The sequence below is a fragment of the Arthrobacter sp. 05T45 genome (genome assembly GCF_056395875.1).
This window is the reverse complement of sequence record NZ_JBFTKI010000007.1, coordinates 115,344-163,004: the sequence shown is the minus strand read 5'-3', so window position 1 is coordinate 163,004 and position 47,661 is coordinate 115,344. Positions and strand designations below refer to the sequence as shown.

Below are 47,661 nucleotides of genomic sequence, written 5' to 3'. Positions count from 1 at the left end.
GTGACCGCCGGCGTCGCCGTCTACAAGGCCCTCACCGGGCACGCCGACACCCTCCGCGCCGCCGGGGACCCGAGGGGCCGCGGGCAGCTCATGGCCGATGCCCTGGTCGAACGCACCACCGGCACCCCCGGCGGGATCACCGGCGTCGAGATCCAGCTCGTCATCACCGACCGCACCCTCTTCCAGGGCAACGCCGAACCCGCCCGGCTCCCCGGCTACGGCACCGTCCCCGCCGCCTGGGCCCGGGAACGCATCGGCGCCGGGACGAACGCCGAGGACCGGAACTTCAGCACCTGGCTCCGCCGGCTCTACACCCACCCCGGCACCGGCGAGCTCGTGGGGATGGACTCCCGCGCCCGGCTCTTCCCACCCGGGCACCGCCGCTTCATCCAAACCAGAGACGACACCTGCCGCACCCCCTACTGCGACGCGCCCATCCGCCACCTGGACCACATCATTCCCTGGCACACCGGCGGCCCGACCACCACGGACAACGCCGCCGGCCTCTGCGAAGCCTGCAACCACACCAAAGAAAACCCCGGCTGGAAAGCACGCCCCAGCCCCGAAGCCGCACCCGGATCCGCCTCGAGCATCGGCGCGAGGCACCCCATCGAACTCACCACCCCCACCGGCCACACGTACCGTTCCACCGCGCCGCCGTTGCCCGGAACACCGCTTCGGCCATCAGCCACAGACCAGCCAGGCGCCCAGCCGGGCTCCCGCCGCCGGCGCCAGCTCCGGCACCAAGCCAAAACGCTCAGGCGCGAAAAACCCAGAGTGGCCGCCGCAGCCTAGGAATCATTGACCGCCCGAGGAGGAACTGGAGGCGCTCTGAGCAGCCTGCGCGGGCAGTCCGGCGCTCGTGCTGGCCCTTAGTGTGAAGCCGCGTCCTCGCCGTACGGTTCCGGCCCGGTGACAACATCGTTCGCGGGACCGTGGCACCACTCCGAAAAGGACCCCGGATAAAGGGCAGCGGAAAAGCCGGCAATCTCGAGGGCGGCGATTTCATGTGCCGCCGTCACTCCGGAGCCGCAGTACACGGCAGTGGGGACGCCGTCCCGGTAACCGAGCTGTTCGAAGCGCTCCCGCAGCTCCGCCGGGGCCAGGAAGCGCCCGTCAGCGCCCAGGTTCCCGGTGGTAGGGGCACTGACGGCCCCCGGAATATGGCCGGCGCGGGGATCCACGGGCTCGATTTCGCCGCGGTACCGCTCCCCCGCCCGGGCGTCCAACAGCAGCCCCCGCCGGCCCCAACTGGCGGCTTGTCCGGCGTCGATCGCGGGCATGGCGCCGTCGGACAGGGTGACGTTTCCGGGTGCGGGCTGTTCGGGTCCGGCCGCCAGCCCGAACCCGGCAGCCCGCCACGCGGCCAGGCCGCCGTCGAGCAGGTACACAGAACTAAAGCCGGCGTTGCGCAGCATCCACCACAGCCGGGCCGCAGCCATGTTGCCGCTGTCGTCGTACGCTACGACCACATCGCCGTCGTTGATGCCCCAGCGGCGCGCGGACTCCTGGAACTGCTCCGACGGCGGCAACGGATGCCTGCCGCGTTCCGGTTCCGCCGGTCCGGCAAGTTCAGTGGCGAGATCCACGAAGACGGCCCCGGGGATGTGTCCGCGCAGGTAGTGATCGTGACCGTGGGGATCCCCCAGCGCCCAGCGAACGTCGAGGAGTACTGTGCGCTGGCCGGCTGCGCCAGCGTCGTCCATCCGGTCCTTGAGGGCGGCAGCATCGAGAAGGGTGTCCATTTCCCCACTCTATCTTTGGCGTCCCGCCGCCCCCGGTAGGCTGTAGCGGTGAACACAGCGCACCTGCAGGACCGGGCCTGGGCCGACGAGGCCGTCCGCCGGATCAACGCCGAAAACAACCGCTCAGCCGACACCCACCTGTACTCGGTGCCGCTCCCGGAGCACTGGGGCGTGCAGCTGTACCTGAAGGACGAATCCACCCACCGCACCGGCAGCCTCAAGCACCGGCTGGCGCGGTCCCTGTTCCTCTTCGGCCTCGTCAACGGCTGGATCCGGGAAGGCACCACGATCGTGGAGGCATCCAGCGGCAGCACCGCCGTCTCCGAAGCCTATTTTGCGCAGCTGCTGGGACTGCCCTTCATCGCCGTGATGACCCGGACCACCAGCCGCGAGAAAATCGCCCTGATCGAACAGTTCGGCGGCTCCTGCCATCTGGTGGACCACGCCTCCGAGGTCTACGAGGCCGCCGCGGATCTGGCCAGCAGCACGGGCGGGCACTACATGGACCAATTCACGTACGCCGAACGGGCCACGGACTGGCGCGGGAACAACAACATCGCCGAATCGATCTTCGGCCAGCTGGCGCTGGAGGAGCACCCGGTCCCCCGCTGGGTAGTGGTCGGGGCCGGCACCGGCGGGACCAGCGCCACGATTGGCCGGTACCTGCGCTACCACCGCTACGAGACGGGCCTCGCCGTCGTCGACCCGGAAAATTCCGCGTTCTATCCGGGCTGGCGGAACAGCCGGCCCGACGGCGGGACACCTGGCGGCGGGACTACAGCTGCCGCACCCGCGGCGGGATTACCCTCCCGCATCGAGGGCATCGGCCGGCCGCGGATGGAGCCGAGTTTTGTGCCCGCCGTGATCGACCACATGATCCAGGTTCCCGACGCCGCGTCGGTGGCGGCCATGCGGCATCTGAGGGACCACGCCGGTCTGCACGCGGGTCCGTCCACCGGGACCAACCTCTGGGGCGCGTGGCAGCTCATCGCCGGGATGATCGCGGAGGGCCGCCGGGGCAGTGTTGTGACCCTGATGTGCGACGCCGGGGACCGCTACGCCGGAAATTACTACAACCCGGAGTGGCTGGCGGCCCACGGCCTGGATCCCGAACCCCACGAGGCCGTGCTGCGCGAGTTCTTCCGAACCGGCGCCTGGCCGGCCTAAACCAGCCGGCCAGCCCACCCGTCAGCACGCCGGCCTAGCCAAGGCGCCAGCGGCGGCTAAACCTCCGCTGTATCGCCGCTGGAAAGGTGTCGGTACTCGGTGCCGTACTTGGCGCCGATCCGGGTCACGTGCCCCTCCACCAGGCCGCGGCCCAGCTCGTTCAGGAGCGCGTCGTGGATCGGGAAGGCCTGTGGTGCGCGGACACCGATGACAAAATCCACCACTTCGCCCACCTTGTTCCACGGGGCGTGGATGGGTACAAGCAGCGTCTTGACATCGACGCCGTCGGGGATCGCGAAGGAGTCCCCCGGGTGGTAGACATTGCCGTCGACGAGGTAGCCGACGTTGGCCACCACGGGGATCTGCGGATGGATGAGGGCGTGCTGGCCGCCAAAGGTCCTGATGGCGAAGCCCGACGTTTCAAATTCCTCACCCGCGCCCGCCGCATGGATGCGGCTTCCGGCGTCGGGCGCCTTGCCGCGGAGCGTCGCGGCCACGGCCTCCGGGGCGAAAAGCTCAAGGGTGGTGTTCGACTGCAACGCCGCGGCGACGGCGTCGACGTCCACATGGTCCGCGTGCTCGTGGGTAATGAGCACCGCATGTGCTCCGGCCAGGGCCTGGTCCGTCTCCGAAAAGGTGCCCGGGTCAAACACCAGCACCCGGCCGTCCTGTTCGAGGCGGACACAGGCGTGAGTAAATTTGGTCAGCTTCATCCGGCCAGCCTAGGCACCAGCCGTCACAGTGTCCACGAAGCGCCGCTGGCAATCTTGGGCGCTGGTAATCTTGGACATTGCCACCCTCAGCGAGTCCCACCCGCGAATTCTTTTGACGAAGCGAGTTCCACGATGTCCCAAGGCGCTACCACCGGCAGCAGCCGGACTCCGGCCTCGGCACCCGTGCAGGGCAAGGAACAGCGCGTCACCAAGCAGCGCCTCGCCGTCAGTGCCGCCTTGGACGACCTGGCGGACTTCGTCAGCACCCAGGAACTGCACCGCATCCTCCAGGAGCGCGGCACCGCGGTGTCCCTCGCGACCTCCTACCGGATCCTGCAGTCCCTCGCCGACGACGGGCTGGTGGATGTCCTGCGCAACGCCGACGGCGAAGCGGTGTACCGGCGCTGCGCCGTCACCGGGCACCACCATCACCTGCTGTGCCGGAACTGCGGCAAGGCCGTGGAAGTGGAAGCACCGGCGGTCGAGGCCTGGGCCGCGCGGATCGCGAATGAGCACGGCTTCACCGCGGTGGAGCACACCGTGGAAATCTTCGGCCTGTGCCCAGAATGCACAGCCAGTCAGCCCGGCGAATAGCCGGAGCTGCTGAAATTCCCCACCTTTGACCTCGTGACCCCGGAAATCACCGGCGGGGCGCAGGGACCCGCCGGCGGCCGACGGCAAACCTGGGGAAATTCCGCCACTGTGGCGTGAGAGCGTTAAGCCGACGCGGCGGCGCTCCGCACCACCCGGCCGTTGAGTCCCCGTCTGGTCCGTGCGCCACCGATCATCCGGCAGGCCACGTAGATCAGGAAGGACAACGTGGTCACATAGGGGCTGATCGGCAGCCGGCCGCCGAGGGCCAGCAGGATGCCTCCGACGGTCGCCGTCATCGCAAAGACGATGCTCAGCGTGACAACCAGCCGGGGCGAGGACGTGACGCGCATGGCGGCGGCCGCGGGCGTGATCAGCAGGGCCAGCACCAGCAGCGCGCCCACAATCTGGATGGACAGCGCCACGCTGATCCCCAGCAGCACCATGAAACCAAGGGCGAGGGCCCGCACCGGCACGCCGCGGGCGGTGGCGACGTCGGGGTCGACACTGGCAAAGGTCAACGGCCGCCAGATGGCGGCCAGCGCCAGCATCACCACGACGGCGGCGACCGCCAGGACCTGCAGCTGGACGGTCCCGACCGATACGATCTGCCCGGTGAGGAGGCCGAACTTGTTGGCCGCCCGGCCCTCGTACAGGGACAGGAAGAGGATGCCCAGGCCAAGCCCGAAGGGCATGATGACGCCGATGATCGAGTTCTTGTCCCGTGCGCGGACCCCCATCACGCCCAGCACCAGGGCTGCCAGCACGGATCCTGCCAGCGAGCCGAGGATGATGTCGGCACCGATCAGCAGCGCGAACGCCGCGCCGGCAAAGGAGAGCTCCGAGATCCCGTGGACGGCGAAGGCGAGGTCGCGTTTCATCACGAAGGTGCCCATGATTCCGCCGAGCAGCCCGAGGACGGCGCCGGCCCAGATGGAGTTCTGCACCAGGGCCAGCAGCTCGCCGTAGTTTTCGAAGTTGAAGATTGAGTGCAGCAGGTCGCCCAGATCCACTTAGCCCACCTCGCCCGCGACTGAGTGCGCGTCCAGATGGTGGTGCGTCGCGGCGTCCGGCAGCCCGACGACGATCAGCCGGCCGTTGGCCTGGATGACCTCAACACGGCTGTCGTACAAATCGGAGAGCACCTCGGTGGTCATGACCTCCGCGGGTGTGCCCACCCGGAACTTTCCGCCGGCCAGGTACAGGACCCGGTCCACGTAGTCCATGATCGGGTTGATCTCGTGGGTCACGAACACCACGGCGCTGTCCGCGTCGCGGCATTGCCTGTTGATCAGCGCGCTGACGCCCTGTTGGTGCTGAAGGTCAAGGGAAAGCAGCGGCTCGTCGCACAGCAGCACCTTGGGATCGGTTGCGAGGGCCTGCGCCACGCGCAGGCGCTGCTGCTCACCGCCGGAAAGCTGCCCCACCGGCACCTTGGCGTAGTCGGTGGCGCCCACAAGCTCCAGGAGTTCATCGACTTTACGGTTCACCTTGGCGCCGCCGAGGCGGATGCCCCAGCGGTGGCCGTCGACGCCGAGGGCCACGAGGTCGCGGGCGCGCAGGGGCGTATCGGGGTCAAATGATTTCTGCTGGGGCACGTAGCCGATCCGGCGGCTTCCCCGCTCAACGGGGTGGCCGTCGAGCACGGCCGTTCCCGTACTCAGTTCCTGCAATCCCAGCAGGACCTTCAGGAAGGTGGTCTTGCCGCTGCCGTTGGGCCCGAGCACGGCAAAAAATTCACCCGGGTTGATGTCCAGGTCCAGGCCCTCCCAGAGAGTCCGTTGGCCGAACGCCAGGGAGGCGCCGCGCAGGCTCACTACCGGTGTCAAAACGGGTTTCCTCGATTTTCCGCGGAGATGGCTGCTCCCGCTGTTGCGATCATCCTAGGGCCTTGCCGATGCTCTCCACGTTTCCGGTCATCCACTGCAGGTAGGACTGGCCGTCCGGGAGGGTCTCGCTGAAGTTCACGACCGGGACGCCGGCGTTCTCGGCGGCTTTTTTCACCGCCGCCGTCTGCGGTCCCTCGGTCTGGGTATTGTAGGCCAGCAGCCGTACGCCCCGGGATGCCACGAGATCGACGGTGGTCTTGAGCACGGCGGGCGGGACGTCGGCGTCCTCCTCGATCGCCGCCGTGTACTCGGCCGGGGTCTCGTTCTCCAGTCCGGCGTCCTCGAGCAGGTACAGCGGTACGGGCTCGGTGACGGCCACGGGCGCGTGGCCCGCCGAGGACTTGATGGCGGCGAGCTTCGTTTCCAGGCCGCCGAGCGAGTCCTTGAAGGCCGCCGCGTTGCTCCGGAACGTCTGCGCCGAGGCCGGTTCCAGCGAGCCCAGCTTCTCGGCCACGGCGTCCGCGAGGCGGGACATGGCAGGCAGGCTGTACCAGACGTGTTCGTTCAGCCCCGTGGACCCGTGGGTGTGGCCGGCGGAGTCGGGGCTCGCCGCTGGCGGGCTTTCGCTGGCACCGCTTTCGGAGACAAGCCCTGAAACATCCACGGCGCTGATGACGCTGCCGCGGTCCAGGCCGGTGTCGGTCGCCAGCGTGTCCATGAAGGCGTCGTATCCCCCGCCGTTCTCCACCACCAGCTCGGCCTTGGAGACGGCCAGCTTGTCCTGCGTGGTGGCCTCGTAGGAGTGCGGGTCCTGGCTGGTGCGGTTGATGATCGAGCTGACCCGGACCTTGTCGCCGCCGATGCTGGAGACGATGTCGCCGTACACGCTGGTGGATGCGACGACGTTGACCACGCCGTCCCCCGCGGTCCCCCGGGGGCTGCCGGACGTCGGACTGCACGCGGTGAGCAGGAGGCCCAGGCCGGCAAGACCAGCCAGCAGGACTCGGGCAGCGGGACGACGCACGGAAAACCTCGGATCTGTTATTGAGAATCAGGAGCAATAGCAACAGCCCGAGTGTATCCCTAAATAGGAATCATTCCTATTTAGGGATACACGGCGTGCCCCGCCGGTGCCCGGCCGCAGCTGGGCTGCCCGTTACTGGACCGGCCGTTACTTGGCTGCCCGATATTGGGCTGCCCCCTACTGGTCCTGGCCCAGCCTGCGGTAGCCGGTGGCCTGCGTCGCGTCCCGGATTTCGCCGACGAGCTGCTCGATCACGTCTTCGAGGAACAGCACTCCCTGAGTCAGCCCATCGGGTCCGATCACGCGCGCCAGGTGCGAGCCCGTGCGCTGCATGACGGACATGGCCTGCTCGATTTCGTCGTCCATGGCGAGGTTCGCCAGCGACCGGATGCGGCTTTCCGCAATCGGCTGGTGGTACCCGGCGTCCGGGATGGACAGCACGTCCTTGATATGGAGGTAGCCGGCCAGCATGCCGTCGTCGTCGAGCATCGGGAAGCGCGAGAACCCGGTCCGGCTCACGGCCTTTTCGAATTCGACCGGCGTGGTGGCCGCCTTGAGCATGACGAGTTTGCCCAGCGGAACCATCACACGCGACGCGGTGTGTTCGGAGAACTCGAGCGCTCCGGTGATGAGTCCGGCGTCGTCGTCCACGAGTCCGTGGCGGGTGGATTCCTGCACGATCGACTGCACTTCTTCAAGGGTGAAGGTTGAGGTCACCTCGTCCTTCGGCTCAATCCGCATCAGCTTCAGGATGTGGTTCGCGGACCAGTTAAGCGCCGCAATGACGGGCTTGACGAGCCGCCCGATGAACATCAGCGGCGGCGCCAGCAGCAGCGCAGCCTTGTCCGCGACGGACACGGAAATGTTCTTGGGCACCATTTCGCCGAATGTGACGTGCAGGAACGTCACCAACAGCAGGGCGACGGCGAAGGCCACAATGTTCGCGACCTCCTCGGGGACGCCCACCGCTTCCAGCGGCACGGCCAGGAGGTGGTGGATCGCGGGCTCGGCCACCTGCAGGATCAGCAGCGAGCAGACGGTGATGCCGAGCTGGGCGCAGGCGAGCATGAGGGAAACGTTTTCCATCGCCCGCAGGGTGGTCTGGGCGCGCTTGGAACCTGCCTCGGCCAGCGGCTCGATCTGGCTCCGGCGGGCCGACATGACGGCGAATTCGGCGGCCACGAAGAAGGCGTTGCCCACCAGGAGGAACGCAAGCCAGAGGATTCCGGCCCAGTCGCTCATGCGGCACCTGCCTGGCTGGCGGGCTGGCCCTCGCCGGACACCCGGATGGGCCGGAAACAGATCCGGTCGATCCGGCGGCCGTCCATGCGGGTCACGCTGAGTGTCCCGCCGACGACGTCGACCGTGTCGCCGACTGCCGCGATGCGGCCGAGCTGGCTCATGACGTAGCCTCCCACCGTTTCGTAGGCAGCCTCGTCGGGCACGGTCAGGCCCGGGATCTGTTCGGAGAGTTCATCGGGCCGGAGCAGGCCCGGGAAGTACCAGTCCCCCGAGGCGCTTTGGAGCAGGCCGGGCCGGACCTTGTCATGCTCATCGGCCACTTCCCCGACGATTTCCTCCACGAGGTCCTCCAGCGTGGTGATGCCGGCGGTTCCACCGTATTCATCCAGGACCACGGCCAGTTGCAGGTTGCCCTCGCGCAGTTCGGCGAGGAGGGCGTCCAGATGGATGGTTTCGGGGACCCGGAGCACGTCGGTCATGATGGCCCCCGCCTGCAGCTTGGCGCGGCGGTCCGCGGGCACGGCAATGGCCTTCTTGATGTGGACCACGCCGCGGATGTCATCGGAGGACTCGCCGATCACGGGGAACCGGGAGTATCCGGTGCGCTTGGCGGCCTCGACGATATCCGAGACCGGCTGGTCGGCATCGATGGTCTCCACGCGGATGCGGGGGGTCATGACGTCCGCGGCGGTCCGCCCGGAGAACTTCAGGGTTCGGGCGATGAAGTTGGCCGTTCCGGCGTCGAGGGTGCCCATGGCCGCGGAGCGGCGCACAAGCGAGGCCAGCTCGGCCGGGGTGCGGGCGCCGGAGATTTCTTCCTTGGCCTCCAGGCCGAAGACGTTGAGGACCTTGTTGGAGAAGCCGTTGAGCACCACGATGGCGGGCTTGAAGATGGCGGTGAACACCAGCTGGGGCCGGGCCACGGCCTTGCCGATCGGGAAGGACAGCGCGATGGCCATGTTCTTGGGCACCAGTTCGCCGATCACCATGGAGAGCAGGGTGGCCACCGCCATTGCCAGGACCAGGGACAGCGAGGCAGCCGCCGCCGGCGGGACGCCGAGCGCGGTGAGCGGGCCTTCAAGCAGCTTGCCCACGGACGGTTCCATGACATAGCCGGTCAGCAGCGTGGTCATGGTGATGCCCAGCTGGCAGCTGGAAAGCTGGGTGGAAAGTGACTTGAGACATCTGAGCAACGGCTCGGCGGCGGTGTCGCCGGTGTCAACGGCGCGCTGCACGGTGGCCTGGTCCAGGGCGACCAGGGAAAATTCCACGGCGACAAAGAAGCCGGTGCCGAGGATGAGCAGGAGGCCTGCTGCGAGGAGTAGCCATTCCATGTCAGCGGCCTGCTTCCGCAGCAGCGCATGGCACGTGCCGCGTCAGGGGACGCAAATGCGGGAAGGCCCGGCCTGGCGGAGGATGGTCGGCGGCGGCCGACCCTGTTTCCTGGATAGCTCCGGAATGGCGTGCGGCCGGAGAGTGATGGGCGCGTGAACGGGGTTTGCCGGCTCTGCGGGTGGACTGGGCGGGAACGGTTTCCGTACTCCGCTGACAGCCCCCAGGCCGGCACCTAGATTTACTGTCCATAAGAATTTCAGTCTACAGGAGCAACCGCCGCCAGCCCCCGACCGCCCGCGTCACCGGCCGCGCCGGGTTCACCAGCTCTGCGGGACGGGCCGGCCCTCCTCGTACCCAGCCGCGGACTGGATGCCTGCCACGGCGCGTTCCCGGAAAGCGGCGAGATCGGCAGCACCGGCGTAGCTCATGGAACTGCGCAGGCCCGCGGTGATCATGTCCAGCAGGTCCTCGACGCCGGGCCGGGCCGCATCGACGTACATGCGGGAGGTGGAGATGCCCTCCTCGAAGAGGGCCTTGCGGTCCTTTTCAAAGGCGCCCTCGCGTTGGTTGCGGTTCTGCACCGCCCGGGCGGACGCCATGCCGAAGCTCTCCTTGTACTGCCGGCCCGAGGCGTCGAGCTGCAGGTCCCCGGGGCTCTCGTGAGTACCGGCAAACCAGGAGCCGATCATGACCTGGCTGGCCCCGGCGGCCAGGGCCAGGGCGACGTCGCGCGGGTAGCGGACCCCGCCGTCGGCCCATACCCGGCCGCCGGCTTCCCGGGCCGCGGCGGAGCATTCGAGGACGGCACTGAACTGGGGGCGGCCCACGGCCGTCATCATGCGCGTGGTGCACATGGCGCCGGGGCCCACCCCGACCTTGACGATGTCCGCCCCGGCCTCGATGAGCTCACGCGTGGCATCGCCGGTGACAACGTTGCCGGCGACCACCGGCACGCCGGGGTTGAGACCCTTCACGGCGGCGAGGGCGTCGAACATTTTCTGCTGGTGCCCGTGCGCGGTGTCGAGGACCAGCACGTTGACGCCGGCCGCCAGCAATTCGGCGGCCCGCCCGGCCACGTCGCCGTTGATTCCGACGGCGGCAGCGACCTTCAGCCTGCCGTCGTCGTCCAGGGACGGCCGGTAGAGCGTGGAGCGCAGGGCGCCCTTACGGGTGAGCACGCCGGCCAGGACCCCGTCCTGCTGCACCGGTGCGTAGTCGGTTCCGGCGGCGTCCATCGCTTCAAAGGCGCGGCGGAGGGCCTGCGCAGCATCGGCCGCCGACCCGCCCCCAAACAATCCGCCGGCGAGCGGTCCGGCGTCGAGCACCAGCGGCTGGTGGCGGATGACGGAGGCCAGTGACGCGAAACGGTCCTGGCCCTCGCAGTCGGCGGCCCGGACAACACCGGTGACCGCGCCGGAGTCGTCCACCACCACAACGGCCCCGTGCGGCCGCTTGCCCATCAGGTGGAGGGCATCAATGACGGTGTCCGTGGGCGCGAGCGTGACGGGGGTTTCCAGGACCGGGTGGCGTCCCTTGATCCAGGCCGTGACGTCACGGATGACGTCGAGCGGGACGTCCTGCGGCAGGACTCCAAGGCCGCCGCGGCGGGCCATGGTCTCGGCCATCCGCTTCCCCGTGACCGCCGTCATGTTCGCCGCCACCAGCGGGATCGCGGAGCCGGTCCCGTCGTCGGCCGCGAGGTCGACGTCCAGGCGGGAGGTGACATCGGACCGGGACGGGACCAGGAAGAGGTCCGAGTAGGTCAGATCGGTGGTGGGCTCATTCAGGAAACGCACTGCTGCTCCTTTGCTGGCACCCGCAGCTGGCACCGTCGGCGACAAACGGGTTCTCACTGCATTCTAGGGCGGTTTCCGGCAGGGCCGGCACCGCGTCCGGCACCGCGTCCGGCCTCGCGCAGGGCACCGCATGTGGGCCGCATCCGGGGCCGATTCTGCAACTCTTCTTCACCGCAATTCGGCGGCTGCCGGGGCGGATCATGATTTGGGTCACGCTTATTGGCGGTTTGGCCAGAATCCTCACTAGACTGGCATGGGTCTGGGTTCACTGGACGCAGAGACTGGCTCAATCGTTGTGCCGAGGCACCGTGGAAGCCAGAGGGAATCAAACTCACGGAAGAGGCGTATTTCAAGTGCCAGAGCAGCCTAGCCACCGTCTACCAGAGGAATTTGGCGGAAACGAGTGGCTCGTTGACGAACTGTATGAGCGTTACCAGCAGGACAAGAACACGGTCGACTCCAAGTGGTGGCCCCTGTTCGAATCCTTTGAAGCTAGTGACGCCTCTCCCGCCAACGGAACGTCCGGCACCGCGACAGCTGTGCATCCTGCCACCCGTGAACTTCCCGTTGTAGCGCCCGCCGCCGCTCCGGCAGCACCTGCGCCCGCCGCCCCCGCAGCTCCCGCCGCCACGGCTGCGCCCGCACCGGCTGCGCCCGCCGCCAAGAAAGCCCCGGCCACCGTCGCCCGGGACGGCTCCAAGACTTCCGACGCCGGCCCCGGCACCGCGCCGATCCCGGCGCAGCTGCCCAAGAACCTCAAGGCCCCGACGGCTCCCGAAGAAGACGTCGTCTCGGTCCTGCGCGGCCCGGCCAAGGCGATCGCCTCGAACATGGTCACCAGCCTGGAAGTGCCGACCGCGACGAGCGTCCGCGCCATCCCGGCGAAGCTCCTGATCGACAACCGTGTGGTCATCAACTCCAACCTGGCCCGCGCCCGCGGCGGCAAGGTCTCCTTCACGCACCTGATCGGCTACGCCGTCATCCGCGCCCTGTCCCAGTTCCCGTCGATGAACGTCTACTACGACGAGATCGACGGCAAGCCGGTGGCTGTCCAGCCGGCGCACGTGAACTTCGGCATCGCGATCGACATGCCCAAGCCCGACGGCACCCGCCTGCTCATGGTCCCGAACATCAAGAAGGCGGAGACCCTCAACTTCTCCGAGTTCTGGCACACCTACGAGGACCTGATCAAGCGTGCCCGCAACGGCAAGCTGACCGCGGACGACCACTCCGGCACCACCGTGTCCCTGACGAACCCCGGCGGCATCGGCACCGTCCACTCGGTCCCGCGTCTGTCCAAGGGCCAGGCCGCCATCATCGGCGTCGGCGCACTGGACTACCCGGCCGAGTTCCAGGGTGCCAGCGAGAAGATCATCGCGCAGAACGCGATCAGCAAGGTCCTCACGCTGACCTCCACCTATGACCACCGCGTCATCCAGGGTGCCGGCAGCGGCGAGTTCCTCAAGCTCGTGCACCAGCTGCTGCTGGGCGCGCAGAACTTCTACGACGAGATCTTTGAGTCCCTGCGTATCCCCTACGAGCCCGTGCGCTGGAGCCCCGACCTGCAGGTGGACCCGGCCGACGAGATCAACAAGGTCGCCCGGATCCAGCAGCTGATCCACGCCTACCGCGTGCGCGGCCACCTCATGGCGGACACCGATCCGCTCGAGTACGTCCAGCGCAAGCACCCGGACCTCGACGTCCTGACTTACGGCCTGACCCTGTGGGACCTGGACCGCGAGTGGCCCACCGGCGGCTTCGGCGGCAGGCCGATGCTCAAGTTCCGCGACATCCTCGGCGTCCTCCGTGATGCCTACTGCCGCACCGCCGGCATCGAATACATGCACATCCAGGACCCGGCCGAGCGCAAGTGGTTCCAGGACCAGCTGGAGCACCCGTACTCGAAGCCGAGCCGCGACGAGCAGCTGCGCATCGTCTCCAAGCTCAACGCCGCCGAGGCCTTCGAGACCTTCCTGCAGACGAAGTTCGTCGGCCAGAAGCGCTTCTCGCTCGAGGGCGGCGAGTCCCTGATCCCGCTGCTGGACGCGATCATCTCCGACGCCGCCGACGACGAACTCGACGAAGTGGCGATCGGCATGGCCCACCGCGGCCGGCTCAACGTGCTGACCAACATCGCGGGCAAGACCTACGCGCAGGTCTTCCGCGAATTCGAAGGCACCCAGGACCCGCGCTCCGTGCAGGGCTCCGGTGACGTCAAGTACCACCTGGGCACCGAGGGCACCTTCACCTCGGACAACGGCAAGGAGACCAAGGTCTACCTCGCCGCGAACCCGTCCCACCTCGAGGCCGTCGATTCCGTCCTCGAAGGGATCGTCCGTGCCAAGCAGGACCGCCTGGACCAGGGCGAGGCGTTTCCCGTGCTGCCGATCATGGTGCACGGCGACGCCGCCTTCGCGGGCCAGGGCGTGGTCGCGGAAACGCTCAACCTCTCCCAGCTGCGCGGGTACCGCACCGGCGGCACCATCCACATCGTGGTCAACAACCAGGTCGGCTTCACCACCGCACCGTCGTCCTCGCGTTCCTCCACGTACTCCACGGACGTCGCCAAGATGATCCAGGCACCGGTGTTCCACGTGAACGGCGACGACCCGGAGGCCGTGGTCCGCATCGGGCAGCTTGCCTACGAGTTCCGTCAGCGTTTCCACAAGGACGTTGTCATCGACATGGTCTGCTACCGCCGTCGCGGCCACAACGAGGGCGATGACCCCTCGATGACCCAGCCGCTGATGTACAACCTGATCGAGGCCAAGCGCTCGGTCCGCAAGCTGTACACCGAATCACTGATCGGCCGCGGTGACATCACCGAGGAAGAAGCCGAGCAGCTGCTGCGGGACTACCAGGAACGCCTGGAACGCGTCTTCGCGGAAACCCACGCCGCCCAGACGTCCCCGATCCCGATCATCACGGCCGATTCGGCCGCGGTGTCGGACCTGGAACGCCCCATGGCCCAGCAGTCCGATTCCGGCGTCAGCGCGCCGGTATCCACCGCGATCTCCGCGGAGACCCTGGCCCGCATCGGCAAGGCCCACACCGATATCCCGGACGGCTTCACCGTCCACGCCAAGCTCAAGCAGCTGCTGGAGAAGCGTGAGGCGATGTCCCGTGAAGGCGGCATCGACTGGGGCTTCGGTGAACTGGCCGCGTTCGGTTCGCTCATCATGGAAGGCGTCCCCGTCCGGCTCGCCGGCCAGGACTCGCGCCGCGGCACCTTCGTGCAGCGCCACGCCGTCTTCCACGACCGCGCCAACGGCGACGAATGGCTTCCGCTGTCCCACCTCTCGGATGACCAGGCGAAGCTGTGGATCTACGATTCGCTGCTCTCCGAATACGCCGCCATGGGCTTCGAATACGGATACTCGGTGGAACGCCCGGATGCGTTGGTGCTCTGGGAAGCGCAGTTCGGTGACTTCGTCAACGGCGCGCAGACCATCATCGATGAGTTCATCTCCTCGGCCGAGCAGAAATGGGGCCAGCGGTCCTCGCTGGTCCTCATGCTGCCGCACGGCTACGAGGGCCAGGGCCCGGACCACTCCTCCGCCCGCATCGAGCGCTTCCTGCAGATGTGCGCCGAAGAGAACATGATCGTGGCCAACCCCACGACGTCGGCCTCGCACTTCCACCTGCTGCGCCGCCAGGCGTACAGCAGGCCGCGCAAGCCGCTCATCATCTTCACGCCCAAGCAGCTGCTCCGCCTCAAGGCCGCAGCGTCCTCCGTGGAGGACTTCACCACCGGCTCGTTCCGCCCGGTCATTCCGGAACACGCGCAACTGCAGGCCGACGCCGTCGAACGCGTGCTGCTGGTCTCCGGGCGCCTGTACTACGATCTGCTGTCCACCCGGCAGAAGACCGAGAACAAGACCACGGCCATCGTCCGCGTCGAGCAGCTGTACCCGCTGCCGGCCGACGAGATCGCAGCGGAGCTGGCCAAGTACCCGAACGCCGAAGTGGTCTGGGCGCAGGACGAACCGGCCAACCAGGGTCCGTGGCCGTTCATCGGCCTGAACCTGCCGGACGCCCTGGACCGCCGGGTCCGCCTCATCTCCCGCCCCGCCTCGGCCTCCACCGCGGCAGGGTCGATGAAGCGCCACGCGGCAGAACAGGACGCCCTGCTCAAGCAGGCATTCGCTCGTAAATAGCGGCATTGCTGCCCGGCCGGAGACTGAAACAACAACACTCCGGCCGGGCGGTTCTGTTTAATGGACTATTAGTGGTCAGCTTGATGGACAGCGTTGAAGTGAAGAGGTAGTCGTGGAAGATCGGAAGCTGCGGATCGCAGCCGTTGGGGACGAGCTGTTGGCCGGGCTTGGTGATCCGCGCGCCTTGGGCTGGCTGGGCCGGGTCCTGGCCCGCACGCCGCAGGACAGCGTCGCCCTGGAGTGCTACTCCCTGCCATGCCCCGAAGAGGGCACCGAGGGCATTGCGGCCCGCTGGCTCGAGGAGGCGGGCCGACGATTCGGCAACCACCACGAAAACCGCCTGGTGATCGGCCTGTCAGGACGCGACATTGAGTTCGGCCTGTCCACGGCCCGCAGCCGCCTGAACCTGGCCAACATCCTGGACTCCGCCTCCCAGAACAAGATCGAGGTCTTCGTCGTGGGCCCGCCGCCCACGCTCGACCCCGCACAGAACCGCAGGCTCGGCGAGCTCAACACCGCCTTCGCCGACGTCACGACGCGCCGGAAGCACCTCTATGTCGACACGTTCTCGCCGCTGCTGAACCACGAGCAGTGGCGCCAGGACCTCGCGGCCAACGGCGGCACGCCCGGCCAGGCCGGCTATGGCCTCATGGCCTGGCTCGTGCTGCACCGCGGCTGGTTCCAGTGGCTGGGCCTGGACACCCCGGAATAGGCGGGCAAGCAGGCAACCGGCCGCGCCGGGATCACACCCTCCAGGGATTTCGCGATATATCTTGACCTGCCGGCAAGCGCGATATATCGTGACTTCATAGTCGCGATATATCGTTAGTTGCCCCAGCCCTTTCGCCTTTCCGGAGGAACCATGTCAGAGAACACGTGGACCGTGACCGGCCCGCAGACCATCGACGTCGACGGCGTCCACTCCCTTAAACTCGGGATTGTCCGCGGCCGCTTCGACATCGTCACCCATGACGAGGACGTTGCCAGGATCGAGGTCTCGGAAATCGAAGGCGATCCGCTGTCGGTTTCGATCGTCAACGGCCGCTTGGAAGTCCGCCACCAGCTGCACGGCCCGCAGGGCTGGTTCAAGAACCTGATGAGCACCGTCAACAACGGCAGCAGCAACTCGGTGGTCATCAGCATCGCCCTGCCGGCCGGCGTCGAGGTCGAGGCCGGGACGGTGAGCGGCGACGGCATGGTTTCCGGGCTCAGCGGCCACACCCGGCTCAACACCGTCTCGGGGTCCGTGCTGGCCGACGGCACCGCCGGGAACCTGTCCGTCAACACGGTCAGCGGCGAGGTGATTGCCCGCAACCACCGGGGCGTCCTGACCGCCAAGAGCGTCTCCGGCGAGGTGACGGCCTCGGGCGAATTCAGCAACATCCGGGCGAACACCGTCAGCGGCGACCTGAACTTCGACCTGCACGGCTTCACCCATGACTTTGGCGCCAATTCGGTCTCCGGCGACGTCACCATCCGGCTGCCGCACGACGTCGGGGTGGACATCGTTGCCAAGTCCGCCAGCGGCGCGGTGGTCATCGATGACACGAGGTACGCCCAGCCCGGCGGCACGGTGCAGACCATCGCGGGACCGGACGCCAAGCTGATGCTGGTCCGGACCAACTCGGTCTCGGGAAAGACGTCGCTCTTCCACGGCCAGCCCAGCCCGGACACCGAAACGGCCCTCTGATGCCTCCCGTCTTCGCCCACGGGGCGCTGCGGCTGTACCTGCTCGCCCTGCTCGAATCGGGCCCCAAGCACGGCTACGAGCTGATCAAGGCGCTCAGCGAGCGTTTCGGCGGAACGTACTCCCCCAGTGCCGGGACCATCTACCCGCGCCTAGGCAAGCTTGAAGAGGAAGGGCTCGTCGCCACCCGGACGGAAGGCCGCCGCACCAACTACAGCATCACTCCGGCCGGCCTCACGGAACTGAACCGCCGGCGGGACGAACTCGCCGGCGTCGAGAACGACATCTCGGCGTCGGTCCGCCGGCTCGCCGACAACCTGCGCCAGGACATCCGCGTCAACATGCGCGGCCTCCGGGCCGACCTTGCGGCCACGGCCGAGGCGGCCCGGACCTCGGCCCGCGCCGCCGGTTCTGCCGGCGGGACGGGCACTGCCGGCGCCGCGGGAAGCCCGTGGTACTCCCCGGAGGGCGAACGGCGGCTGAAGGAAGCGGAAGTGCTGGTGCAGGCGTTCCGCGACGACATGCGGGTGGAACTGCGGCGTCATGCCGGGAGCCGTCCGGTCACCGCCGTCACGCTCGAAACGGTCAGGACCGTGCTGGACCAGGCCCGGATCTCGATCCGAAATTCGTTGGAGGGCTGAGGCCGGGACCGACCGGCCGCGGCGCGTAGCACGGGCCTCCGGTTCGCGGCGGGTGCCGCGATGTGGGAGACTTGAGGGCAGCTCTTTTGAGTACCAAGATTAAGGAGGCCAGCTATGAGCAAACGTGCACGTAAACGTCGTGACCGTAAGCGTGGCGGCGCGAACCACGGTAAGCGCCCCAACGCCTAAGCAAAGCTTGGAATGACAGCTTTAGACGAATGACCCCGGAATCCTCACGGATTCCGGGGTCATTCGTTTATGTCGGCTCAGGCTTCCACAGTCCGGCTCAGGCTTCCACAGTCCGGATCGAGTGAATCCGGTCCAGGATGGAGTTCTTGAGGTTTTCCGGAGCTGCTTCGGTACACGAACGCTTGACCATCACGCGGATGACACATTCGAGGTCATACTGCTCCAGGCACTCCGGGCAACTGTCCAGGTGGTCCTTGATCTCTGCGATGTCTGCACGCGTAAGCGCACCATCCAGATATTCATAGATACGTTGCATCCGGGCGTCATCGCAATCGCCCAGTCCCTGGCAGTCGCTCATTTCCTGTTCTCCTGTTTGTTGCTGTCGGCCGCGGCGCTTGACTCGGTGGCGGCCCTGAATCCTCGTTCGGCGGCATAGTCCCCCAGCATGTCCCGCAGCATCTTCCGGCCGCGGTGCAGCCGCGACATGACGGTCCCGATGGGGGTGTTCATGATGTCCGAAATTTCCTTGTACGCGAAACCCTCGACGTCGGCGAAGTACACGGCCAGCCGGAATTCCTCCGGAATCGACTGGAGGGCGCGCTTCACATCCGAGTCGGGCAGGTGGTCAAGGGCCTCAGCCTCCGCCGAGCGCAGTCCCGAGGACGTATGCGACTCGGCGCGGGCCAGCTGCCAGTCCTCAATGGTGTCCGAATTCGACTGCAGCGGCTCGCGCTGACGCTTCCGGTACAGGTTGATGTACGTGTTGGTGAGGATGCGGTACAGCCAGGCCTTCAGATTGGTTCCGGGCTTGTACTGGTGGAACGCGGAAAACGCCTTCGTATACGCCTCCTGGACCAGGTCCTCGGCGTCGGAGGGGTTCCGGGCCATCCTCATGGCCGCCGAATACAGCTGGTCCACGTACTGCATGGCGTCACGCTCAAAGCGCACCCGGCGCTCTTCCGCGGACTCGGTGGAGACATCAAGGGGCTTCCCGTCCACCTCGGTCTCCAAAGCGGCGGGCGTGCCGGCATCAGGTGTCTTGGTGGGCGTGGCGTCGTTTCCGGCAACCTCGTGCATGGCCGCAACGGCCGGGTCCATGGTGCTCATTGCGTTCAAGTCTACTGTCACCTTCCGCCGGGCACCCGGAACCGCCGGAAGCGCGAGGGTCCATGATTGACCGGAACCGGCTTCCGGTTCCGCCCTGTCTTTGACCAGAGTCAAATCTCCGCCTTCGTTAGCCTGCTGGGATCTGCCTTTCACAACCACGTCCTGCGGGCAAATATTCCGCAAAAGTGCAAGACTAGAACCGGTTCTCCCGCAGTGAAGCCGCTGTTCGTCCATCCAGGAGGAAATTCATGTCGTTTGTCCGCTTTCTCGCCCGGCCCATGCTCGCCTCCAGTTTCGTCCTCGCCGGCATGGACAAGCTCAAGAACGCGGATGACACTGCGGCCCAGCTGTCCCCCCTGTTGCGCCGTGCGGCCGACGCCTTGCCGTTCCAGCCAAATGAAAAAGTCGTGGCACGCGTGATCGGCGGCACCCAGATCGGTGCCGGCGTCTGCTTCGCCCTCGGCAAGTCCGCCCGGCTGGCGGCCACCCTGCTCGCCGTCATTTCGCTCCTGAACGGCTACGTCGAATGGCGCAGCGCGGACATCTCCTCGAAGGAAGCCCGCGACGCCCGCCGCAAACAGCTCCTGAAAAACGTCTCCCTCACCGGCGGCGTGCTCCTCGCCGCGGTCGATACCGCCGGCAAGCCCAGCCTGGCCTGGCGCGCCGGGCACCTGGCCGCCGATGCCAAGAAGAGCGCCGGACACCTCGCCGCCGATGCCCGCAAGACCACCAACAAGCAGCTGAAGAAGGCCGACAAAGTCGTCCGCAAGGCCGTAGACCACTCTGCCGGGGCCTAAGACGGTAATGACTGGCACCACCCCCTCTTCTGCCGCTGCCCCGTCCCACCCTGCCGGCGCCCATGCAGCCGACGCCGGCCCGCACTGGCCCGCCCCCTTCGCCGCCCGGCCGGTCGATGCCACTGTCACCGTTCCCGGATCCAAGTCCCTGACCAACCGGTACCTCGTGCTCGCGGCCCTCGCGGACGGACCTTCCCGGCTGCGGGCTCCCCTGCACTCCCGGGATTCCGCGCTGATGGTTGAGGGCCTGCGGCAGTTGGGGGCCACCGTCACGGAAGTGCCCGGCGACGGCGCCTTCGGCCCCGACCTGGAAATCGTCCCGATCAGCATGGACACCGCGGCGGCTGACACGGCGATCGACTGCGGCCTGGCCGGCACGGTCATGCGCTTTGTGCCGCCGGTGGCCGCGCTGCGCCGCGGTGAGTCCCGTTTCGACGGCGACCCGCACGCCCGCAAACGCCCCATGGGCACCATTATCGAGGCCCTCGCCGGCCTGGGTGTGGCAGTCACCGCACCCGACGGCGGTCCGGCGTCGTCGTTGCCGTTCACGGTGCTCGGCTCGGGCGAGGTGCGCGGCGGCCACCTGGTCATCGATGCCAGCGCTTCGTCCCAGTTCGTTTCCGCCCTGCTGCTGGCCGGGGCGCGCTTCACCGAGGGACTCCACCTGGAGCACGTCGGCAAGCCCGTGCCGAGCCTGGACCACATCAACATGACCGTGGCCGTGCTGCGCGGCGTGGGCGTGGCGGTCGACGACTCGGTGCCGAACCACTGGGTTGTCTCCCCCGGCCCGATCCGCGCCTTCGACGTCCGGATCGAGCAGGACCTCTCGAACGCCGGACCCTTCCTCGCGGCGGCCCTGGCCACCGGCGGCACCGTGCGGATCCCGAACTGGCCTGCGGAAACCACCCAGGTGGGTGATCTCTGGCGCGGAATCCTGACCGCTATGGGCGCCACGGTGACGGTTGACGGCGGCACCCTGACCGTCAGCGGAGGCCCGGAGATCAAGGGCGGCGACTTCGACGAAACCAGCGAACTCGCCCCCACCGTTGCCGCGCTGTGCGCCCTCGCCACCGGCCCCTCACGGCTGGGCGGCATCGCCCACCTCCGCGGCCATGAAACGGACCGGCTCGCCGCCCTCGTCGCCGAAATCAACCGCCTCGGCGGCGACGCCGAAGAAACCCCCGACGGCCTCATCATCCGCCCGGCCGCGCTGCACGGCGGTGTGGTGCACAGCTACGCGGACCACCGCATGGCAACCGCCGGCGCCATCCTCGGCCTTGCCGTACCCGGCGTGGAAGTCGAGGACATCGCAGCCACGGCCAAAACCATGCCCGATTTCCCGCAACTCTGGGAAGCGATGCTGGCCCAGGGACCCGCCGCAGATGAGGACACCGCCGGTGGCACGCAGCACTGATTCCTGGGACGAGTCCGACGTCCGGATCCGGCCGAACAAGAAGGGCACACGGCCCCGCACCAAGGACCGGCCCAGCTACGACGACGCCGTCACCGGACGCATCATCACCGTTGACCGCGGCCGCTACACCGCCGTCGTCGGCGAGGGGACCGCGGACGAACGCAAGATCATCGCGGCCCGGGCCCGGGAACTGCGCCGCAACCCGGTGGTTGCCGGCGACTTCGTCTCCCTGGTCGGGGATGTCACCGGCGAGCCCGACACCCTGGCGCGGCTGGTCAGGATCCAGGACCGCAAGACGCTGCTGCGCCGCAGCGCCGACGACACGGACCCGATCGAACGTGCCGTCGTGGCCAACGCCGACCAGCTGGTGGTGGTGGTCGCCGCTGCCAACCCCGAGCCGCGGACCGGTTTCATCGACCGCGCGCTGGTGGCCGCATACGACGCCGGCATTGAGCCGCTGCTGCTCGTCACCAAGGCCGACGTCAAGGATCCCGCCGAGCTGCTGTCCAACTACCAGCACCTCGACTTCCCCGTCATCATCTCCAAGACCGCAGACTCCGCCGCTTCCGGCATCGACGCCCGCTCCGACGACGGGCTCTCCGCCCGGCTCGACAAGGACGCGGTGTCCCAGCTGCGCGACTACCTCGACGGCAAGGTCACCGTGATGCTGGGCCATTCCGGCGTCGGCAAGTCCACCATGGTCAACGCCCTGACCGGGGCCGAGCGGGCCACGGGAGGCGTGAACGCGGTAACCGGCCGCGGCCGCCACACGTCCTCCTCGGCACTGGCGCTCAAAGTCAACGATGCCCCGGCCGGCAGCTGGATCATCGACACCCCCGGCATCCGGTCCTTCGGCCTGGCCCACGTGGACCCGGACCGGATCCTGCGTTCCTTCCCGGACCTGGAACCGGGCACCGATGATTGCGAACGCGGCTGCAAGCATGACTCCACCGCCGTCAACTGCGGCGTCGACAAGTGGGTTGCGGCCGGGCACGCGGGGCCCTCGGGACCGGCCAGGCTCGCGTCCCTGCGCCGGCTGCTGGGCACGGACCCGCGGATGGAAGCGCAGGAAACCAAGGAACTGGGCACCGTCTCCTAGCCGGACCGGCAACGGGGCGGCGGCGCCGAGCCGCGGCCTCCCGCCCAGCGGCCCGGTTTGACGGTAGTTTGGAACCATGAGCCAACCCGCTTCGAGCTACAACGATGACCTGCGCCTTGCCCATGTACTGGCAGATTCGGTCGATTCCCAGACCATGAGCCGCTTCAAGGCGCTCGACCTTCGGATCGAGACGAAGCCCGACCTCACACCCGTCACCGATGCCGACAAATCCGCGGAAGAGGCCATCCGCGGCCAGCTCTCCCGGTCACGTCCGCGTGACGCGGTCCTGGGCGAAGAGTTCGGCAGCTCGGGCCACGGTTCCCGCCGGTGGATCATCGACCCGATCGACGGCACGAAGAACTTTGTCCGCGGCGTCCCGGTCTGGGCCACCCTGATCGCCCTCGTCGATGAAGGCGAGCCGGTGGTCGGCGTCGTCAGCGCGCCGGCACTGGGCAAGCGCTGGTGGGCCGCCAAGGGTGCAGGCGCCTACACGGGCCGCTCGCTCGCCGCCGCCACACGGTTGAAGGTATCCAACGTCTCCAATCTCGAGGACGCCTCGCTGTCCTACTCCAGCCTTGGCGGCTGGAAGGAACGCGGGAACCTGGACGAGTTCCTGGGCCTGACCGAGGAAGTGTGGCGGACCCGCGCCTACGGTGACTTCTGGTCGTACTGCCTCGTGGCCGAGGGCGCCGTGGACATCGCCTGCGAACCCGAGCTGAACCTCTACGACATGGCCGCCCTGGTGCCGATCGTGACCGAGGCCGGCGGCCGCTTCACCTCACTCGAAGGCGAGGACGGCCCCTTCGGCGGCAACGCCCTGGCCACCAATTCGATCCTGCACTCGGAAGTCCTCAAGCGGCTCAACCCCGGACTCGACGACCTCTTCCAGGCCCACCCGAACAACTGATCCGCGCCCGTAATAATCCGCTTCACAATCGGCGGCCGCCTTTTCCCCGGCTGCGCCGATGTCCTACGCTCGATGCAGGTCACGAGTGCCAGCGCTAAACCCCGGTTTGCTGGCCGGCAACCCTCCAGTCGCGGTGGGGTGCCCCGGGTGACGACCTGGCCGGTCCGGAACGGACCCGGCAAGCGCGGATTCCCACGGTGTGGGGTCCTGTTCGAGTGAGGTCCCATGACAACTGCCATTTTCCCCGTTGCCCCTGAATTCCATGCACGGCTTGCCCTCGCGGCCCGCCCCCTGGCAGCCGTCACCGGGGCCGAAATCCAGGCCCCGCTGATCACCGGCGGCCACGCGCGCTACGCCAACCTCGACTACGGCGCCTCCGCACCGGCCCTGTCCGTGGTCTCGGCCTACCTGAACGAAATCCTGCCGTACTACGCAAGCGTGCACCGCGGCGCCGGCTACGCATCACAGATCAGCACCTCCGTCTACGAGAACGCCCGGGACATCGTGCGGGACTTCGTGGGCGGCCGGCCCGGCGATTCCGTGATCTTCACGCGCAACACCACCGATTCCCTGAACCTGCTGGCCGGCTGCCTGCCGCTGCGCGACGGGCGGCCCGCGGGCGAGGTCCTCTACCTCGACATCGAACACCACGCCAACCTCCTGCCCTGGCAGAATGTCCCGCACCGCAGCGTCGTGGCCGCCGCCACCCTCGCGGCCACCGTGGACCGGCTGCGCGACGAACTCGCCCGCGGCGGCGTCGGCCTGCTGGCCGTCACCGGCGCCTCCAACGTCACCGGGGAGATCCTCCCGATCCGGACCCTGGCCGCACTGGCGCACGAATACGGCGCCAGGATCGTTGTCGACGCCGCCCAGCTCGCCCCGCACCGGCGGATCAATATCGCCGCGGACGACGTCGATTACCTCGCCTTCTCGGGACACAAGCTGTACGCCCCGTTCGGCGCCGGCGTGCTGGTGGGGCGGACGGACTGGCTCGACGCCGGCACCCCGCACCTGGCCGGCGGCGGCGCGGTTCGCGATGCCCGGCTCGACTCCGTCAGCTGGACCACGGGACCTGCCCGGCACGAGGGCGGCTCGCCGAACGTCCTCGGCGCGGCGGCCCTCGCCCGTGCCACCCAGGTCATTGCGGCCCTGGACCCGGAGCAGTGGCAGGCCCACGAGGACGCCATCCGGTCCTTCCTCGTCGAGGGCCTCCAGGGCATCGAGGGAGTAACCGTGCACCGGATCTTTGCCGATTCGGCTTCCGATTCTTCCTTCGCTTCTTCCACTGGAGGCGATCAGCCGGACACCGGCACGATCGGCGTCGTGAACTTTTCCGTGGAAGGCTACGACGCCGGACTGGTGGCCGCCTACCTGTCGGCCGAACACGGCATTGGCCTGCGCGACGGCCGCTTCTGCGCCCACCCGCTGCTCAAGCGGCTCGGCCTGCCCGCCGGCTCCCTGCGGGCCAGCTTCGGCCTCGGCTCACGGCTGGAGGACGCCGAACGCCTGCTGGCCGGCCTGCAGCAGCTGCGGCAGAACGGACTCGGCTGGGATTACGTGGTGGACGCGGGCCGCTGGGTGCCGGCCAACGATACCCGCAGCTATCCCCACTGGGCGCCGAACACCCCGGGCACCGCCGGCGCTGCGCCCTGCACCCTCGACTAGGCAGGATCGGGGCCCGGCGCGGGTGCGGTAAATTCGAAAGGTATCTGAAACCAGCAGGACCTTCCCGAAGGAGATCGCACGTGGCAAGCGCCGGCCCCAGGCTGCACAGCGGAGCTAGGCTCCACAGCGGACCGAAGCTGCACAGCGAGCGGCGCCAGGAACTCGGACAAAGCTTCCAGGACGGCGGGGAGCACTACGAGCGCGTCCGCCCCGGCTATCCGCAGGAGTCAGCCGACTGGCTGGTCCCGGCGGGAGCCAGGGACGCCGCGGACATTGGCGCTGGCACCGGGAAGTTCACCTCCCTTTTGGCAGTACGCGGACTGGCCACGGTGGCCGTGGACCCCTCTGCCGACATGCTTGAGCAGTTGCGCCGGACCCTGCCGGACGTCACCGCCATCGAGGGCAGCGCCGAGGACACCGGTCTCGAGCCGGAGTCCTTTGACCTGGTCACGGTCGCCCAGGCGTGGCACTGGTGCGACCCCGGCCTGGCCAGCACCGAGATTGCCCGGATCCTGCGGCCGCACGGCGTGCTGGGCCTGATCTGGAACCAGCTGGACACCAGCGTGCCCTGGGTGCACCGGCTCTCCCGGATCATGCATGCAGGGGACGTCCACAAGCCAAACTTCCGTCCGGCCGTGGGCCCCGAGTTCACCGGACTGGAGAGCCACCTGACGCGCTGGGAGGATTCCGTCACGGCGGAGGACATCCAGGAGTTGGCCAAGTCCCGCAGCTACTATCTCGCGGCATCGGACTCCACCCGGGCCAAGGTCACAGCCAACCTCGCCTGGTACCTGCACGAGCATCTGGGGCACACCCCAGGCGAGGTGCTCCGGCTGCCATACGTGACCCAGACGTGGCGGGCCTTCCGGGCCTGATGCACGCTCACCCCGGATTCCCCCGGATTGCACGCAGCGCCCGCCGGGCTTATTGTTTCGGTATGCCTAATAATTTCTTATAGGCACACGAAACTTTGACACCGGCTGTTTTCCGGCCGGCGCCGATCATCGCGTCAACGCCGACGCGCCAATCACAGGAGCTGGCAGTGCTGGAGCTAACGGGACACGGGCAACCGGCGCAGGACGCCCCCACTTACAAACACCCGGGTGCCCGGAGGGCGCTGATCGGCCTGTTGGGACCGGCCTTCGTGGCGTCGATCGCCTACGTGGACCCCGGAAACGTGGCCGCCAACCTGACCGCCGGAGCGCAGTACGGCTACCTGCTGGTGTGGGTCCTCGTGGCCGCCAACGTCATGGCCGTGCTCGTCCAGTACCAGTCCGCCAAGCTCGGGATCGTCACGGGCAAGAGCCTTCCGGAGATCCTTGGTGAACGGCTCAAGCCGTTCTGGCGCCGCGCCTTCTGGGTGCAGGCCGAAGTTGTCGCCGCCGCCACCGATCTCGCGGAGGTGGTGGGCGGCGCAATTGCCCTGTACCTGCTTTTCGGCCTGCCCCTCCCCCTTGGCGCCCTGATTGTCGGCGCCGTGTCAATGCTCCTGCTCGCGGTCCAGGCCCGGCAGAAACAGCGGCCGTTCGAATTCATCATCATGTTCCTGCTCGGCATCATCACAGTCGGCTTCCTGGCCGGGCTGTTCATCAGCCCGCCCGATCCGGGAGCCGCCCTGGCCGGGCTCATGCCCGGCTTCCAGGGACCGGACACCGTACTGTTGGCCGCCAGCATGCTCGGGGCCACCGTCATGCCGCACGCCATCTACGTCCACTCGGCCCTGTCCCGGGACCGGCACCGGCCGGACGAACACCTGCATGTTCCCCCGGCGGCCATCGCGCGCCTGGTCCGGGCCACCCGGTTCGACGTCGTGGCCGCCCTCGCGATCGCCGGACTGGTCAACATCGGCATGCTGCTCCTGGCCGCCTCCACCCTCGGCGGCGAAGAAGGCACGGACACGATCGAGGGCGCGCACGCCGCCATCACCGCCAACCTCGGCCCGATCGTCGGCGTGATCTTCGCGGTCGGGCTGCTCGCCTCAGGCCTGGCATCGACCTCGGTGGGCTGCTATGCCGGCGGCACCATCATGCAGGGCCTGCTCAAGATCCGGATCCCCGTCATGGCCCGGCGCGTCGTGACCCTCATCCCCGCCGTCGTGCTGCTGGCGGTGGGCTTCGACCCCACCTGGGCGCTCGTCCTGAGCCAGGTGGTCCTCAGCTTCGGGATTCCCTTTGTCCTGGTCCCGCTGGTGGTGCTGACCAGCAACAAAGCCCTGATGGGCCGGTTCGCCGACGGCCCGGCCCTCCGAGTCGCCGCCATCATCAGCGTGGTGCTCGTAGTGGCTCTCAACCTGGTGCTGCTGTGGCTCACTTTCTCCGGAAGCAGCTGACGGTAGGCTTAGGTCTGTGAAGACCAGTACGCCCTCCTCCTCGATCGAGGACTACGTCAAGGTCATCTATTCGTTCACCGAGTGGCAGCGCAAGCCCATCACCTCCACGCAGCTGGCGCAGCGCCTGGGCGTCGCCAACTCCTCGGTTTCGGAAATGGTCCGCAAGCTCAAGGACCAGGGCCTCGTGGACCACAAGCCCTACAGCGCCGTCACGCTCACCAGCGATGGAGTCCGGCTCGCCCTGTCCATGGTCCGGCGGCACCGGCTGATCGAGACTTTCCTCGTCCGCGAGCTGGGGTACCGCTGGGACGAGGTCCATGACGAAGCCGAACTCCTGGAACACGCCGTCTCGGACACCTTTATTGAACGCATGGCGGCCAAGCTGGGGAACCCCACCCGGGACCCGCACGGCGATCCCATTCCGGCAGCCGACGGCTCGGTGCTGATGCCCGCCGCCCACCGCCTGAGCGAACTCGACGACGGCCACACCGGCCGGATCACCCGGATCAGCGACGAGAACCCGGAGCTCCTGCGCTATCTCGCCGCAGAGGACATCGACCTCGACGCCGAAGTGGAGGTGGTGGGCCGGCGTCCCTTCGGTGGCCCCATGGTAGTGCGGATCGGTTCCGCCGCGGCACCGCGCGAATTCGATTTCGCCGACGAGGTCGCCTCGGCCCTCTGGGTCCACAGCGATGCTGGGCACGCCGGCTGCAGCGTCACGGAGAGCTGAGTGAAGGGTGCGCTGGACGAGCGCCGGGCCGTGCCGCGCCCCGGCGTGCCGGGGTGGAAGGCCTGGTCCGCCGTCGCCGTCGGCGGGCTGATCGGAACCGAGCTGCGTTTCGGCGCCGGCCTGATTTTTCCCGAAAGCGCCGGCGGGGTGCCGTGGACCACGTTGGCGATCAATGTCTCCGGGAGTTTCGTTCTGGCCACCCTGACCACCCTCTGGATCGCGCGGCCGCAGACGGCTTTCTGGCTGCGGGCCGGCATCGGCCCCGGCCTCCTGGGTTCCTTCACCACCTTTTCGGCGCTGGTGATTGCCATTGACCAGCAGATCCGCGGCGGCTTCCATGCCACGTGGCTGGCCTACCTCGGGCTCTCGCTGGTCCTGGGCCTCGGGGCGGCGGCGGCCGGCTGGAAAACCGGCAAGGCGATTGCAGACCTCCGCGGCGGTGCCCAATGATGACCGCGCTCCTGGTCGGGGCGTGCGGGGTGGCGGGAGCACTCCTGCGGTTCGCCGTCGACTCCTGGTTTGCGCACCATCAGGGCTCCCGACCGCACTGGCCCTGGGCGACGTTCACGGTCAACGTCGCCGGATCCTTCATCATCGGTTGGTCCGTCGGCCTGACCGGCCACCTGGAGCTGGGCACCGACTGGCACGCCGCGATCGCAACCGGTCTCGCCGGCGGCCTGACCACCTTCAGCTCATGGACCACCGCGACGGTCCGCCTGGTCAGCGAAGAGCGGTACCGGGCGGCGGCGCTCAACATCGGCGCGAACCTTCTCGTGGGGCTCGCGGCCGCCGCGCTTGGGCTTGCCCTCGCGGGCTGAAAACCTTAGCCCGCCGCCGGTGTGTCGAGGGTAACACCGGGGCGCCCTGGTGGCTTCGGGCCGCCGTCGTTCCCGTATCGTTGAAGGATGGTTACCCGACGTGAAGCAGCCCAGACCCTCGACATTCCCCTGGAAATGGCGCACCGTCACGGCATCCCGCCCCGGCTGTCCGAGGCCGAGCTGGGCGAGCTGCTGGACAACCCGCCGGCGTGGCTGGTCCAGTCCAAGGCAAACCGCACCGGCAAGCGGCCCGTCTGGGTCCAGCTCACCTGTGCCGTCTGCGGATTCTCCGAAGCGGCCCGGCCCAAAAAATGGTGGCCGGAGTTCACTTACGTCTGCTGCGCGCACCACGAGGCACGCGAGATCCCGGTGCTCGGGCCCGGGCTCGTGCGCAGTGTGTACGACGGCGTCGGCAGCCGTTTCGCAGGGATCGTGGACGCCGCCGTTCCCGAGGCGTAGCTTAAAAGACGGGGCTACCCCTGGCCCCTGCCGTGAGGGAGAGCACCATGCCTGACAAGACGCCGCACCAGAGCGTGTCGAAGAAGTCGGTTAAAACCATCAAGGAAAAACGGGCAGAGAAAAAGGCGAAACACATCGTTGATGCCCACACCGACCCAGTGGCACACATCAAGAAGCGCTGAATAATCGAGAGGCCGGAAGCCGTTGCTTCCGGCCTCTTGTCGTGGTGCCCTGACACGTCCCGTCGGGCTGGTGGCTCACCCGAAATGGATGATGTGACAATCTCACGTTGGCGGTTGAGTGGTCTTGGGATCCGACCGAGAGGTCCTATTCCGGGGCATGTCCGCGACGCAGTTCCAACCGTTGAGCGGCGCGGGGCCCATCGGAATCATTCGACGCGGGTGGTGACGGCCCGGCGGGGACCGCCCACACTAAGACCAGTGCGCCAGACAGCGTGCTCGACACAGACCGGAGGAATACCAGTGACAACCACACCGGAGACTGAGGCCCACGGGCCGGTCGACTTCGTACTCCTGGAGTTCCCCGTATCGGGACTGACGGGACGGGCGAGTGAGGAACTCGTTAAGCTCGTCGAGCAGGGCGTGATCCGCCTCTTCGATCTCCTCGTCGTCATGAAGAATGACGACGGATCTGTCGAGGTGCTCGAACTCACCGACCCAGGCGGTCCCGCGGCGGGGTTCTCCTACTTCGAGGGGGCCCGGACCGGGCTTTTGGGCGACGATGACATCGCCGAGGCCTCGGCCGCGCTGCTCCCCGGGACGGTGGCCGCGCTGATCGTCTACGAGAACACCTGGGCGGCACCGTTCGTGGCGGCCGTTCGGGACAGCGGGGGCGAACTCATCGCGAGCACGCGGATCCCTGCTCCGGACGTGATGGAAGCACTTGATGCACTTGACGCCGCCGCACCTCCGGTTGCCGACGCCTGAGACCTGACGCAGAACAAGAGATGTGAGAGGAAGAGAATTATGGGACTTCTTAGGGGTGTGGCACGGACGGCAGTCGTTGCCGGAACGGCTAGTGCAGTCAGCGGCCGGGTCCAGCGCCGCCAGGCCAACAAGTTTGCCGAGAAGGACGCCGCGACCGCGGCCAAGCAGCAGGAGGCCTACGATTCGCAGATGGCCCAGCAGGAACCACCGCCGCAGGCCTACCAGCAGCCGGTCTACCAGCAGCCACCACCCCCTCCCCCGCCTGCCGGCGGCATCTCAAACGAAGCCCTCGAACAGCTCAAGCAGCTCGGGGCGCTGAAGGATCAAGGGATTCTCACGGAACAAGAGTTTGGCGTCCAGAAGGCGAAGATCCTCGGCATGTAGTGCCAAACAACTGGAAGGAGGAGGGAAGTGTCGGAAGACGCTTCCCTCCTCTTTGGCCTTAAGCACAAAACTCCCCGCCGACAGAAGCCGGCGGGGAGTATTCGTGAACCCAATACGGGGTGGAGCGCCGTTGCCGGGCCCCTATGTGGAGATGGGGGGAATTGAACCCCCGTCCGATGTCGTGTTGTCAGGGCTTCTCCGGGCGCAGTTTGCGTTGGATTTTCTCGGCCCCAGCCATGCTGCAAACAGCTGGCTGATCCGGGCCCAGTCATCTAAGAGTCCCGTTTACCCCGATGACGGAGGTAAACAGCAGTGGCTATCTAAATGACGCCAGGATCCGGGGCAATAGCAACCTCGGGCTGACGGACTGTCTTACTGCTTAGGCAGCGAGAGCGAAGTCAGTGCGTTTTGATTCGGCACTTATTGGTTTGCAGACAGCGTTTACGAGATAATTCTGCATCCTCGGCCCGCTTCACCTGTCGCGACTAACATCGTCGAAACCGATCATCCCCGTATTTTTTTATCAAACCCGGACCGGATACTTTCGGATCCTTCCCGGACTACCAATCATAACGCACCGCCTCCGGGAAACATTCCCGGGGACCGTGACAGCCTGCGGCGCGCTAGCGGCGGTTGCGTTCGCGCATGACGCGCTGGGCCTCGCGCTTGTCCTGCTGTTCGCGCAGCGTCTGGCGCTTGTCGTATTCCTTCTTGCCGCGGGCGACGCCGATTTCGACCTTCGCGCGGCCGTCCACGAAGTACAGCTGCAGCGGCACGATCGTGAAGCCCGACTCGCGGATTTTGTGCGAGATCTTCGTGAGCTCTTCGCGGTGCAGCAGCAGCTTGCGGCGGCGGCGTGCGGCGTGGTTCGTCCAGCTCCCCTGGTGATACTCGGGGATGTGGATGCCCTCCATCCACAGCTCGTCGTTGTAGAACGTGCAGAAGCCGTCCACCATCGAGGCATGGCCCTCGCGCAGGGACTTTACTTCCGTGCCCATCAGCGCGATGCCGGCCTCATAGGTGTCAAGGACGTGATAGTCGTGCCGAGCCTTGCGGTTGGTGGCCACTACCTTACGGCCACTTTCTTTGGGCACGGTAGGACTCCTCGGTTTGTTGGTGGTTCACTCCGGCCAGGTGGTGCGGAGTCTTTCCAGTTTACGGCAGTGCGACCGCCTCAGCGGATGGCCAGGGCCGGATCGCCCGGGCCGGGCTACAGCAGGTTCATCGGGTCCACGGCCCGGCCGTTGAGCCAGGTCTCGAAGTGCGAGTGGCAGCCGGTGGAGTTGCCGGTGGTGCCTGAATAGGCGATCAGCTGCCCCTGGTTGACGTGCTGGCCGACCGAGACCGCCACGGAAGTGTTGTGGTAGTAAATCGTGGTCAGCGAGTTGCCCTGGACCACCCCGTGGGAGATCTTCACGTTGTTGCCGCCGCCGTCGTTGGCCCAGCCGGCCGAGAAGACGGTGCCGGCAGCCGCGGCGTAGACGGGTGTGCCGCAGGCGGCGCCGAAATCGATGCCGGTGTGCATGTAGCCGCCCTGGCCGTAGAAGTCGATCGTGCCCGGCGGCGTGGCCCGCCAGCCGAACCCGGAGGTGATCGGAATATTGCCGGGGAACGGGTGCTGCAGCCCGAAGGCCGACGGCGAGCCCTGGGCCGGCGGGACATACGGCTGGACCGCCTGTCCCTGCGCCCGGGCGGCGGCCGCCGCGGCCTCGGCAATGCGCCGCTGCTCGGCCAGCCAGGCCTCACGCAGCTTCCGGTCGCGTTCGGCGATCTCGGCGGCGACGGCGTCCTGCTGGGCCTTGACCCGGGCGAGCTGGTTCTGGATGCCGGGCTTGGCGGCCTGGAGTTGGGCGTCGAGCCGGGTGGTGTCGGCAATCAGCTTGTCCACGGCGGCCTTCTTGGCTGCGGCCTCGTCCCGGGCGGTCTTTTCCCGGGCCAGTGCGTCGTCGGCTTTGGCCTTGAGGTCGGTGATTTCAGCCTCGACGGCGGCCAGCCGGGCCTGCGCGTTGACGTTGGTGGCGCTCTGCTGGGTGAGCTTGTCCATCGCGGAGTTCTGGCTGCGCAGGGCCTGGTCCGCGAGGTCGATGGTGTCCGTCAGGCTGCTGCCCTGGTTCGAGCCGAAGAACAGGGACAGATTGGACGGGACGCCGCCGGACTTGTAGGCCTGCGTGGCGATCTGCCCGATCAGTTTCCGGGTGTCCGCGATCTTCTGTTTGTCGGCTTCCAGCTGCTGCGTGATTTTTGCCTTGTTCTGCTGCGCCAGGTCCACGCGGGCCGCGAGGGCCTGCACTTCCTGGACCGCTCCGGCCACCCGGCCCTGGGCGTCCGTGAGCGCCTGCTGGGCGCCGGGGAGCTGGCCCTGGTACAGGACCAGGTCTGCCGCGGCCTGGGCGATCTTGCCGTCCACGAATTCGAGGGAGTGCTGGACCCGGGCCGCCTCCTCGCGCAGCGCGGCCTGCTGGTCCTCAAGGTCGTCGGCGAATGCCGCCGGACTCGAGGCCCCCATGGTCCCGGCCAGGACCAGCGCCAGGGTGGCGCTGATCATCCGGCTGCGGCGCCCCACCAGGCGGAGCCGGAGGGATTGCCGGAGGGGGCGGCGGGCCATCGGTGTCATAAGCATTCCCTTTTCGTTGCGCAAAGCTAGACCCGCAAGTACCGGCGGAGGGTCAGCAGGGAGGAAATTCCGGCCAGGACAACGCCCAGGCCAATCAGGGCAGGTACCAGGATCAGGGTCTGCCCGGGCGAGATAAACGCGGTGTCCGGATACTGCTTGGACAGGACGCCTTCGAGGAAGAAGCGGGCCACGGCCCACAGGGTGCCGGAGGCCAGGGCGGCACCGATCACCGCGGCGATCACGCCTTCGAGGATGAACGGGAGCTGGATGACCATCTTGGACGCGCCCACCAGGCGCATGATGCCTGTTTCCCGGCGGCGGCTGAACGCGGAGAGCCGGATGGTGGTTGCGATCAGCAGGATGGCGCAGATGATCATGACGCCGGCAATGCTCACGGCCACCAGGGACGCGGCGTTCATGGCCGAGAACAGCCGCTCCAGCAGCTGCCGCTGGTCGATCACGGTCTCCACCCCGGCCTGGGAGGAGAAGGTCTCGCTAATGATTTCGTACTTCTCCGGGTCCTTCATGTTGATCCGGAAGGACGCCGGCAGCTGGTCCGGGGTCACGGAGTCAACGATCGGGGAATTGGAGAACTGTTCCTTGAAGTGCTTGTAGGCGTCGTCCTTGGACTCGTACTGGAAGTCGTTGACGTACTGCGCCACCGCGGGCGATTTCAGCAGCGTGCGCAGGTTGTCCTCCTGCTCCGGCGTCGCCGGACCGGTGGCGCAGCCGGGCGCCGTCGAACCGTCACTGCAGAGGAAGATGGCCACCTGGACTTTGTCGTACCAGTAGCCCTTCATCTGGTTGATCTGCAGCTGCAGCATGCCGGCGGCGCCGACGAAGGTCAGCGACACGAAGGTCACCAGGATCACGGAGATCACCATGGACAGGTTGCGGCGCAGGCCGCTGCCGATCTCGCCCAGGACGAATGCAAGCCTCACGCCTGGCCCTCCCCTGCGGTGCGGAACTCGGCGCGGGCTTCGGCACGCGAGCCGGCCCGGGGCGGGATAACTTGCGGCTGTTCGTCCCGTCCGCTGGCGTCGCGCAGGCGGCGCGACTGGCCCACGACGGGAATCATGGAGGTGTAGAGGGCCTTGGCCTCGTCGCGGATCACAACCCCGTTCTTCAGTTCCACCACCCGTTTGCGCATTTCGTTGACGATGTCGTCGTCGTGCGTGGCCATCACCACGGTGGTGCCGTTCTGGTTGATCTTGTCCAGCACGCCCATGATGCCCATCGAGGTGGTGGGGTCCAGGTTTCCGGTCGGCTCGTCGGCCAGCAGGATGCCGGGGCGGTTCACGACGGCGCGGGCGATCGCCACGCGCTGCTGCTCGCCGCCGGAGAGTTCGTGCGGGAGACGGTTTTCTTTGCCTTCCAGCCCGACGGTCTTCAGGACCTCGGGGACGGTGTCGCGGATGACGCTGCGGCTCTTGCCGATGACCTGCATGGCGAAGGCGACGTTGGCGAAGACGGTCTTCTGCGGCAGCAGGCGGAAGTCCTGGAAGACGACGCCGATTCCGCGGCGCAGGCGCGGCACGCGCCAGCTGGAGATGTTCGCGACGTTCTGGCCGGCCACGTAGACGGCGCCGGAGGAGGCGCGGTCCTCTTTGAGGACCAGGCGCAGGAAGGTCGATTTGCCGGAGCCGGAGGCGCCGACGAGGAAGGCGAATTCGCCACGGTCGATCTCAAGGTTGATCGAATCCAGCGCCGGCCGCGCCTTCTGGTCATAGACCTTGGTGACATTTTCGAAACGGATCATGGCCCTTAGTACCCTGCAGGACATGGCCGCGAGGGCCCGGTTCTGCTGCCGGCGCAAGGGCTTTCGTTTGGGGGAAGTAGAGCTCCGGCCCCTCGACTATACGCACGGGTAACGGCGGAACCGCCGGAACGGCGGGGCGTGTCGCGCGATTGTCAGGGACCTCCCAGTGGAGGCGCCCGGCCCGGCGCCGGGCCTACTTCTCGGCGTTGCGGTTGTCCGTCCGCCAGCGGATGCCGGCGTCGATGAAGTCGTCGATTTCGCCGTCGAACACGGCCGAGGTGTTGCCGACCTCGTGCTCGGTGCGGAGGTCCTTGACCATCTGGTACGGGTTCAGGACGTAGGAGCGCATCTGGTCGCCCCATGAGGCTTTGACGTCGCCGGCGAACGCCTTCTTCTCGGCGTCCTCCTGTTCCTTCTTCAGCAGCAGGAGCCGGGACTGCAGCACGCGCAGGGCGGCGGCGCGGTTCTGCAGCTGCGATTTTTCATTCTGCATCGACACCACGGTGCCGGTGGGGATGTGGGTCAGGCGCACCGCGGAGTCGGTGGTGTTGACCGACTGGCCGCCGGGGCCGGAGGAACGGAAGACGTCCACGCGGATCTCGTTGTCCGGGATGTCGATCGAGTCCGTCTGCTCGATCAGCGGGATCACTTCCACGGCCGCGAATGAGGTCTGGCGGCGGCCCTGGTTGTCGAACGGGCTGATCCGGACCAGGCGGTGGGTGCCGGCCTCGACGCTGAGGGTGCCGAAGGCGTACGGCGCCTTGACCTCGAACGTGGCGGACTTCAGCCCGGCTTCTTCGGCATAGGAGGTATCCATGATGGTGGTCGGGTAGCCATGGCGTTCGGCCCAGCGCAGGTACATGCGCAGCAGCATTTCGGCGAAGTCCGCCGCGTCCACGCCACCGGCGCCCGCGCGGATGGTCACCACGGCTTCGCGCTCGTCGAACTCGCCGGAGAGCAGGGTGACGACTTCAAGGTCGGCCAGCGCCTTGCGGACCGATTCGAGTTCCGCGGCGGCGTCGGCCATGGAGTCGGCGTCGTCCTCGTCCTGGCCGAGCTCCACGAGGACCTCGAGGTCGTCGATCCTGGCCACGAGCTTGTTGAGCCGCTCAAGCTCGGTCTGCTTGTGCGAGAGCTTCGAGGTGATGACCTGCGCCGCGGCGGGGTCGTCCCAAAGATTGGGTTCACCGGCCCGCTCGCTGAGCTCGGCGATGTCTTCCTTGAGCGCCTCGACGTTCGAGACGTTCTCGATGGACGTGTAGGTGGCCCGCAGTGCGCGGATTTCAGCGGGAAAATCAATGTTTGCCATGGTTTTTTAAGCCTACGCTATGTGTCCTAGCCGCCCGACCCTGCCGGTTTCCCTATCACTTCGGGTTGCCCGATAGATGGTTGCCCTGTCACTTTGGGTTGCCCGACGGCCTGGTTGGCAGCATCTACTGACAGGGCAACCGGAGTGGTGGGCCAGCAACTCAGCGGCTGAGGCGGGACCGCGCCGTGGACGTCGCCTCGATCCGGATGCCGTCCGGCACCAGGAAGTTCACCACCGGCGGGTGGACGGCTGCACTCAACACCACGACGGCGGTGGCGCCGTCCGGGCTGCCCGTCGAGGACGCCACGGCCAGGGCGCTGAAGCGGTCGAACGCGCCGTTGCGGCCCAGATAGTCGACGGCGGCGCTGCGCACCCTCGCCCCGCTGAGGACGGCGGACGGTGTGCCGCCGGCGTTGCCCAGCTGGCCGAGGGTGAAACTGTCCGCGGCCGCCACCGAGGCACCGTCCGCGAGGGAGAGCAGCTTCTTGTGTTCGAGGTAGACGCTGGAGGCCGCCATCACGACGGTGGCGACCAGCAGGGCAATCAGCACGAAGCCGATGCTCAGCACCAGCACCTGCCCCTCCTGCGGGCGGGGCCCGGGCCGGCCCCTCACCGGAACCTGCCCACCAGCTGGGTTGCCGACGCGCTGAGCTGGCTCGCGTTCAGATGCAGTGCGTCGCTGAACGGCACAAACGGCAGGGGCACGGTGAGGCGGACGGTGACTGTCACCGCCGAGCCGGGAGCCAGACAGTCGGCAGGTTCGCAGCGGGTGTCGACGGTGGCGTTTTCCGCCGGCTGGCCGTAATCGGCGAGCGCCAGCAGCACGGCTTGCTCTGCCGCTGCCCGGCCGCTGGCCGCGTCCGGCTGGGCCACGTAGACCTTGGCGGCCTGGTCGGCGGCGCCCACGACTGCGAACGAGCCGCCCTGGATCTGGCCCACGGTGATGATGAAGTACACCAGGGGCACCATCAGCAGCGCGGACAGGAAGACGAACTCGACCACGGCACTCCCCTGTTCCGGTGAGGCGCCGTGCTCCGGCCGTTCACCGCTGGATGGCCGCATGGCCCTTCACCTCCAAGAGCGCCCGGGGACCGATGAAGCCGATGACCGGCAGGGGTGCCCGGACGGTCACCTCGAGTGTGCGGATGCCCTGGAACGTCGATTCGCTTGTCCCCACGTCCCGCGCGAAATCCGGGTTGAGCGCCGCGGTGATCAGCTGGACAGTCCGTTCCTTGGCGTCCCCGTCGTTGCGGTCGGCCAACGTGCCGTATCTGGCGCCCGAGGCGGCGGCGTCGATCAGCGTATTCCGGACGTGAAGTACCAGGGTGAGCTGGACGATCGCGAGGAAGAGCAAGGTGAGCAACGCACCGATCAGCACGAAGTCCACCACTGCAGCGCCCCGCTCTACGCCCTTGCGGTTTTCCCCGCTTTCGATCTGGCGCCCGGTCCCCCCGCCCTGGGCTGCCATCGCCTACTGTCCGACCTTGTCCATGGCCTGGTTGAAGAGTCCCTCAAGCGCAGGACCGGCGAGGGCGAGCAGGGCGGCCACGAGGACTGCCGACATGAGGGTGATCATGACCCAGCCGGGGACGTCCCCGCGCTGGGGATGGGCGGTTCCCACGTCAGAGTGGTCCCCCGCCCGCGCTTGCGACGGAGCAGACCACCAGGTCAACATGCTGAGCGCGCAGGCCGCCAATGCCGCCCGGGTTCCGAAGTTCTTCACCGTGTCCTCTTTCCTGGTTCTCTGGTTTTCTGTTTTCTGGTTTTCTGTTTTTCCGGAGTCCTGTTTTGGATCTGATGGTTCGTGACGTGTCGCCGGCAGATCGTGCACCGTGTGCCCCAGGCTGGCCGGCCAGCTGCAGGGCGTCCTTCGTATCCTGTTCCCTCCTCGTATGACTTTTCTTGAGTCCTGCCCGGGCCGGCCGGTGGGCAGCCGCCGGCTGTCCGTCGTCGGCTGTCCGTCGTCGTCGTTCGCCAGGTTCCTAGAGTCCGAGACTGATGGCGGCCAGACCGGGGAAGACGGCGAAGAAGACCGTGAGCGGCAGGACGCCAAAGACAAGCGGCACCATCATGCCGATTTCCTTCTTGCCGGCGGACTCCATGAGCTCCCTCTTGGCTGTGTCCCGGACATCCTGTGCCTGCGCCCGGAGGACGTCGGCGAGGGGTGTTCCACGTTCGACGGCCACGATCATCCCGTCCACGAAACGGAGCAGCGGCCCTTGATCCGTCCTGGACGAGAACTCGTGGAGGGCTTCCACGAGGGGCTTGCCGGACCGGGTCTCGGCGAGGACACGGCCGAATTCCTGCGAGAGCTCACCCCGCGCGCTGCGGCAGACCCTGTCCAGGGCACCGGTGGCACTTTCGCCGGCGCTGACGGCCAGGGCCATGAGTTCGGCGATGCTCGGAAACTCCGCCATCATCCGCGTCTCCCGTTTCTTGATGTGCGCGCCCAACAGGTAGTCCCGGAGCAGGAACCCGCCGACGGCGCTGCCCACGACGGCCACGACGGCGACGAACGGGCTGAAGCGGCCGATCGAACCGGCGAGCGCCACGACGCCGACGGCGAGGACGAATCCGCCGGCCGCCCAGAGGAGTTGCTCAGCCCGGAAGTCCACGGCTGTTTTGGCGCTGCCGGCGCGGGCGAGCCTGCGGTTTAACGCCGTCGCGCCAAGGTTGATCCGGCCCAGGGACCTGGCACCGTCCCGGAACGCCGGGCGGAGGATCCGTTCGAGCGGCCCAAACGGTGTGACGTTCCGCGGGGCGGTGCGCAAAAGCCGGGATTCGAGGCTGTGGGTTCTCAGCTGCGGTTCGATACGTTCGACGAACGTCGTTGGGCGCATGAAGGGGAGCCGGACGAGGAACAGCCACAGGCCCGCCCCGAGCATGGCCCCGCACACCGTGGCGCCGGCCATCAGGCCGGTCACCGGAGGACCCGCTGTTCTTCCGGCAGCGCCCCGATACGCAGCATGATGGCGTAGGACAGCAGGGAGACGGCAAGGCCGCCCAAAAGGACGGCAGCGCCGAGCGGGGTGTTGTACGCCATCACAGCCTCAGGACGGCTGGCCAGCAACACCAGGACAATCCAGGGCGCAGCGACGGCCAGGCGTGCGGCGTTGACGGTCCAGGATTGCCTTGCCTCCAGCTCACTCCGGGTCCTGGCACTTTCCCGCAGGAACTCCGCGAGGGTTCCCAGCAGCCTCCCGAGGTCCGAACCGCCCACCTCCCGGGTGAGCCGGAGGGCCTCGACGATCCGGTCCGCCACGGGATCGGCCAGACGGTCCTTGAGCCGGGTGAGTGAGGGATCGAATTGGCCTCCCGACCGGTAGTCGGAGCCAAAGTCCACAAACACGTGGCGAAGCTCCACGGGGCCCTTGTCGCCCAGCTGGATAAGGGCCTCCGGCAGCGACAGGCCGGCCCTGATGGCTGAGCGCAAATGGTCAACGACGTCGGGCCAGAGCTGGCGGAGGACAGCCGTGCGCTTTCTGGCACGCCACCGGACCATCGCCATCGGCAGCCAGCCGCCGAACAGGCCAAAACATGCCGAGATCGGCCAAGACCCGGTAACTGCGAAGAACGCGAGCGTTGTGAAGGCCCCGAGTCCAAGGCACGAGGCGAGCAGCCCTGCCGCGCTGACCTTTTCGATGCCCGCCGACCGCAGGAGGTCCTCAAGCCGGCTGGTCCGGGGCCTGCGCCGCACGCTCTCAGGCGTCTCCCATGCGGACCACCAGATCAGCAGGAGGCCGGCGCCGCCCACCATCCCGACCAGCGGCGCCATCACCGCTGCTCCAGCAGCGCCGCGACGTCGTACCCGGAGCGGGCAAACTTTTCCGCGGCGGGCATGGAGTTGGCCTTGGGCAGAAGCTGCCCGTCCGACATCGTGAACACCATGGATGACTCGATGATCCCGTTTTCCACCCGGCGGCCCAGGGACAGGATCTCGGTGACCTGTCGGCGCCCGCTGGCGTGCCTGCTGCAATGGACCACCAGATCGATGCAGGACGCGACGGTGGGCACTACGAACGCGCTGGAGATGTTGTCGCCGGCGAGCAGCGGCAGCGTGCAGATTTTTGTCACGGCATCATGGGCGGAGTTCGCATGCACGGTGCACATCCCGGGAAGTCCGGAATTCAAAGCGATGAGCATGTCCAGGCTCTCGGCCTCCCGGACTTCCCCGACCACCAGCCGGTCCGGCCGCATGCGCAGGGCCTCCTTGACCAGGCGGCGCAGCGGAATCTCCCCCTGCCCCTCCAGGTTCGGCTGACGGCACTGAAGACCGACGACGTCGCGGAGCGGCAGCTGCAGTTCAAAGATTTCCTCCACCGTGATGACCCGTTCGCGGGTGCCGATGCTGGCGGCGAGGCAGTTGAGCATAGTGGTTTTGCCCGCCTGCGTGGCGCCCGAGACCAGGATGTTGAGGCCGCTGGCGACGGCCGCGCCGAGGAACCTGGCCGCCTGCGGGGTGAGCGTTCCTAACTCCACCAGGTGCTCGAGCCGGCTGGCTTTGACGACGAACTTGCGGATGTTGATGGCCCAGTGACGCCGGGTGACGTCCGGGATCACGACGTGCAGCCTGGAGCCGTCCGGGAGCGCCGCATCCACGAACGGCGAGGACATGTCCAGGCGCCGGCCTGAGCTCTTCAGCATCCGTTCCACAAGGTCCCGGACCTGCTGGTCCGTCAGCGAAACGGAGGTCAGTTCCGATTCGCCGTTGCGCGCCACGTAGATTTCATTCGGCGCGTTGAGCCAGATTTCCTCGATGCCCGGATCGTCCAGGAGCGGCTGGAGCGCACCAAAGCCCGCCACAGCGTCGAAGACGAATCTCCGGGCTGACTCCAACGGGCCCAGCGGGGGCAGCGGCGCCAGGAGGGCCCGTTCGTCGTAGTCGCTGACAGCCGCCTCGACCAGGCGCCGGACTTCGCCGGACTCCCGCAGGGGGTCAAGGCCCCGCCGGCGGATCAGCTCACGGACCTCATCCTCAACGATGCGTACAGCCTCCACCTGGACCCCCATATGACTGCCGCCCCTGTGCCGGCGCGATGGGGTTAAAACTAAGGGCGGGCAACCGGCCCGGCAAGGGGTGCCGTGGGTGCATGTGGATAACCGCCTGGTTTCAACATGACAACTTTCACTTTAGTAACACTTGAATCACTGGTCTCAGATGTCGGCCGATGTTAGGGTGAGCGCGTTAAGTCAGACATTCTCTCAGCCCGGCCAGCTCTCTTCGTAGCCCCTCGGGCGCGAGACCGTGTGGCGCGGCTCCCACAGCGTGCCATTGCCCCGGAGCGGAACATGAAGCGCACCCTATATCCCCCCACCAGCCACCGATGCCGCCGGGCAGGGGCCATTCTCCTCGCCGCCACCCTGCTGGCCATCACCGGCGTTCCGTCGCCGGCAACCGCCGTCGAGCAGCCGGCCACGCCCCCGGCGTCTGCCACGCCGCCTGCCAGTCCGTCGCCGACGGTCACGAGCACCGTGCCGGCGCCATCCGCAACGGCCCGCCCGGCCGCCACGGCCGCCCCGGCACCGACCCCAACACAGGCAGCGGCACCGTCACCGGCACCGACCCCAACGCAGGCAGCGGCACAGTCCGCGGCGGCGCCGGGCGGCGTCAAGGACCGGGCGGCCATGGCCGCGGCGGTCGGCCCCGGTGGCGCCGAGATGGGCCAGCGCTCCGCCCGGGTCAGCGCTCCGTCGCCACTTCTGAAGGCGACCACCGAGTCCGCCGCCATTGAATCGCTTACCACGCAGGGCACGTGGTCGCCGTCGTACGGGGTCAAAGGCCTGGACGTCAGCGGCCACCAGACCAGCGTGAACTGGCAAAGCCAGTGGAACATGGGGGCCCGCTTCGCCTACGTCAAGGCCAGCGAAGGCAACTACTTCACCAATGATTCCTTCGGCGCCCAGTACGACGGCGCCCGCAGCGTCGGGATGATCCGGGGCGCCTACCACTTCGCGATCCCGAACTGGTCCTCGGGAGCCGACCAGGCACGCTTCTTCGTCCAGAACGGCGGCGGCTGGAGTGCCGACGGCCGGACCATGCCCCCGGTCCTCGACTTCGAATTCAACCCCTACGCCGGCCGCACCATCAACGGCTTCTACTTCGGCAACACCTGCTACGGCATGTCCCCCTCGCAGCTGACGTCATGGGTGCGCGACTTCGGGAACACCATGCGGGCCCTCACGGGCCGCCTTCCCGTCATCTACACCAACACGTCGTGGTGGAACCAGTGCACGGCCAACGCGGCGGGTTTCGGCGACTACCCGCTGTGGGTCGCGTCCTACCCGCTCTCCGCCACGGACAACGCCGGGCCCGTCCCCTCCAGCTGGAGCGTTTTCAGCATGTGGCAATACAGCAGCACCGGGCCGTTCGTGGGTGACTCCAATATCTGGAATGGCGACTATGCCTCACTCCAGCGCTTCGCCGGGACGCCGCTGCCCACCGGGTCCTTCGACGACCTCTCCGTAACCCGCGACGGCGCCGCGGTCTCCCTGCGCGCCCGGGGCTGGTCGGCAGACCTGGCCAGGACATCGTCCTCGATCCAGACCCACATTTACGTGACTGATCCGTCCGGGACCACCAAGGGCTACGCCTGGCAGGCCAACCAGCCCCGGCCCGATGTTGACCAGGCCCTCGGCTACGGTCCGTTGCACGGCTTCGACGGCACGGTCCGGATCACGGCTTCGGGCACATACAAGGTCTGTGCCTACGCCATCGGGTCCTTCGGCAACACACTCCTGGACTGCAAGTCGCTCCGGGCCACCGGGGTGGAGGCACCGACGGGGTCCTTCGACAGCTTCGGCCAGGTCCGCACGGCCGACAAGGTCACGCTGCAGCTCAAGGGCTGGGCAGCCGACCTCGCCAACCCCTCGGCTTCCAGCTATGCCGACGCCTACGTCACCGACCCGGCCGGGAAAACCACCGGGTACCGGATGAGCGCCAACGTCGCCCGGAAGGATGTCGCGGACGCGACCGGCCTGGGGCTGGCCCATGGCTTCGACTACCAGGTCAAAGCCACCGTTCCGGGAGCGTACCGTGCGTGCGTCTACGGGATCGGGCGCAACGCCAACGTGCTGCTGTCCTGCAAGACCACAAACGTCGAGGCCAACCCCGCACCCTTCGGCTCCTACGATTCGGTGTCCCTCACCCAGGCGCCCAACGCCGCGAACTTCCAGGTGAGCGGATGGGCACTGGATCCGGTGCAGCCAGGCAAGAGCGTGCCCGTGCACGTTTACGTCCAGTCGCCCAACGGAACCAATCCCGGCTACGCCTTCACCGCGAACCGCCCGCGTCCGGACGTCAACGCCGCGCTGCAGACGGTCGGTGACCACGGTTTCCAGGTCTCGGTCCCGCTGACTGGTGCCGGGAAGTACACCGTGTGCGCCTATGCCATCGGCATCGCCCCGGTCACGGCCGGCAACACCCTGCTGGCCTGCAAGTCCATCAGCGCGGCCCCGACCCCCGCCACCATGGGTTACCTGGATGCGGCCTCGATCCAGGTCACCAGCGGCAAAGCCTCCATCAAGGCATCCGGCTGGACCCTGGATCCGTCCTTCCCCGCCTCATCGATCCCGGACCACGTCTACGTGACCTCGCCTGACGGGATCCGGAAGGGGTACGCCTTCATGGCCGACCAGAAGCGCCCGGACGTCAACCGGTCCCTCGACACGGTCGGCAACCACGGCTTCACGTCATCGGTCCCCATCACCCAGCGCGGCCAGTACCGGGTGTGCGCCTACGGCGTCGCGGTCTCGATGCTGAGCCTGAACAACTCCCTGCTGGGGTGCCAAACGCTCACCTATTAGCGGTCGTGGCTGACGCCGCACCACGCAAAAGAGACCGGCCCCCGCACATGCGGGGGCCGGTCTGCGTTCAGGTGCCCGGGGCGAAGACCGTTGAATCAGGAACCGAGGTAGTCGCTCAGCCGCTCCGCCGCGGAAGGAACGGTGAACCCGGTCGCCTTGATCTTGTCCAGGTTGAGGGCGCTGTTCAGCGGCCGCGGCGAAACGGCCTTGCCCTTGAAATACTCCTCGGTGCTCACACCGGTCACGGCCTCCCGCGGCTTGCCGGAGAGTTCGTAGACGTCCGCGGCGATGTCCGCCCAGGACTGCTGCTCGCCGTCGTTGCTGAGGTTGTAGACACCGTACTCGGCGCCCGATTCCAGCAGGTGCCGGATGCCGGCGGCGATGTCTTCGGTGAAGCTCAGCCGCCCGATCTGGTCATCAACCACCGACGGTTCGATGCCGCGCTCGGCCAGCGAGGCCATGGTGCGGACAAAGTTGTTGCCCTCACCGATCACCCAGCTGGTGCGCACAATGTAGTGCCGGGGCACCACACTGACGACGGCGTCGCCCGCGGCTTTGGTCTGGCCGTAGACGCCCAGCGGCGCCACCGGCTCCGATTCGTCGTGCGTGGCGCGCGTGCCGTCGAAGACATAGTCCGAGGACACGTGCACCAGGGTGAGGTCGTGTTCGACGGCGGTGCGGGCCAGCAGCGCCACGGCCGTGACGTTGACCGCCCAGGCGGCCGCGCGGCCCTCGGCCGACTCGGCGGCATCCACGGCGGTGTAGGCCGCGGCGTTGATGATCGTGGAGTAGTTCTTCCAGTTCCGTCCGGCGAAGGCGTCCTCGCTGCCGAGGTCAAAATCGTCCCGGCCGGCAAACTCAACGGACGGGTCGCCGTCGTACTGCCGGCGCAGCGCCTTGCCGAGCTGGCCGTTGGCGCCGACCACAAGGACCTTCTTCGGCGGCATCGGCGTGACGTCCGCCAGGCGCGGGTGCGCCTTGTCCTTGTCCGAGAGCTCGGCCCGGCCCAGCGGCACCGGCCAGCTGATGGCCGCGGTCTCGTCGGCGAGGTTCAGGAACGTGTACTGGCCCTGGGCGTCGGCGGACCAGTGGTCGTTGACGAGGTAGGTGTAGGCGGTGTTGTCCTCCAGCGTCTGGAAGGCGTTCCCGACCCCGCGGGGAATGAAGATGGCCTGGCTGGGGTCCATCTCGGCGGTGAACACGGCGCCGAAGGTCGGGCCTTCGCGCAGGTCCACCCAGGCGCCGAAAATCCTGCCGGTGGCCACGGAGATGAACTTGTCCCACGGCTCGGCATGGATGCCGCGGGTGGTGCCCGCGGATTCGTTGAACGAGATGTTGTTCTGCACCGGACGGAAGTCGGGCAGGCCAAGCGCCACCATCTTTTCCCGCTGCCAGTTCTCCTTGAACCAGCCCCGGTTGTCACCGTGGACCGGAAGGTCGTAGAGGACGACGCCGGGGATCGGGGTTTCGTGCGCTGTGAGCTTTTTCGAGAACTCGATCGACATAATCTACTGGCCTTGTTCCTTGTACTTCGCTTCCGTGGCGGCCTTCTGGGGCCGCCACCAGTCCTCATTGTTCCGGTACCAGGCGATGGTGTCTTCGATGCCGGCCTCGAAGTTGGAGAACTGCGGCTTCCAGCCGAGTTCCTCGCGCAGCTTGGAGGAGTCGATGGCATACCGCATGTCGTGGCCGGGCCGGTCCACCACGTGCTCGTACGCGTCCGGCGCCTGGCCCATGTGCTTGAGGATCAGTTCGACGACGTCCTTGTTGTTCTTCTCGCCGTCGGCGCCGATCAGGTAGGTCTCCCCGATCCGGCCCTCGGCGATGATCGCCAGGACAGCGGACGAGTGGTCGTTGGCGTGGATCCAGTCACGGACGTTCTCGCCCTTGCCGTACAGCTTGGGACGGATGCCGTCGATCACGTTGGTGATCTGGCGCGGGATGAACTTCTCCACGTGCTGGTACGGACCGTAGTTGTTGGAGCAGTTGCTGATGGTTGCCTGCAGGCCGAAGGACCGCACCCAGGCGCGGACCAGCAGATCCGAGCCCGCTTTCGTGGAGGAATACGGGCTGGAGGGGTTGTAGGGCGTGCTCTCGGTGAACCGCTCCGGGTCATCGAGCTCGAGATCGCCGTAGACCTCGTCGGTGGAGATGTGGTGGAAGCGCTTGTTGTGCTTCCGCGCGGCCTCGATCAGGGTGTAGGTCCCGATGATGTTGGTGTCCAGGAACGGGCGCGGATCGTGCAGCGAGTTGTCGTTATGGGATTCCGCGGCGTAGTGCACCACGACGTCGGACCCGGCCACCAGGCGCTCCACCACGGCGGCGTCGCAGATGTCGCCCTGCACCAGCGTGAACCGGCCTGCAGGCAGGCCCGCCAGCGACTCCACATTGCCCGCGTAGGTGAGCTTGTCGAGGACCGTGACGTGGTGGTCGGTGTTCTCCAGTACGTAGTGGACGAAATTGGAGCCGATGAAGCCGGCGCCGCCGGTGACGAGGAGTTTCTGCATGAGGCCAGCTTACCGAAAGGCCGTTGCCGGCTCAGACCCGCCGGCGGGTCCTCCGGAGGGCTTCGACCATGAGCCGGACCAGCATCACGCGGGCCGCGACGATCTTGGGCAGCGACCGCAGGCCGGCAGGCGTCTGGTTCGATTCGTGGATCCGGCGGTAAATGGTCGACTCGTCAAGGTGGGTTATCGATCCGGCTACATTGCCGCAGATGGCCAGCCAGAGATCGTGTGATTCCCGGACGTAAGCGGGAATCGGGGTGAAGTAGCGGGCAGCCTCCCGGCGGAAGGCCATGCCGCAGCCGTAGTACGCCCGGTACCCGATCAGGATGGCGAACAAGTTTGCCACGTGCCGCCGCGAGTCCGCGGACTTCAGCCGCGGAATCCAGGGCCGGCTCCCGCCGCCCAGCATGTCGAAATTGCTGGCGACCACCATAGAACCGGACAAGGCAGCGAGCATCAGCTCCAGCCGGCCCGGAATCCAGACATCGTCCTGGTCGGACAGGAACACGTACTCCCCCCGGCTCAGCCGGATCGCTTCCTCGAAGCTGCGCACGTACCCCCGGTTGACAGGCGAGCGGACGAGGCGGATCCGCGGATCATCGATCCCCTCCACGATCGCGGCAGTCTCGTCGGGGGACGCATCATCGACCACGACGAGCTCGTCGTCGGGACCCAACTCGGCGAGGATGGACGCTATCTGCTCCCGGACAAAGGCCGCACCCTTGTAGGTGGCCATGCACACGCTAGCCCTGATCTTCGGCACGCCGGGGCCATTCTCGTCGTTCATGCGAACCACTCTAGGCGACTCCTGGGCCAGGGGCCGGTGCGGGGCAATCGCGTATCATCGTTAGGTCAAGCCCCCCAGCACGAGGACCGTACCGCATGAGACCCGTTCTG

Annotated in this window: 49 protein-coding genes, 1 other RNA gene and 1 riboswitch (1 of these 51 cut by a window edge); of the genes, 24 read left to right on the top strand and 26 right to left on the bottom strand. The window is 67.4% G+C overall.

Annotated features, from left to right (window positions below; genetic code table 11):
• Window positions 1–795 (top strand): HNH endonuclease (locus AC1DGD_RS10230; RefSeq protein WP_476856724.1); only part of this gene is annotated, 795 nt, incomplete at its 5' end.
• 77 nt (window positions 796–872) lie between these two features.
• On the opposite strand, the gene AC1DGD_RS10225 is transcribed toward AC1DGD_RS10230, so the two are convergent.
• Entirely contained in the window at window positions 873–1,745 is an 873-nt protein-coding gene (locus AC1DGD_RS10225) for a sulfurtransferase (RefSeq protein WP_476856723.1), read from the bottom strand.
• 48 nt (window positions 1,746–1,793) lie between these two features.
• On the opposite strand from AC1DGD_RS10225, the gene AC1DGD_RS10220 reads away from it, so the two are divergent.
• Window positions 1,794–2,912, top strand: coding sequence for a PLP-dependent cysteine synthase family protein (locus AC1DGD_RS10220; protein ID WP_476856722.1), 1,119 nt, complete (start codon window positions 1,794–1,796; stop codon window positions 2,910–2,912).
• 56 nt (window positions 2,913–2,968) lie between these two features.
• On the opposite strand, the gene AC1DGD_RS10215 is transcribed toward AC1DGD_RS10220, so the two are convergent.
• Window positions 2,969–3,625: an MBL fold metallo-hydrolase gene (locus AC1DGD_RS10215; RefSeq protein ID WP_476856721.1), complete on the bottom strand. Its 657-nt coding sequence runs from the start codon at window positions 3,623–3,625 to the stop codon at window positions 2,969–2,971.
• A gap of 132 nt (window positions 3,626–3,757) precedes the next feature.
• Between AC1DGD_RS10215 and AC1DGD_RS10210 the strand changes: the two genes are divergently transcribed.
• Window positions 3,758–4,219 carry a Fur family transcriptional regulator gene (locus AC1DGD_RS10210; protein ID WP_028277503.1) on the top strand — a complete coding sequence of 154 codons (462 nt, stop codon included), beginning with the start codon at window positions 3,758–3,760 and terminating at the stop codon, window positions 4,217–4,219.
• Window positions 4,220–4,341: 122 nt separating this feature from the next.
• On the opposite strand, the gene AC1DGD_RS10205 is transcribed toward AC1DGD_RS10210, so the two are convergent.
• The 6 genes from AC1DGD_RS10205 to AC1DGD_RS10180 all read right to left on the bottom strand — a co-directional run bounded on the left by AC1DGD_RS10205 (window position 4,342) and on the right by AC1DGD_RS10180 (window position 11,442).
• A complete protein-coding gene (locus AC1DGD_RS10205) occupies window positions 4,342–5,229 on the bottom strand; it encodes a metal ABC transporter permease (protein ID WP_476856720.1) in 888 nt (295 codons plus the stop codon).
• Entirely contained in the window at window positions 5,230–6,045 is an 816-nt protein-coding gene (locus AC1DGD_RS10200; RefSeq protein ID WP_223916075.1) for a metal ABC transporter ATP-binding protein, read from the bottom strand.
• 49 nt (window positions 6,046–6,094) lie between these two features.
• Window positions 6,095–7,069, bottom strand: a complete 975-nt coding sequence (locus tag AC1DGD_RS10195) for a metal ABC transporter solute-binding protein, Zn/Mn family (RefSeq protein ID WP_476856719.1) — start codon at window positions 7,067–7,069, stop codon at window positions 6,095–6,097.
• A 177-nt stretch (window positions 7,070–7,246) separates the two neighbouring features.
• Complete coding sequence (locus AC1DGD_RS10190) at window positions 7,247–8,311, bottom strand: hemolysin family protein (RefSeq protein ID WP_028277499.1); 1,065 nt, start codon at window positions 8,309–8,311, stop codon at window positions 7,247–7,249.
• Entirely contained in the window at window positions 8,308–9,645 is a 1,338-nt protein-coding gene (locus AC1DGD_RS10185; protein ID WP_476856718.1) for a hemolysin family protein, read from the bottom strand. Before AC1DGD_RS10185 ends, AC1DGD_RS10190 begins: the two co-directional genes overlap by 4 nt.
• Window positions 9,646–9,963: 318 nt before the next feature.
• Complete coding sequence (locus tag AC1DGD_RS10180; RefSeq protein WP_476856717.1) at window positions 9,964–11,442, bottom strand: GuaB1 family IMP dehydrogenase-related protein; 1,479 nt, start codon at window positions 11,440–11,442, stop codon at window positions 9,964–9,966.
• 353 nt (window positions 11,443–11,795) lie between these two features.
• Here AC1DGD_RS10180 and AC1DGD_RS10175 point away from each other — a divergent pair, with 353 nt between their 5' ends.
• The 5 genes from AC1DGD_RS10175 to AC1DGD_RS10155 all read left to right on the top strand — a co-directional run bounded on the left by AC1DGD_RS10175 (window position 11,796) and on the right by AC1DGD_RS10155 (window position 18,116).
• Window positions 11,796–15,599 (top strand): multifunctional oxoglutarate decarboxylase/oxoglutarate dehydrogenase thiamine pyrophosphate-binding subunit/dihydrolipoyllysine-residue succinyltransferase subunit, encoded by a 3,804-nt coding sequence (locus tag AC1DGD_RS10175; protein WP_476848822.1) that lies wholly within the window; start codon window positions 11,796–11,798, stop codon window positions 15,597–15,599.
• 112 nt (window positions 15,600–15,711) lie between these two features.
• A complete protein-coding gene (locus AC1DGD_RS10170) occupies window positions 15,712–16,311 on the top strand; it encodes a GDSL-type esterase/lipase family protein (RefSeq protein ID WP_079553040.1) in 600 nt (199 codons plus the stop codon).
• 150 nt (window positions 16,312–16,461) lie between these two features.
• On the top strand, window positions 16,462–17,289 hold the full coding sequence (locus AC1DGD_RS10165; protein ID WP_476848821.1) for a DUF4097 family beta strand repeat-containing protein: 828 nt from the start codon (window positions 16,462–16,464) through the stop codon (window positions 17,287–17,289).
• A complete protein-coding gene (locus AC1DGD_RS10160) occupies window positions 17,289–17,927 on the top strand; it encodes a PadR family transcriptional regulator (protein WP_476856716.1) in 639 nt (212 codons plus the stop codon). The genes AC1DGD_RS10165 and AC1DGD_RS10160 overlap by 1 nt, the downstream gene beginning before the upstream one ends.
• A 114-nt stretch (window positions 17,928–18,041) precedes the next feature.
• Complete coding sequence (locus AC1DGD_RS10155) at window positions 18,042–18,116, top strand: 50S ribosomal protein bL37 (RefSeq protein WP_104061284.1); 75 nt, start codon at window positions 18,042–18,044, stop codon at window positions 18,114–18,116.
• A gap of 97 nt (window positions 18,117–18,213) precedes the next feature.
• Here AC1DGD_RS10155 and rsrA read toward each other — a convergent pair whose 3' ends face one another.
• Both rsrA and AC1DGD_RS10145 read right to left on the bottom strand, forming a co-directional pair.
• Complete coding sequence (rsrA, locus tag AC1DGD_RS10150; RefSeq protein WP_018775287.1) at window positions 18,214–18,474, bottom strand: mycothiol system anti-sigma-R factor; 261 nt, start codon at window positions 18,472–18,474, stop codon at window positions 18,214–18,216.
• A complete protein-coding gene (locus tag AC1DGD_RS10145; RefSeq protein WP_476856715.1) occupies window positions 18,471–19,223 on the bottom strand; it encodes a sigma-70 family RNA polymerase sigma factor in 753 nt (250 codons plus the stop codon). The genes rsrA and AC1DGD_RS10145 overlap by 4 nt, the downstream gene beginning before the upstream one ends.
• Before the next feature lie 248 nt (window positions 19,224–19,471).
• Between AC1DGD_RS10145 and AC1DGD_RS10140 the strand changes: the two genes are divergently transcribed.
• The 14 genes from AC1DGD_RS10140 to AC1DGD_RS10075 all read left to right on the top strand — a co-directional run bounded on the left by AC1DGD_RS10140 (window position 19,472) and on the right by AC1DGD_RS10075 (window position 30,772).
• Window positions 19,472–20,020 (top strand): DoxX family protein, encoded by a 549-nt coding sequence (locus AC1DGD_RS10140; protein WP_028277492.1) that lies wholly within the window; start codon window positions 19,472–19,474, stop codon window positions 20,018–20,020.
• A 7-nt stretch (window positions 20,021–20,027) separates the two neighbouring features.
• Window positions 20,028–21,434: a 3-phosphoshikimate 1-carboxyvinyltransferase gene (gene aroA, locus AC1DGD_RS10135; protein ID WP_476856714.1), complete on the top strand. Its 1,407-nt coding sequence runs from the start codon at window positions 20,028–20,030 to the stop codon at window positions 21,432–21,434.
• Window positions 21,418–22,533, top strand: coding sequence for a ribosome small subunit-dependent GTPase A (gene rsgA / locus AC1DGD_RS10130; RefSeq protein ID WP_223916089.1), 1,116 nt, complete (start codon window positions 21,418–21,420; stop codon window positions 22,531–22,533). The genes aroA and rsgA overlap by 17 nt, the downstream gene beginning before the upstream one ends.
• A 76-nt stretch (window positions 22,534–22,609) precedes the next feature.
• On the top strand, window positions 22,610–23,440 hold the full coding sequence (gene hisN / locus AC1DGD_RS10125) for a histidinol-phosphatase (RefSeq protein WP_028277489.1): 831 nt from the start codon (window positions 22,610–22,612) through the stop codon (window positions 23,438–23,440).
• A gap of 77 nt (window positions 23,441–23,517) precedes the next feature.
• Window positions 23,518–23,631: riboswitch (SAM riboswitch) on the top strand.
• Between the two features lie 34 nt (window positions 23,632–23,665).
• Window positions 23,666–25,105, top strand: coding sequence for an aminotransferase class V-fold PLP-dependent enzyme (locus AC1DGD_RS10120; RefSeq protein ID WP_476856713.1), 1,440 nt, complete (start codon window positions 23,666–23,668; stop codon window positions 25,103–25,105).
• An 80-nt stretch (window positions 25,106–25,185) separates the two neighbouring features.
• Window positions 25,186–25,980, top strand: coding sequence for a class I SAM-dependent methyltransferase (locus AC1DGD_RS10115; RefSeq protein ID WP_476856712.1), 795 nt, complete (start codon window positions 25,186–25,188; stop codon window positions 25,978–25,980).
• Between the two features lie 167 nt (window positions 25,981–26,147).
• Complete coding sequence (locus AC1DGD_RS10110; RefSeq protein WP_476856711.1) at window positions 26,148–27,434, top strand: Nramp family divalent metal transporter; 1,287 nt, start codon at window positions 26,148–26,150, stop codon at window positions 27,432–27,434.
• A 16-nt stretch (window positions 27,435–27,450) separates the two neighbouring features.
• Window positions 27,451–28,164 carry a metal-dependent transcriptional regulator gene (locus AC1DGD_RS10105; protein ID WP_079553023.1) on the top strand — a complete coding sequence of 238 codons (714 nt, stop codon included), beginning with the start codon at window positions 27,451–27,453 and terminating at the stop codon, window positions 28,162–28,164.
• Window positions 28,165–28,614, top strand: coding sequence for a fluoride efflux transporter FluC (locus AC1DGD_RS10100; RefSeq protein ID WP_476856710.1), 450 nt, complete (start codon window positions 28,165–28,167; stop codon window positions 28,612–28,614). It begins immediately after the preceding gene.
• A complete protein-coding gene (locus AC1DGD_RS10095; protein WP_476856730.1) occupies window positions 28,614–28,982 on the top strand; it encodes a fluoride efflux transporter FluC in 369 nt (122 codons plus the stop codon). The genes AC1DGD_RS10100 and AC1DGD_RS10095 overlap by 1 nt, the downstream gene beginning before the upstream one ends.
• Window positions 28,983–29,069: 87 nt before the next feature.
• Complete coding sequence (locus tag AC1DGD_RS10090) at window positions 29,070–29,441, top strand: hypothetical protein (protein WP_223916096.1); 372 nt, start codon at window positions 29,070–29,072, stop codon at window positions 29,439–29,441.
• Window positions 29,442–29,488: 47 nt separating this feature from the next.
• Window positions 29,489–29,623: a hypothetical protein gene (locus tag AC1DGD_RS10085; protein WP_018775274.1), complete on the top strand. Its 135-nt coding sequence runs from the start codon at window positions 29,489–29,491 to the stop codon at window positions 29,621–29,623.
• Window positions 29,624–29,923: 300 nt separating this feature from the next.
• Window positions 29,924–30,388, top strand: coding sequence for a DUF6325 family protein (locus tag AC1DGD_RS10080; protein ID WP_223916098.1), 465 nt, complete (start codon window positions 29,924–29,926; stop codon window positions 30,386–30,388).
• A gap of 39 nt (window positions 30,389–30,427) precedes the next feature.
• Window positions 30,428–30,772: an SHOCT domain-containing protein gene (locus AC1DGD_RS10075; protein ID WP_476856709.1), complete on the top strand. Its 345-nt coding sequence runs from the start codon at window positions 30,428–30,430 to the stop codon at window positions 30,770–30,772.
• A 143-nt stretch (window positions 30,773–30,915) separates the two neighbouring features.
• Here the strand turns inward: AC1DGD_RS10075 and ssrA are convergent.
• From ssrA to AC1DGD_RS10010, 13 genes are all read right to left on the bottom strand, one after another.
• Window positions 30,916–31,284: a transfer-messenger RNA gene (gene ssrA, locus AC1DGD_RS10070) on the bottom strand.
• A gap of 111 nt (window positions 31,285–31,395) precedes the next feature.
• A complete protein-coding gene (gene smpB / locus AC1DGD_RS10065) occupies window positions 31,396–31,866 on the bottom strand; it encodes an SsrA-binding protein SmpB (RefSeq protein ID WP_026266743.1) in 471 nt (156 codons plus the stop codon).
• 116 nt (window positions 31,867–31,982) lie between these two features.
• Window positions 31,983–33,386, bottom strand: coding sequence for a peptidoglycan DD-metalloendopeptidase family protein (locus AC1DGD_RS10060; protein WP_476856729.1), 1,404 nt, complete (start codon window positions 33,384–33,386; stop codon window positions 31,983–31,985).
• A 26-nt stretch (window positions 33,387–33,412) separates the two neighbouring features.
• The gene (ftsX, locus tag AC1DGD_RS10055; RefSeq protein ID WP_028276034.1) at window positions 33,413–34,327 is read right to left on the bottom strand and encodes a permease-like cell division protein FtsX; all 915 of its coding nucleotides are present in this window, start codon (window positions 34,325–34,327) and stop codon (window positions 33,413–33,415) included.
• Window positions 34,324–35,145: a cell division ATP-binding protein FtsE gene (ftsE, locus tag AC1DGD_RS10050; protein WP_043435207.1), complete on the bottom strand. Its 822-nt coding sequence runs from the start codon at window positions 35,143–35,145 to the stop codon at window positions 34,324–34,326. Before ftsE ends, ftsX begins: the two co-directional genes overlap by 4 nt.
• Window positions 35,146–35,338: 193 nt before the next feature.
• A complete protein-coding gene (prfB, locus tag AC1DGD_RS10045; protein ID WP_223916104.1) occupies window positions 35,339–36,454 on the bottom strand; it encodes a peptide chain release factor 2 in 1,116 nt (371 codons plus the stop codon).
• Window positions 36,455–36,614: 160 nt separating this feature from the next.
• Window positions 36,615–37,028: a pilus assembly protein TadG-related protein gene (locus tag AC1DGD_RS10040; protein ID WP_476856708.1), complete on the bottom strand. Its 414-nt coding sequence runs from the start codon at window positions 37,026–37,028 to the stop codon at window positions 36,615–36,617.
• 35 nt (window positions 37,029–37,063) lie between these two features.
• Window positions 37,064–37,516, bottom strand: a complete 453-nt coding sequence (locus AC1DGD_RS10035) for a hypothetical protein (RefSeq protein WP_476856707.1) — start codon at window positions 37,514–37,516, stop codon at window positions 37,064–37,066.
• On the bottom strand, window positions 37,497–37,922 hold the full coding sequence (locus AC1DGD_RS10030; protein ID WP_476856706.1) for a TadE family protein: 426 nt from the start codon (window positions 37,920–37,922) through the stop codon (window positions 37,497–37,499). Before AC1DGD_RS10030 ends, AC1DGD_RS10035 begins: the two co-directional genes overlap by 20 nt.
• Window positions 37,923–37,925: 3 nt before the next feature.
• On the bottom strand, window positions 37,926–38,177 hold the full coding sequence (locus AC1DGD_RS10025; protein WP_476856705.1) for a hypothetical protein: 252 nt from the start codon (window positions 38,175–38,177) through the stop codon (window positions 37,926–37,928).
• Between the two features lie 259 nt (window positions 38,178–38,436).
• Entirely contained in the window at window positions 38,437–39,378 is a 942-nt protein-coding gene (locus tag AC1DGD_RS10020) for a type II secretion system F family protein (protein WP_476856704.1), read from the bottom strand.
• Window positions 39,375–40,229 (bottom strand): type II secretion system F family protein, encoded by an 855-nt coding sequence (locus AC1DGD_RS10015; RefSeq protein WP_476856703.1) that lies wholly within the window; start codon window positions 40,227–40,229, stop codon window positions 39,375–39,377. The genes AC1DGD_RS10020 and AC1DGD_RS10015 overlap by 4 nt, the downstream gene beginning before the upstream one ends.
• Window positions 40,229–41,452, bottom strand: coding sequence for a TadA family conjugal transfer-associated ATPase (locus AC1DGD_RS10010; protein ID WP_026266742.1), 1,224 nt, complete (start codon window positions 41,450–41,452; stop codon window positions 40,229–40,231). Before AC1DGD_RS10010 ends, AC1DGD_RS10015 begins: the two co-directional genes overlap by 1 nt.
• 291 nt (window positions 41,453–41,743) lie before the next feature.
• On the opposite strand from AC1DGD_RS10010, the gene AC1DGD_RS10005 reads away from it, so the two are divergent.
• Window positions 41,744–44,257, top strand: coding sequence for a lysozyme (locus tag AC1DGD_RS10005; protein WP_476856702.1), 2,514 nt, complete (start codon window positions 41,744–41,746; stop codon window positions 44,255–44,257).
• A 95-nt stretch (window positions 44,258–44,352) separates the two neighbouring features.
• Here the strand turns inward: AC1DGD_RS10005 and AC1DGD_RS10000 are convergent, their stop codons facing one another.
• From AC1DGD_RS10000 to AC1DGD_RS09990, 3 genes are read right to left on the bottom strand one after another with little or no spacing between them, the layout of a single operon-like run.
• The gene (locus AC1DGD_RS10000) at window positions 44,353–45,762 is read right to left on the bottom strand and encodes a sugar nucleotide-binding protein (protein WP_476856701.1); all 1,410 of its coding nucleotides are present in this window, start codon (window positions 45,760–45,762) and stop codon (window positions 44,353–44,355) included.
• A 3-nt stretch (window positions 45,763–45,765) separates the two neighbouring features.
• Window positions 45,766–46,764, bottom strand: coding sequence for a dTDP-glucose 4,6-dehydratase (gene rfbB, locus AC1DGD_RS09995; RefSeq protein WP_476856700.1), 999 nt, complete (start codon window positions 46,762–46,764; stop codon window positions 45,766–45,768).
• Between the two features lie 31 nt (window positions 46,765–46,795).
• Window positions 46,796–47,551 carry a glycosyltransferase family 2 protein gene (locus AC1DGD_RS09990; RefSeq protein WP_476856699.1) on the bottom strand — a complete coding sequence of 252 codons (756 nt, stop codon included), beginning with the start codon at window positions 47,549–47,551 and terminating at the stop codon, window positions 46,796–46,798.
• A gap of 95 nt (window positions 47,552–47,646) precedes the next feature.
• On the opposite strand from AC1DGD_RS09990, the gene AC1DGD_RS09985 reads away from it, so the two are divergent.
• Window positions 47,647–47,661, top strand: partial view of a polysaccharide biosynthesis protein gene (locus AC1DGD_RS09985; RefSeq protein ID WP_476856698.1) — the beginning only. 1,236 nt of this gene lie beyond the right edge of the window; the window shows 15 of its 1,251 coding nt (coding positions 1–15); the start codon lies at window positions 47,647–47,649; its stop codon lies off the right edge, out of view.

Coding starts and splice junctions, on each gene's coding strand:
- AC1DGD_RS10095 (WP_476856730.1), top strand. CDS start 28,614: ATGACCGCGCTCCTGGTCGGGGCGTGCGGGGTGGCGGGAGCACTCCTG.
- AC1DGD_RS09990 (WP_476856699.1), bottom strand. CDS start 47,551: ATGAACGACGAGAATGGCCCCGGCGTGCCGAAGATCAGGGCTAGCGTG.
- AC1DGD_RS10035 (WP_476856707.1), bottom strand. CDS start 37,516: ATGCGGCCATCCAGCGGTGAACGGCCGGAGCACGGCGCCTCACCGGAA.
- AC1DGD_RS10215 (WP_476856721.1), bottom strand. CDS start 3,625: ATGAAGCTGACCAAATTTACTCACGCCTGTGTCCGCCTCGAACAGGAC.
- AC1DGD_RS10060 (WP_476856729.1), bottom strand. CDS start 33,386: ATGACACCGATGGCCCGCCGCCCCCTCCGGCAATCCCTCCGGCTCCGC.
- AC1DGD_RS10140 (WP_028277492.1), top strand. CDS start 19,472: ATGTCGTTTGTCCGCTTTCTCGCCCGGCCCATGCTCGCCTCCAGTTTC.
- AC1DGD_RS10015 (WP_476856703.1), bottom strand. CDS start 40,229: ATGGCGCCGCTGGTCGGGATGGTGGGCGGCGCCGGCCTCCTGCTGATC.
- AC1DGD_RS10160 (WP_476856716.1), top strand. CDS start 17,289: ATGCCTCCCGTCTTCGCCCACGGGGCGCTGCGGCTGTACCTGCTCGCC.
- AC1DGD_RS10000 (WP_476856701.1), bottom strand. CDS start 45,762: ATGTCGATCGAGTTCTCGAAAAAGCTCACAGCGCACGAAACCCCGATC.
- AC1DGD_RS10210 (WP_028277503.1), top strand. CDS start 3,758: ATGTCCCAAGGCGCTACCACCGGCAGCAGCCGGACTCCGGCCTCGGCA.
- AC1DGD_RS10075 (WP_476856709.1), top strand. CDS start 30,428: ATGGGACTTCTTAGGGGTGTGGCACGGACGGCAGTCGTTGCCGGAACG.
- AC1DGD_RS10185 (WP_476856718.1), bottom strand. CDS start 9,645: ATGGAATGGCTACTCCTCGCAGCAGGCCTCCTGCTCATCCTCGGCACC.
- AC1DGD_RS10085 (WP_018775274.1), top strand. CDS start 29,489: ATGCCTGACAAGACGCCGCACCAGAGCGTGTCGAAGAAGTCGGTTAAA.
- aroA (WP_476856714.1), top strand. CDS start 20,028: ATGACTGGCACCACCCCCTCTTCTGCCGCTGCCCCGTCCCACCCTGCC.
- ftsE (WP_043435207.1), bottom strand. CDS start 35,145: ATGATCCGTTTCGAAAATGTCACCAAGGTCTATGACCAGAAGGCGCGG.
- AC1DGD_RS10090 (WP_223916096.1), top strand. CDS start 29,070: ATGGTTACCCGACGTGAAGCAGCCCAGACCCTCGACATTCCCCTGGAA.
- AC1DGD_RS10190 (WP_028277499.1), bottom strand. CDS start 8,311: ATGAGCGACTGGGCCGGAATCCTCTGGCTTGCGTTCCTCCTGGTGGGC.
- prfB (WP_223916104.1), bottom strand. CDS start 36,454: ATGGCAAACATTGATTTTCCCGCTGAAATCCGCGCACTGCGGGCCACC.
- rsrA (WP_018775287.1), bottom strand. CDS start 18,474: ATGAGCGACTGCCAGGGACTGGGCGATTGCGATGACGCCCGGATGCAA.
- AC1DGD_RS10145 (WP_476856715.1), bottom strand. CDS start 19,223: ATGAGCACCATGGACCCGGCCGTTGCGGCCATGCACGAGGTTGCCGGA.
- AC1DGD_RS10005 (WP_476856702.1), top strand. CDS start 41,744: ATGAAGCGCACCCTATATCCCCCCACCAGCCACCGATGCCGCCGGGCA.
- hisN (WP_028277489.1), top strand. CDS start 22,610: ATGAGCCAACCCGCTTCGAGCTACAACGATGACCTGCGCCTTGCCCAT.
- AC1DGD_RS10030 (WP_476856706.1), bottom strand. CDS start 37,922: ATGGCAGCCCAGGGCGGGGGGACCGGGCGCCAGATCGAAAGCGGGGAA.
- rfbB (WP_476856700.1), bottom strand. CDS start 46,764: ATGCAGAAACTCCTCGTCACCGGCGGCGCCGGCTTCATCGGCTCCAAT.
- AC1DGD_RS10165 (WP_476848821.1), top strand. CDS start 16,462: ATGTCAGAGAACACGTGGACCGTGACCGGCCCGCAGACCATCGACGTC.
- AC1DGD_RS10120 (WP_476856713.1), top strand. CDS start 23,666: ATGACAACTGCCATTTTCCCCGTTGCCCCTGAATTCCATGCACGGCTT.
- AC1DGD_RS10225 (WP_476856723.1), bottom strand. CDS start 1,745: ATGGACACCCTTCTCGATGCTGCCGCCCTCAAGGACCGGATGGACGAC.